The organism is Streptomyces sp. GESEQ-4 (assembly GCF_017948455.1).
In the GTDB taxonomy this organism is placed as follows: domain Bacteria; phylum Actinomycetota; class Actinomycetes; order Streptomycetales; family Streptomycetaceae; genus Streptomyces.
In genome coordinates this window covers 1-57,671 of sequence record NZ_JAFFSU010000016.1, presented here as the reverse complement: position 1 = coordinate 57,671, position 57,671 = coordinate 1, and the positions used below count along the sequence as shown (strand labels likewise).

At 69.4% G+C, this 57,671-nt stretch carries 50 protein-coding genes and 2 tRNA genes (1 of these 52 running past the window's edge); 39 read left to right on the top strand and 13 right to left on the bottom strand.

Features of this window, described 5'->3' with window-relative positions; translation table 11 throughout:
- On the bottom strand, positions 1-1,217 hold the start of the coding sequence (gene pepN, locus KCH48_RS27660) for an aminopeptidase N (protein WP_210577607.1). It extends 1,384 nt beyond the left edge of the window; 1,217 of the gene's 2,601 nt are visible here — the first part of the coding sequence; the start codon lies at positions 1,215-1,217; its stop codon lies beyond the left edge, outside the window.
- Between the two features lie 148 nt (positions 1,218-1,365).
- On the opposite strand from pepN, the gene KCH48_RS27655 reads away from it, so the two are divergent.
- Complete coding sequence (locus tag KCH48_RS27655) at positions 1,366-2,010, top strand: DsbA family protein (RefSeq protein WP_210577606.1); 645 nt, start codon at positions 1,366-1,368, stop codon at positions 2,008-2,010.
- Between the two features lie 38 nt (positions 2,011-2,048).
- Here the strand turns inward: KCH48_RS27655 and KCH48_RS27650 are convergent, their stop codons facing one another.
- The 4 genes from KCH48_RS27650 to KCH48_RS27635 form a co-directional block, all read right to left on the bottom strand.
- Positions 2,049-2,246, bottom strand: a complete 198-nt coding sequence (locus KCH48_RS27650; protein ID WP_210577605.1) for a hypothetical protein — start codon at positions 2,244-2,246, stop codon at positions 2,049-2,051.
- Entirely contained in the window at positions 2,246-3,691 is a 1,446-nt protein-coding gene (locus KCH48_RS27645) for an FGGY-family carbohydrate kinase (protein ID WP_210577713.1), read from the bottom strand. The genes KCH48_RS27650 and KCH48_RS27645 overlap by 1 nt, the downstream gene beginning before the upstream one ends.
- A 275-nt stretch (positions 3,692-3,966) precedes the next feature.
- On the bottom strand, positions 3,967-5,013 hold the full coding sequence (locus tag KCH48_RS27640; protein WP_210577604.1) for a 2-hydroxyacid dehydrogenase: 1,047 nt from the start codon (positions 5,011-5,013) through the stop codon (positions 3,967-3,969).
- A gap of 24 nt (positions 5,014-5,037) precedes the next feature.
- The gene (locus tag KCH48_RS27635; protein WP_210577603.1) at positions 5,038-5,832 is read right to left on the bottom strand and encodes a DeoR/GlpR family DNA-binding transcription regulator; all 795 of its coding nucleotides are present in this window, start codon (positions 5,830-5,832) and stop codon (positions 5,038-5,040) included.
- 162 nt (positions 5,833-5,994) lie between these two features.
- Between KCH48_RS27635 and KCH48_RS27630 the strand changes: the two genes are divergently transcribed.
- From KCH48_RS27630 to KCH48_RS27620, 3 genes are read left to right on the top strand one after another with little or no spacing between them, the layout of a single operon-like run.
- Positions 5,995-7,428 (top strand): FGGY-family carbohydrate kinase, encoded by a 1,434-nt coding sequence (locus tag KCH48_RS27630; RefSeq protein ID WP_246885973.1) that lies wholly within the window; start codon positions 5,995-5,997, stop codon positions 7,426-7,428.
- Between the two features lie 25 nt (positions 7,429-7,453).
- Positions 7,454-8,083: a histidine phosphatase family protein gene (locus tag KCH48_RS27625; protein WP_210577601.1), complete on the top strand. Its 630-nt coding sequence runs from the start codon at positions 7,454-7,456 to the stop codon at positions 8,081-8,083.
- A 12-nt stretch (positions 8,084-8,095) separates the two neighbouring features.
- A complete protein-coding gene (locus tag KCH48_RS27620) occupies positions 8,096-8,869 on the top strand; it encodes an SAM-dependent methyltransferase (protein WP_210577600.1) in 774 nt (257 codons plus the stop codon).
- 115 nt (positions 8,870-8,984) lie between these two features.
- Here KCH48_RS27620 and KCH48_RS27615 read toward each other — a convergent pair whose 3' ends face one another.
- Complete coding sequence (locus KCH48_RS27615; protein WP_210577599.1) at positions 8,985-9,626, bottom strand: superoxide dismutase; 642 nt, start codon at positions 9,624-9,626, stop codon at positions 8,985-8,987.
- 315 nt (positions 9,627-9,941) lie between these two features.
- Between KCH48_RS27615 and KCH48_RS27610 the strand changes: the two genes are divergently transcribed.
- The gene (locus tag KCH48_RS27610; RefSeq protein WP_210577598.1) at positions 9,942-10,526 is read left to right on the top strand and encodes a biotin transporter BioY; all 585 of its coding nucleotides are present in this window, start codon (positions 9,942-9,944) and stop codon (positions 10,524-10,526) included.
- Positions 10,527-10,606: 80 nt separating this feature from the next.
- On the opposite strand, the gene KCH48_RS27605 is transcribed toward KCH48_RS27610, so the two are convergent.
- A complete protein-coding gene (locus KCH48_RS27605) occupies positions 10,607-11,317 on the bottom strand; it encodes an LPXTG cell wall anchor domain-containing protein (protein WP_246885972.1) in 711 nt (236 codons plus the stop codon).
- A gap of 245 nt (positions 11,318-11,562) precedes the next feature.
- On the opposite strand from KCH48_RS27605, the gene KCH48_RS27600 reads away from it, so the two are divergent.
- The gene (locus tag KCH48_RS27600; protein ID WP_246885971.1) at positions 11,563-13,245 is read left to right on the top strand and encodes a protein kinase; all 1,683 of its coding nucleotides are present in this window, start codon (positions 11,563-11,565) and stop codon (positions 13,243-13,245) included.
- Here the strand turns inward: KCH48_RS27600 and KCH48_RS27595 are convergent.
- Positions 13,232-14,674 (bottom strand): amino acid permease, encoded by a 1,443-nt coding sequence (locus KCH48_RS27595; protein ID WP_210577595.1) that lies wholly within the window; start codon positions 14,672-14,674, stop codon positions 13,232-13,234. The genes KCH48_RS27600 and KCH48_RS27595 overlap by 14 nt on opposite strands.
- Positions 14,675-14,890: 216 nt before the next feature.
- Between KCH48_RS27595 and KCH48_RS27590 the strand changes: the two genes are divergently transcribed.
- Positions 14,891-15,376 carry a ribose-5-phosphate isomerase gene (locus KCH48_RS27590; protein WP_210577594.1) on the top strand — a complete coding sequence of 162 codons (486 nt, stop codon included), beginning with the start codon at positions 14,891-14,893 and terminating at the stop codon, positions 15,374-15,376.
- A 67-nt stretch (positions 15,377-15,443) separates the two neighbouring features.
- The gene (locus tag KCH48_RS27585) at positions 15,444-16,262 is read left to right on the top strand and encodes an Fpg/Nei family DNA glycosylase (RefSeq protein WP_210577593.1); all 819 of its coding nucleotides are present in this window, start codon (positions 15,444-15,446) and stop codon (positions 16,260-16,262) included.
- A 7-nt stretch (positions 16,263-16,269) separates the two neighbouring features.
- Here the strand turns inward: KCH48_RS27585 and KCH48_RS27580 are convergent, their stop codons facing one another.
- Entirely contained in the window at positions 16,270-17,523 is a 1,254-nt protein-coding gene (locus KCH48_RS27580) for a GNAT family N-acetyltransferase (protein WP_210577592.1), read from the bottom strand.
- 162 nt (positions 17,524-17,685) lie between these two features.
- Here KCH48_RS27580 and KCH48_RS27575 point away from each other — a divergent pair, with 162 nt between their 5' ends.
- On the top strand, positions 17,686-18,867 hold the full coding sequence (locus KCH48_RS27575) for a PP2C family protein-serine/threonine phosphatase (protein WP_210577591.1): 1,182 nt from the start codon (positions 17,686-17,688) through the stop codon (positions 18,865-18,867).
- 21 nt (positions 18,868-18,888) lie between these two features.
- Entirely contained in the window at positions 18,889-19,356 is a 468-nt protein-coding gene (locus KCH48_RS27570; RefSeq protein ID WP_210577590.1) for an HD domain-containing protein, read from the top strand.
- A 13-nt stretch (positions 19,357-19,369) separates the two neighbouring features.
- Here the strand turns inward: KCH48_RS27570 and KCH48_RS27565 are convergent, their stop codons facing one another.
- Entirely contained in the window at positions 19,370-20,536 is a 1,167-nt protein-coding gene (locus KCH48_RS27565) for an acyltransferase family protein (RefSeq protein ID WP_210577589.1), read from the bottom strand.
- Between the two features lie 444 nt (positions 20,537-20,980).
- Between KCH48_RS27565 and KCH48_RS27560 the strand changes: the two genes are divergently transcribed.
- A complete protein-coding gene (locus KCH48_RS27560) occupies positions 20,981-21,175 on the top strand; it encodes a hypothetical protein (RefSeq protein WP_210577588.1) in 195 nt (64 codons plus the stop codon).
- A 54-nt stretch (positions 21,176-21,229) separates the two neighbouring features.
- Here the strand turns inward: KCH48_RS27560 and KCH48_RS27555 are convergent.
- Positions 21,230-21,303: transfer RNA gene (locus KCH48_RS27555), tRNA-Gly, on the bottom strand.
- Positions 21,304-21,434: 131 nt separating this feature from the next.
- On the opposite strand from KCH48_RS27555, the gene KCH48_RS27550 reads away from it, so the two are divergent.
- The 5 genes from KCH48_RS27550 (at position 21,435) to clpX (ending at position 26,256) form a co-directional block, all read left to right on the top strand.
- Positions 21,435-21,511 (top strand) — tRNA-Pro (locus tag KCH48_RS27550).
- A gap of 178 nt (positions 21,512-21,689) precedes the next feature.
- Positions 21,690-23,087, top strand: coding sequence for a trigger factor (gene tig, locus KCH48_RS27545; RefSeq protein ID WP_210577587.1), 1,398 nt, complete (start codon positions 21,690-21,692; stop codon positions 23,085-23,087).
- Positions 23,088-23,438: 351 nt separating this feature from the next.
- Positions 23,439-24,053 (top strand): ATP-dependent Clp protease proteolytic subunit, encoded by a 615-nt coding sequence (locus KCH48_RS27540; RefSeq protein WP_307840963.1) that lies wholly within the window; start codon positions 23,439-23,441, stop codon positions 24,051-24,053.
- A 51-nt stretch (positions 24,054-24,104) separates the two neighbouring features.
- A complete protein-coding gene (locus tag KCH48_RS27535; RefSeq protein ID WP_307840962.1) occupies positions 24,105-24,785 on the top strand; it encodes an ATP-dependent Clp protease proteolytic subunit in 681 nt (226 codons plus the stop codon).
- 184 nt (positions 24,786-24,969) lie between these two features.
- Positions 24,970-26,256 (top strand): ATP-dependent Clp protease ATP-binding subunit ClpX, encoded by a 1,287-nt coding sequence (clpX, locus tag KCH48_RS27530; protein ID WP_210577586.1) that lies wholly within the window; start codon positions 24,970-24,972, stop codon positions 26,254-26,256.
- 68 nt (positions 26,257-26,324) lie between these two features.
- Here clpX and KCH48_RS27525 read toward each other — a convergent pair whose 3' ends face one another.
- On the bottom strand, positions 26,325-27,314 hold the full coding sequence (locus KCH48_RS27525) for a hypothetical protein (protein WP_210577585.1): 990 nt from the start codon (positions 27,312-27,314) through the stop codon (positions 26,325-26,327).
- Positions 27,315-27,450: 136 nt separating this feature from the next.
- Here KCH48_RS27525 and KCH48_RS27520 point away from each other — a divergent pair, with 136 nt between their 5' ends.
- The 11 genes from KCH48_RS27520 (at position 27,451) to KCH48_RS27470 (ending at position 43,086) form a co-directional block, all read left to right on the top strand.
- Positions 27,451-30,075, top strand: coding sequence for a valine--tRNA ligase (locus KCH48_RS27520; RefSeq protein WP_210577584.1), 2,625 nt, complete (start codon positions 27,451-27,453; stop codon positions 30,073-30,075).
- 196 nt (positions 30,076-30,271) lie between these two features.
- Positions 30,272-31,756 (top strand): folylpolyglutamate synthase/dihydrofolate synthase family protein, encoded by a 1,485-nt coding sequence (locus KCH48_RS27515; protein ID WP_210577583.1) that lies wholly within the window; start codon positions 30,272-30,274, stop codon positions 31,754-31,756.
- 8 nt (positions 31,757-31,764) lie between these two features.
- Positions 31,765-32,118 carry a DUF4233 domain-containing protein gene (locus KCH48_RS27510; RefSeq protein ID WP_210577582.1) on the top strand — a complete coding sequence of 118 codons (354 nt, stop codon included), beginning with the start codon at positions 31,765-31,767 and terminating at the stop codon, positions 32,116-32,118.
- Between the two features lie 233 nt (positions 32,119-32,351).
- On the top strand, positions 32,352-32,765 hold the full coding sequence (ndk, locus tag KCH48_RS27505; RefSeq protein ID WP_210577581.1) for a nucleoside-diphosphate kinase: 414 nt from the start codon (positions 32,352-32,354) through the stop codon (positions 32,763-32,765).
- A 318-nt stretch (positions 32,766-33,083) separates the two neighbouring features.
- Entirely contained in the window at positions 33,084-34,103 is a 1,020-nt protein-coding gene (locus KCH48_RS27500; protein WP_210577580.1) for a rod shape-determining protein, read from the top strand.
- A 135-nt stretch (positions 34,104-34,238) separates the two neighbouring features.
- Positions 34,239-35,186, top strand: coding sequence for a rod shape-determining protein MreC (mreC, locus tag KCH48_RS27495; protein WP_210577579.1), 948 nt, complete (start codon positions 34,239-34,241; stop codon positions 35,184-35,186).
- 10 nt (positions 35,187-35,196) lie between these two features.
- Positions 35,197-35,865, top strand: coding sequence for a rod shape-determining protein MreD (mreD, locus tag KCH48_RS27490; RefSeq protein ID WP_210577578.1), 669 nt, complete (start codon positions 35,197-35,199; stop codon positions 35,863-35,865).
- A gap of 127 nt (positions 35,866-35,992) precedes the next feature.
- Entirely contained in the window at positions 35,993-38,233 is a 2,241-nt protein-coding gene (gene mrdA / locus KCH48_RS27485; RefSeq protein WP_210577577.1) for a penicillin-binding protein 2, read from the top strand.
- Positions 38,230-39,426 carry a rod shape-determining protein RodA gene (rodA, locus tag KCH48_RS27480; protein WP_210577576.1) on the top strand — a complete coding sequence of 399 codons (1,197 nt, stop codon included), beginning with the start codon at positions 38,230-38,232 and terminating at the stop codon, positions 39,424-39,426. Before mrdA ends, rodA begins: the two co-directional genes overlap by 4 nt.
- Positions 39,427-39,517: 91 nt before the next feature.
- The gene (locus tag KCH48_RS27475; RefSeq protein WP_210577575.1) at positions 39,518-41,062 is read left to right on the top strand and encodes a CYTH and CHAD domain-containing protein; all 1,545 of its coding nucleotides are present in this window, start codon (positions 39,518-39,520) and stop codon (positions 41,060-41,062) included.
- Between the two features lie 50 nt (positions 41,063-41,112).
- Complete coding sequence (locus tag KCH48_RS27470; RefSeq protein WP_210577574.1) at positions 41,113-43,086, top strand: TIGR03960 family B12-binding radical SAM protein; 1,974 nt, start codon at positions 41,113-41,115, stop codon at positions 43,084-43,086.
- Positions 43,087-43,114: 28 nt separating this feature from the next.
- On the opposite strand, the gene KCH48_RS27465 is transcribed toward KCH48_RS27470, so the two are convergent.
- A complete protein-coding gene (locus tag KCH48_RS27465; protein WP_210577573.1) occupies positions 43,115-43,762 on the bottom strand; it encodes a dihydrofolate reductase family protein in 648 nt (215 codons plus the stop codon).
- A 120-nt stretch (positions 43,763-43,882) separates the two neighbouring features.
- Here KCH48_RS27465 and KCH48_RS27460 point away from each other — a divergent pair, with 120 nt between their 5' ends.
- The 12 genes from KCH48_RS27460 to KCH48_RS42970 all read left to right on the top strand — a co-directional run.
- Complete coding sequence (locus KCH48_RS27460) at positions 43,883-44,767, top strand: LysR family transcriptional regulator (protein WP_210577572.1); 885 nt, start codon at positions 43,883-43,885, stop codon at positions 44,765-44,767.
- Positions 44,768-44,810: 43 nt separating this feature from the next.
- Positions 44,811-45,905, top strand: coding sequence for a hypothetical protein (locus KCH48_RS27455; protein ID WP_210577571.1), 1,095 nt, complete (start codon positions 44,811-44,813; stop codon positions 45,903-45,905).
- 48 nt (positions 45,906-45,953) lie between these two features.
- Positions 45,954-46,721 (top strand): TIGR03936 family radical SAM-associated protein, encoded by a 768-nt coding sequence (locus KCH48_RS27450; RefSeq protein ID WP_210577570.1) that lies wholly within the window; start codon positions 45,954-45,956, stop codon positions 46,719-46,721.
- Between the two features lie 262 nt (positions 46,722-46,983).
- Positions 46,984-50,931 carry an Rne/Rng family ribonuclease gene (locus KCH48_RS27445; RefSeq protein ID WP_210577569.1) on the top strand — a complete coding sequence of 1,316 codons (3,948 nt, stop codon included), beginning with the start codon at positions 46,984-46,986 and terminating at the stop codon, positions 50,929-50,931.
- A 202-nt stretch (positions 50,932-51,133) separates the two neighbouring features.
- Positions 51,134-52,201, top strand: coding sequence for a glucose-1-phosphate thymidylyltransferase (locus tag KCH48_RS27440; protein ID WP_210577568.1), 1,068 nt, complete (start codon positions 51,134-51,136; stop codon positions 52,199-52,201).
- A complete protein-coding gene (gene rfbB, locus KCH48_RS27435) occupies positions 52,198-53,184 on the top strand; it encodes a dTDP-glucose 4,6-dehydratase (protein ID WP_210577567.1) in 987 nt (328 codons plus the stop codon). Before KCH48_RS27440 ends, rfbB begins: the two co-directional genes overlap by 4 nt.
- Positions 53,181-54,083 carry a dTDP-4-dehydrorhamnose reductase gene (rfbD, locus tag KCH48_RS27430; RefSeq protein ID WP_210577566.1) on the top strand — a complete coding sequence of 301 codons (903 nt, stop codon included), beginning with the start codon at positions 53,181-53,183 and terminating at the stop codon, positions 54,081-54,083. Before rfbB ends, rfbD begins: the two co-directional genes overlap by 4 nt.
- Positions 54,080-56,068: a glycosyltransferase gene (locus tag KCH48_RS27425; RefSeq protein WP_210577565.1), complete on the top strand. Its 1,989-nt coding sequence runs from the start codon at positions 54,080-54,082 to the stop codon at positions 56,066-56,068. Before rfbD ends, KCH48_RS27425 begins: the two co-directional genes overlap by 4 nt.
- A gap of 10 nt (positions 56,069-56,078) precedes the next feature.
- Complete coding sequence (gene rfbC / locus KCH48_RS27420; protein ID WP_210577564.1) at positions 56,079-56,684, top strand: dTDP-4-dehydrorhamnose 3,5-epimerase; 606 nt, start codon at positions 56,079-56,081, stop codon at positions 56,682-56,684.
- A 170-nt stretch (positions 56,685-56,854) separates the two neighbouring features.
- Positions 56,855-57,175 (top strand): 50S ribosomal protein L21, encoded by a 321-nt coding sequence (rplU, locus tag KCH48_RS27415; protein WP_030601628.1) that lies wholly within the window; start codon positions 56,855-56,857, stop codon positions 57,173-57,175.
- A 14-nt stretch (positions 57,176-57,189) separates the two neighbouring features.
- A complete protein-coding gene (rpmA, locus tag KCH48_RS27410; RefSeq protein ID WP_210577563.1) occupies positions 57,190-57,444 on the top strand; it encodes a 50S ribosomal protein L27 in 255 nt (84 codons plus the stop codon).
- 104 nt (positions 57,445-57,548) lie between these two features.
- On the top strand, positions 57,549-57,671 hold a 123-nt coding region (locus KCH48_RS42970), incomplete at its 3' end, for a hypothetical protein (protein ID WP_210577710.1).

Below are 57,671 nucleotides of genomic sequence, written 5' to 3'. Positions count from 1 at the left end.
ACGAGTTGCTTCAGGACCGAAGCCCCCTTGGCGTACGTGATGCCGTCGAAGTTCAGCTTCGCGTCCTGCAGATCACGGATGTCCGCCGTGACGGGGTGCGTGGAGGGGAGCTGGTCCGCGCGGTACGCCCATGCCTTGCGGCGGTTGGCGAAGGTGATCCAGCCGTCCTGGAAGCGGGTCGCGCCCACCAGGGCGAAGGCGCCCATGAAGTCGGCGAAGGACTCCTTCAGCCACAGGTCGTCCCACCACTCCATGGTGACCAGGTCGCCGAACCACATGTGCGCCATCTCGTGCAGTACGACGTTCGCCCGGCCCTCGTACGACGCCCGCGTCACCTTGCCCCGGAAGATGAACTCCTCGCGGAAGGTGACGAGTCCCGGGTTCTCCATCGCGCCGAGGTTGTACTCGGGCACGAACGCCTGGTCGTACTTCCCGAACGGGTACGGGTAGTCGAAGTGGTCGTGGAAGAAGTCCAGGCCCTGCTTCGTCACCAGGAACACGTCGTCGGCGTCGAAGTAGGGGGCGAGGCCCTTGCGGCACAGGGCGCCGAGGGGGATGTCCAGCGTCGTGCCGTCGGCGAAGGTACGGGAGTAGGAGTCCGTGACGTAGTGGTACGGGCCCGCCACCACACAGGTGATGTACGTCGAGATCGGCTTCGTCTCCGCGAACCGCCAGACCCCGTCCGCGAGTTCACCGACGCCGTTGCTCCACACCGTCCACTCCTCGGGCGCCCGCACCTCGAAGCGGAACGGGGCCTTGAGGTCCGGCTGCTCGAAATTGGCGAAAACGCGGCGGGAGTCGGCCGGCTCGTACTGCGTGTAGAGGTAGACCTCACCGTCCTCGGGGTCGACGAAGCGGTGCAGGCCCTCGCCGGTGCGCGAGTAGGCGCACTGGGCGTCGACGACGAGTTCGTTGTCGGCGGCGAGGTCCTCCAGGGTGATCCGCGTCCCGTCGAAGACCTCGCTCGGGTCGAGGTCCTTGCCGTTGAGGGAGAGGGCCGTCACGCTCGGCGCGATCAGGTCCGCGAAGCTGGTGGCGCCGGGCTCGGCGCAGCGGAAGCGGATCGTGGTGACCGAACGGAAGGTGCGCGGCGCCTTGTCCTCGCCGTCCCCGCCACCGACGGCGGAGCGCACGTCGAGGGACACGTCGTACCCGTCGACGGACAGCAGGGCGGCCCGCTCCCGGGCCTCGTCGCGGGACAGATTCTCACCGGGCACGGGCGGCACTCCCTCGGGGTGTGTTCAGCATGCGGACAGCCCTGATCCTGCCATGTGGCCCTGACCGGCGGCATCAGGGAATGGCCGGGTGAGCAGAAACGTTCCCCCAGAGGTTCCGCGGAGACCTGCCTGCCTCATGAGGAGAGACATGTCGGAGAAGACCCCCGTCGATTTCTGGTTCGACCCGCTGTGCCCCTGGGCTTGGATGACCTCTCGCTGGGTGCTGGAGGTGGAGAAGGTCCGGGACATCGAGGTCCGCTGGCACATCATGAGCCTGGGCGTGCTGAACGAGCCGAAGCTCGACGAGCTGACCGAGGAGTACCGCGAGCTGCTGGAGACCAAGGCCTGGCAGCCGATCCGGGTGGTGACCGCGGCCTGGCAGAAGCACGGCTCCGAGATCCTCGGCCCCCTCTACACCGCGCTCGGCACGCGCATCCACAACGAGGGCCAGGGCCCGACCCGCGAGGCCGTCGCCGACGCCCTCGCCGACACCGGCCTGCCCGCCGACCTGATCGACTACTTCGACCAGGAGGACTTCGAGTTCGACGCCGAGCTGCGCGCCTCCCACAAGGAGGGCATCGACAAGGTCGGCCAGGACGTCGGCACCCCCGTCATCGCCGTGCCCGGCGCCGACGGCAACCAGATCGCCTTCTTCGGCCCGGTCGTCACCCCCGCCCCCAAGGGCGAGGACGCCGCCCGCCTCTGGGACGGCACCCTCGCCGTGGCCTCGGTCCCCGGCTTCTACGAGATCAAGCGCACGCGGACCAAGGGGCCGGACTTCAGCAATCTGTGAGCACCAGGGCGGTAGGGGTTGGCGGTAGGGGTTAGGGGTCACTCCGGGAAGTTCCCCCCGTCGTCCCACCTGAGTTTCCGCTGGAAGCGTCTGCAGCCGTCGCGGGCGCACCGGATGTAGGCCTCCGGCGGAAACTCCTTCTTCTGCCGGCGGACGAACTCCTTCTCCGCGTCACTATTGAGCTCGCGGAACTCCTGGAGCCTGCTGCCGCCGCAGTTCGGGCACCGTTTGAACATCAGGCGGTCCGCCCCGCGGTGCCGGCCGCGGCCCGCGCCTGTGCCAGCCGGACCAGGTGGTCCCGATACCCCCGCGCGTAGTACGCGGCCCGCCCCGCGTCCGGCTCGACGACCTCCGTCGGCTCCGTCCACACGCCCTCGTCCAGCGTGACCCCGTACCGCTCGGCCGCCGCCAGCACCGCTCCCCGCGCCCCCACCTCACCCTCGACCACCCGCAGCGGCCGGCCCAGCACATCGGCGAGCAGCCGCATCCAGGCATGGCTGCGGGTCCCGCCCCCGCACACCGCGAGCGACCCCGTCAGGCCCGCCGCCTCCAGACAGTGCCGGGCGGCATAACCGATGCCCTCACAGGTCGCCCGGACCAGGTCGCCACGGGTCGACTCCAGGCTGACGCCCGTGAGTTCGGCGCGCAGCCCGGGCTCGACGAAGGGCGCGCGCTCGCCCGAGGGAGCGAAGTACGGCAGGACGCGGACACCGTGCGCACCGGGCGGCGTGTCGGTCAGCAGGGCGTCCACCTCCTCATGGGTGACCCCCGTCGTCGACAGCACCCAGTCCAGCGCCGCCGTCCCGACCATCGCCGGCATCGCACGCAGCCAGTGGCCGGGCCGGTCGGTGGAGATGTACAGCCCGGCCGGATCACCGGTCAGATCCAGGTCGGTCGTCGCGACGAGAGCGGCAAGGCATGTGCCCACGATCAGCAGACCGTCGCCCGGGGAGGTGACGCCGGCGCCGAGCGCGCTGGCGGGCAGGTCGTACGGGCCGTTCGCGAGCGGAGTCCCGGCCGGCAGCCCCTCGCCGCGTGCCTCGGCCGTGGCCACGGGGTCGCTGATGGGGGCGAGCAGGCCCCGGCGGTGGGTGAGACCGAGCAGTTCCACGACCCGGTTGTCGTACGACCGCGACCTCGGGTCCAGGAACGGCATCGACGCGTCCGACACGTCTGTCGTGGCGCGTGCTGCTCCCGTCAGCCGCTGGAACACCATGTCCTTGCAGTACACGGCCGCCTTCGCGGCGTCGAGCGACTTCGGCTCATGCGCGTCCAGCCAGGCGAGCAGCGGGCCCGGACAACCCGGGAACATCGCGTTGCCGGTGCGCCGGAACACCGTCTCGAAGGTGCCGTCCGCCTGCCACCGGTCGAGCAGTTCGTGCGCGCGGCCGTCCATCCAGGAGACGGCGGGGCGGATGGGGCGTCCTGAGTCGTCGATGAGCCATACTCCGTCGCCCTGGCCGGTGAGGCCGGCCAGTTCGATGGGTTCGTGCGGCAAGCGGGTGGTCAGTGCGTTCAGGACAGTGATCACCGCTGTGTATACCTCGTCCATGTCCTGCTCGACGTGACCGCTGTGCAGGGAGAGGCGTACGGGGCGTGCTTCTACGGCGAGTTGACGGCCGGTGGAGTCGAAAGCTGCGGCCTTCACCATGGACGTGCCTACATCCATCCCGATGTACACGGCGTCACCATCCTCCATTTTCTCTGCTGTGCTGAATGTCTGGGTCGGTCGCCTCCGGGGGCGCTCACTGCCGGTGTCGAGACGGCGATCGTGCTCGACGCTTCGCGCCGCTGTGCTGAATTGCTCGGTGGCCTTCGGGGGCGCTCACTGCCGGTGTCGAGACGGCGATCGTGCTCGACGCTTCGCGCCTCCGCGCGTTCGCCGTCTCGACACCGGCGCGCCCCCTGCGGCTCCCTCCCGGCCGGCGCGTGGGGACGGTGCGCGTTGGTGGGCCCTTACCGCAAGCTGTGGGCCAGGGGTTCTCCGCGTGCCCAGCGTGCTACCTCGGCGGCTGCGATGGACGCCGCTTTCTCTGCTGTCGCCCGGCTCGCTCCGCCCAAGTGCGGGGTCAGTACGACGCGTTCGGTGAGGCCGGTACTGAGGAGTCGAGCGTCGGCGGGGAGTGGCTCACGCTCGTACGTGTCCAGTGCTGCCGCCGACAGGCGTCCGCTCTCCAGCGCATCGCAGAGGGCGTCCTCGTTCAGGAGGGGGCCGCGGGCCGCGTTCACTACGACCGCGCCGGGCGGGAGGAGCGCCAGTTCGCGGGCGCCGATGAGGCCGCGGGTCTCGGGGGTGAGGCGGGCGTGGAGGGTGATCACCTGGGAGCGGGTGAGCAGCTCGTCCAGGGACGACAGCCGCAGTCCGTGGATCTCGCCGTGGACGTAGGGGTCGTAGACCATGACCCTGGCGCCGAAGGCGCACAGGACGCGGGCCACCCGGCTGCCGACCGCCCCGTAGCCGACGAGCCCGACGGGCAGGTCCTCCAGTTCCAGGCCGCTGTGTTCGTACGTGTAGTAGGTCGCCCCCTGCCAACTGCCTTGCCGGGCAAGGAGATCATGGGCTTGCGGGATGCGGCGCAGGGCCGCCAGCATCAGGGCGACGGTGAACTCGGCGGTGGCGGCGGCGTTGCGGCCGGGGGAGAAACACACCCGTACGTCACGGGACTTGGCCGCTTCCAGGTTGACGTTGACCGGGCCGCCGCGGCAGACGACGACCAGGCGGAGGGAGGGGGAGGCGTCGAGGACGCGTTCGGTGACCGGGGCCATCTGTGTCACCAGTACCTCGCGGTCGTCCGACAGGGCCTCGATCAGTTCGTCTTCCGCGTCGCTCGCCTCCGTCACCTCGGCTACCGGGCCGAAGGGTTCCAGGGGCCAGCCGAGGGTCAACTCCCTTACGTCCACGTCGCACTGGTGGTCGCGTAGTTCCTGGCCCACCGCCGACGTGATCAGCGACGGCAGTACGAAGTGATCCCCGGCGGCGAGGACTCGTAGCGTTCCGTTCATCGCAGTGCGTCTCCCGTCTCGGCGTCATGACGTCGACGTCGCGCAGACCTCGTAACGGACCTTGTGCTCGTCCAGGTCCCGCAGCGCCTCGGCCGACGCCCCGTCGTCGACGAGGAGCAGATCGAAGCGGGAGAGCGGGGCGACCCGGTGCAGGGCGACCCGGGCGAGCTTGGTGTGGTCGATCAGCAGGACGTTCCGTGCGGCCGAGTCGAGCATGGCCCGCTTCACGGACACGATGTGCTGCTCCTGGTGGTAGGCGTAACCCCCGTGCACGGCCGACGTGGACGCGAAGCAGACGTCGACGCGGAGCGACTGCACCGCCTCCACGCAGGACACGCCGAGGAAGGAGGAGTGCAGCGGATCGTAGTCGCCGCCGAGGGCCATCAGGTGGATGCCGCGCTGGTCGGAGAGGAGGTTGATCGCCTCCAGGAAGTTGGTGACGACCGTGAGGGGAGTGACCTCGCCGAGGCGGAGTCTGCGGGCTATCTCCAGGGCGGAGGTGGAGTCGTCGAGCATGATCGCCATGCCGGGCTCTATCGACTTCATCGCATGCGCGGCGATCGCGGCCTTCTCCGCCCGCATGGTCTTCAGCCGGTACTGCACGTTCGACTCGAACACCCCGGAGGGCTGCGCGGTCACGCCACCTCTGAACTTCCGTACGATCCCCTGCCGTTCGAGTTCGTCGAGGTCCCGGTGGATGGTCATCAGGCTGACCCCGAAGCGCTCGGCCAGCTCGGCGGCGGTCGCCGAGCCGTCGGCCAGGACCTGCTCGGCCATGGCGGCCTGGCGGGCCGCGGGTCCCTGCTGTGTGTTGCTCATCGCCCGATCCTTCGTCCTGGACGCTCCGGCCGGGTGCTGGGCCAACGGGTCGAGTCGACTCGTTAACAGAGGGTGGAACGGCGAAAGGGGGGCGTCAATCCCTCGCGCAGGTGGAAACCTCGGTGCAGAGTGAGAAGTTCACGGCCAGGTATGGGAGGTCCGATGGAGTCATGGCTCGGGATCGACCTGGGGACGCAGGGCGTCCGGGCGCTGCTGGTCGCCGCGGACGGCACGGTCCTGGGCAGGGGTACGGCCCCGCTGACCGGTCGGCGTGACGGCGCACGGCACGAGCAGGATCCGGGGGAGTGGTGGGACGCGGTGTGCGCGGCGTCCCAGGCCGCGCTGCCCCGGCACGCGGCGGTGCGCGGGGTCGCGGTGTGCGGGACGTCCGGGACGGTACTGCTGACCGACATCTCGGGGGAGCCGATCAGCCCGGCCCTGATGTACGACGACGGGCGGGCGGGGGAGCAGGGCGCCGAGGCCAGGGCGGCGGGGCTGTCGGTGCAGGACACCTGGGCACTGCCGAAGGCGCGGTGGCTGGCGGAGACGTACGGGCCCGGACGGCTCACCCACCAGCCCGATGTGATCACCGCACGGCTCGTGGGCCGGCGGGTGCCGGCCGACTCCAGTCATGCGCTGAAGACGGCGTACGACGTGGAGCGCGACGCGTGGCCGGACATCCTCGGCCTGCCGGACGGGGCGCTGCCGGACGTCGTACCGCCCGGCACCCGGCTCGGCGAGGTCTGCGTGGCCGCCGCCGAGGCCACCGGCATCCCCGCCGGCACCCCGGTGATCGCCGGGATGACCGACGGCTGCGCGGCCCAGATCGCCTCCGGCGCGCTGCGCGAGGGCTCCTGGAACTCGGTGCTCGGCACGACGCTGGTCCTGAAGGGCGCCACCTCGCACCCCGTGCGGGACCCGGCCGGCATCGTCTACAACCACCGTGCGCCGGACGGGGGCTGGCTGCCCGGCGGGGCGTCCAGCGTCGGCGCGGGCGTGCTCACCGCCGCGTTCTCGGGTGCCGACCCGGCCGCCATGGACGCACAGGCGGCGGCCTTCGAACCGTCCGGTGCGGTGACCTACCCGCTGGCGTCGCCCGGCGAACGCTTCCCGTTCCTGGCGCCGAACGCCACCGCCGTCCTCCTCGGCGAACCCAGCTGCGACGCCGACCTGTGGGCCGCGCTCCTCCAGGGCGTCGCCTTCACCGAGCGCCTCTGCCTGGACTACCTGCACCACCTGGGCGCCCCGCTCGACGGCACGCTCACCTTCACCGGGGGCGCCGCCCGCAGTCCGTACTGGAACCAGCTCCGCGCCGACGTCCTGGGCCGCACGGCCCGCGTACCGGAACAGACGGAACCGGCCCTGGGCATGGCCGCGTTGGCGGCATACGGCACCGGAGGCGGCCCCTCGCTCGCCGACACAGCCGAACGCATGGTCCACATCCGCACCGTCGTCGACCCCCGCCCCGACCGCACGGTCCTCTTCGCCGAGCCGTACGCCCGCCTCATCGACGAGTTGGAGGCGCGCGGCTGGCTGCCGACACAGGTCGCGGCCCACGCTCGCGCCCGCCTCACCATGGATACGGCCGAACCATGACGCTCACCATGGATACTGCCGGACCATGAGCACCGCCACTACCCTCCTCCTGGTCCGCCACGGCCAGACCGTCTGGCACGCCGAGAACCGTTACGCCGGAGTCAGCGACATCGCCCTGACCGACACGGGCCGCGCGCAGGCCGAGGCGCTGGGCCGCTGGGCGGCGGTCCATCCGGTCGACGCGATCTGGACCTCGCCCCTCTCCCGTGCCGTCGCCACCGCCGACCCGGCCTGCCGGGCCCTCGGCCTCACCCCGCACCGCGAACCCGGCCTGCGCGAATGCGACTTCGGCGTGCTGGAGGGCCGTACGCTCGCGGAGTTCGCGGCCGAGGACCGGGCCGCGGCGGAGGCGTTCCGCACCGACCCGGTGGCGAACCCGTTCCCCCGCGCGGAGGACCCGTCGGCCGCGGCCGAGCGCGGTGCCGCGGCCCTGCGCCGGATCGTCGCCGCCCACCCGGGCGAGCGCGTCCTCGTGGTTGCGCACAACACGCTCCTGCGTCTGGTGCTGTGCACGCTGCTGTCGATCCCGGCCGGGGAGTACCGCAGAGTGTTCCCCCGGTTGCGCAACGCGGCGATCAGCGAACTCCTGGTAAAAGCCGACGGATCCGCCGCACTTCTCTCCCTCAATGTGCCGTGCGAGCCCGAACTGGCGTAGCACTATGGCCACATGATGGAGATCGACACCTCGGTACCGCACTCGGCCAGGATCTGGAACTACTGGCTGGGCGGCAAGGACAACTACCCCGTGGACGAGGCGGCGGGCGACGCGTACACCGCCGTCTTCCCCGGCATCGTCACGATCGCGCGCAGCAGCCGCGCCTTCCTGGGCCGCAGCATCCGGTATCTGGTGACGGAGGCGGGCGTACGCCAGTTCCTCGACGTCGGCACCGGCTTGCCCACCGTCGAAAACACCCATGAGGTCGCCCAGCGCCTCGCACCGGAGTCGAAGATCGTCTACGTCGACAACGACCCGCTGGTCCTGGCCCACGCCCGGGCCCTGCTCACCTCCACCCCCGAGGGCGTGACGGCGTATGAGGACATGAGCCTGTACGAGCCGGAGAAGATCCTCGATGCGGCCTCGCGCACCCTCGACCTCTCCCGTCCCACGGTCCTGATCCTCAGCGGCATCCTCGGTCACGTCGCCGACTACGACCAGGCCCGCGAGCTGGTCCGCCGCTTGCTGGCCGGCCTGCCCTCCGGCAGCTACCTCTGCCTCAACGAGGGCTCCCGGGGCACCGACCCGGACTACGAGAACGCGCAGGACGCCTACAACGAGACCGGCGCCGTCCCGTACTTCCTGCGCCCGGTCGACAAGATCGAGGCGTTCTTCGAGGGCCTGGAAGTGGTGGAGCCGGGAGTCGTCTCGGTGCCTCTCTGGCGCCCGGAGACCGAGAACCCGACGCCGATCGGTCAGCACGGCGGTGTGGGCCGCAAGCCCTGACGCCCTCCCTCCCATGGGAAGCCCCCGCGAGTCACGTCCTCGCGGGGGCTTCCTTCTTTCCGCCTGCCGTTCGTGAAGGTGAGAAGACGATCACGAGGCAGGGCGCTCGGGGGCCTCAGGGCGCAAGCAGCAGCACATCCGTTCGGGACTTCGCGGCCTCGTAACGCCGGGCCACGTCCTGCCAGTTGACGACCTGCCACATCGCCTCGATGAAGTCGACCTTCTGGTTCCGGTACTGCAGATAGAAGGCGTGCTCCCAGGCGTCGAAGACCAGGATCGGCGTGGCGCCCTGCCCGACGTTGCCCTGGTGGTCGTAGACCTGCTCCACGATCAGCCGCCCGCCCAGCGGCTCGTACGCCAGCACACCCCAGCCCGAACCCTGCGTCGTCGCGGCGGCCTTGGACAGCTGCGCCTTGAAGCCGGCGAAGGATCCGAAGGACTCGGCGATCGCGTCCGCGAGCGCTCCCACACCGTCGGCGGCAAGCGGCTCGCCACCTCCGTCGCCGGTCATGTTCTGCCAGTAGATGCTGTGCAGGATGTGCCCGGAGAGATGAAAGGCCAGGTTCTTCTCCAGCCCGTTGACCGAGCCCCACGACTCTTTGTCCCGCGCCTCCGCCAGCTGCTCCAGCGTGTCGTTGGCGCCCTTCACATAGGCCGCGTGGTGCTTGTCGTGGTGCAGCTCGATGATCTCGGGGCTGATCACGGGGGCGAGCGCGGAGTAGTCGTACGGCAGTTCCGGGAGTGTGTAGACGGGCATGAAGGGTCCCCTCCTCGGGCTTGTTGCAAGTAGCTTGCAACAACAAGCTAACAGCAAAAAGCCCCGGGTGGATCACCAGGGGGAGCGGCGGGTCCCGGATTGGCGGGACCCTACAGTGCCAGGCTCCGCCCGCCTCGGTGACCTACGCGGCCCTACCTCAGTGACCCGTATCACGCCCGGTCACGTGTAACCGGCACTCTTTGTCAGGAGCCCACCACAGCCGCGCTCCGGCCTTTGTCGAGCGGTGACGGTGCTGCGCTCAGGTGCCCTGGGTTAGCGTCACGGTGTCCCGAACCGCCCTGACTCGGAGTCCCCATGAGCACCGCTGCCGTCGCCGCCCCCGCCCGCACCGGGCAGGTCCTCGCCGACCTCCTCCCCGCCTCCCGCGTCCGGGACGCCGCGCTCGTGCTCGGCGGCGCCGCGCTCACCGGCCTCGCCGCCCAGCTCGCCGTGCCGGTGCCCGGTTCCCCGGTGCCGGTGACCGGACAGACCTTCGCCGCGCTGCTGGTCGGCACGAGCCTCGGCGCCGGGCGCGGCCTGCTCGCGCTCGTCGTGTACGCGCTGGCCGGCCTTGCCGGTGTGCCGTGGTTCGCGAACGGGGAGTCCGGGGTCATCGTCTCCTTCGGCTACATCATCGGGATGATGCTGGCGGCCACCGTCGTCGGCGCCCTGGCCCGCCGCGGCGCCGACCGCTCCGTCCTGCGCATGGCGGGCGCGATGCTGCTCGGCGAGGCGATCATCTACGCGATCGGCGTGCCGTATCTCGCCTTCGCCGCCGACATGTCCGCGTCCGCGGCGATCGCGGCCGGCCTGACGCCGTTCCTGATCGGCGACGCGCTCAAGGCGGCTCTGGCGATGGGGCTGCTGCCGACGGCCTGGAAGTTCGTCAACAAGCGCTGAGCTACTGGCTGTTGTGAGCCGACAGCATGAAACCGGGGTGTGGCAGTGAGCCGCACCCCGGTCCTGTGTGCGCTGTCGGCTCAGGTCTCGCGCCTCCGCTGCGACCACCACAGCCCGGCCGCGCCGGCCGTGATCAGCGCCGCGCCCGCCGCGCCGAGCGGCAGGACGTCACGTCCGGGACCGGTCTTCGGCAGCTCGTCGCTCCCCGGCGCCACCGGCGTGTTGTCGGCGCCGAGCAGCAGCGGGGTGGCCGGGGCGTCCGGTGACGGGTTCGTCGTGCCGAACGGCACCGGGCCCTGTTGCCAGAAAGTCTTGCTTCCGTCACTGTTCTGCACGGGCAGACAGATCTTTCCGGTTTTCTCTCCGGTCCGGCTCACGTCGTACGTCGCATCGACGTCGTACGACTTGGAATCACCGGCCGCGAGATTGTCGATCGGGCACGTGTAACCGCTGTTCGAGCCCTCGGGAAGATCGCCTTCCGCGATCGGCGAACACCCCTGGACGTTCTTTACGGTCATGCCGTCGAAGCCCACGACCCAGAGCCTGATTTTGCCGCTGTCCTTGGTCCCCTCGTTCTTCACCGTGGCGGTCATCGCCGTTTCCTGTGAACTGTTGTCGACCGAGATCTCCTCGGGCAGCAGTGTGGTCAGCTCGACATCCGCCGGCGCCTCGTCAACGGCCTTGCCCCCCTTGCTGCTTCCGGGCCCCTGGTCATCCGCGGTGGCGGTGACGGAAAGGATCATCACCGTCGAGAGGGATGCCGCAACCAGCGATCCCGCGATGGTCGTCATACGACGAGAAATCATGTTCGTCCCCCTTGGCTGCGCCTGAATTCGCAGTACTTGAAGAGCTACCACAAGATTTCTCCGCACTATGCTGGTGCAGCCTGAAGTGTGACCATTGTGTTTCAGACGACGAGTAGTTGAGGGGGTGCAGCGGATTGCCGGGGAATACGGAAAACACGAGGAGCGGCGGGGTTCCTGGGTTACTGGTGACGGGGCGCTACCGATTGGTCGAAAGTATTGGCCAGGGGGGTATGGGGCGGGTGTGGCGAGCCGCCGATGAAATACTCGATCGTCAGGTCGCCGTGAAGGAAATGCGCATCGACGGCCTCGACGCCGAGGACGCGCGCACCCGCCGGGAACGCACCCTGCGCGAGGCCAGGGCCACCGCCCGGATCGACCACCCCAACGTCGTGCGGGTGTACGACGTGGTCGACGAGGGCGAACGCCTGTGGATCGTCATGGAGTTGATCGCCGGCCGCTCCCTGGAACGGATCATGGCCGAGGACGGGCCGCTCGGACAGCGCGAGGCGGCACGGATCGGACTCGGCCTGGTCGAGGCGCTGCGCCAAGTGCACGCACGCGGCGTACTGCACCGCGACATCAAACCCGGGAACGTCCTGGTCGAGAGCGGCGGACAGCGCGTCGTCCTCACCGACTTCGGTATCGCCGCCATCCAGGACGCCAAGGCGCTCACCATGGTCGGCATGCTGGTCGGTTCCCCTGACTACATGGCCCCCGAGCGTGTCTCCAGCCGCCCCCAGGGCCCGCCCTCCGACATCTGGTCCCTCGGCGCGACACTCTGCGCAGCGATGGGCGGCCGCTCCCCCTTCTCCCGCGACACCACCCTGGCCACACTGCACGCGGTGTTGTACGAGGAGCCCGAAATCCCCTCCTCCGCAGGCACGTTGGCCACGATCCTGGCTTCCCTCCTGAACAAGGAGCCGTCGGTCCGGCCGGGCCTGGACGACCTGGAGTCCACGCTGCGTTCCGTCGCCGCGGAAGCCGTAGAAGTAGAAGGGGAAGAGCAGGAGGACGCGGCGCCCACGCGCGCGGAACCGGAGCCACAGGACGCCCCGCCGCCGGAGTCACCCACTCCGGCCCTCATCGAGCCCCACCGCATCCCCGCCCCTACTCCCGCATCCGCCTCCACCGAAGCCGCCTCCGAGTTGGTCTCGGAGACGCGCTCCGAGACGCCGTCCGCCAACTCGGCGGCACGTGGCAGCACCGGTGTCTCCTTCGTACGCACCGAGGCGGCGACGCAGGCGCACAGTCCGCCGTACGCCGCCCAGCCGGTCGCGATGCCGCCCGGCGAACTCCCGGGCCCCGCCGTGCCCGGACGCCGACACCGTCGTACGGGCCTGCTGGCGGCCGTGGCAGCGGTCACCGTCGGTGCCGTGATCGCGGTCGTCCTGATGCTGAACTCCGGGGCGCCGGACGACAAGAAGGCGGGAGGATTCACGCCCTCGAGCGATACCCCCTCGGCCACCGTAGAGGGAACCTCCAGGCCGCAGGCCCTGCCGCCGGGCGCCCGGAAAGAGGCGGGCGGATACGCCTGGGTGCCGCCCGAGGGCTGGCGGCGCGATGTGAAGACGGGCTCCGAGGTGCACTACACCTCCCCGGACGCCAAGCAGGAACTCGCCACGAAGTCCGCGGTGGCCCGCGGTGACCTGCTGGAGACCTGGCGGCGCTCCGAGCAGAACGCCCAAGAGGGGCAGTACGACACGATCCGCCTGGAGGAGACGACCTTCCGCGGCTACCCGGCGGTCGTCTGGGAGTACGCCTTCACCATCAAGGGCGTCGCCTGGCACGCCGAGCTCCTGGGTTTCACCGTGGAGGGAACGTCGTACCAGGTCAACACGTGGTATCAGCCGGACATCGAGGCGCAGGCGCTGGAGACGTACAAGAAGGTCAAGGACACCTTCACCGTGCTGTAGGCGCCTTCGTCCTGCGGGCCACCTTCTCCTTCGCGAAGGCGATGGCCAGGACGACCGCGGCGACCAGCAGCGACAGCAGCACCGTCTTGCGTCCGTCGTGCTCGGTGTCGGTGAGCATGTAGCCGAGGACGAACACGATCAGCGCGGCCGTGGCCCAGGTCAGATACGGGTACAGCCACATCCGGACGACCAGCTTCTCCGGCGCCTCGGCCTGGATGATCTTCCGCATGCGCAGCTGCGAGAAGCAGATGACGAGCCAGACGAACAGCGCCACGGCACCGGACGAGTTGACCAGGAAGAGGAAGACGGAGTCCGGGAACTTGTAGTTGAAGAAGACCGCGACGAAGCCGAAGACGACGGACGCGATGATCGCAACGAGCGGCACACCACGGCTGGTGGTCTTCGCGAAGGCCTTGGGCGCGTCACCGCGCTGACCGAGCGAGAAGGCCATGCGGGAGGCCGTGTAGAGGCCGGAGTTGAGGCAGGACAGCACCGAGGTCAGCACGATGAAGTTCATGATCTGACCGGCGTGCGCGATGCCGAGGGAGTCCAGGGCGGCGACGTAGGAGCCGTCGTCGGCGATCGACTTGCTGTCCCACGGGAGCAGGGAGACCACGACGAAGATCGAGCCGAGGTAGAAGACGGCGACCCGCCAGATGATGCTGTTGGTGGCCTTGGTGACGGCCTGCTGCGGGTTCTCGGACTCACCGGCGGCGAGCGTGGCGATCTCGCTTCCCATGAAGGAGAAGACGACGAGCAGCACACCGGTGAGGATCGCACCCGGCCCGTTCGGCAGGAATCCGCCGTGGTCGGTGAGGTTGCTCAGCCCGGCCTGCTCGCTGTCGACGCCCGGCAGCAGTCCGAAGACGGCCAGCCCGCCGATGACGATGAACGCGGCGATCGCCACGACCTTGATCCCGGCGAACCAGAACTCGAACTCGCCGTACGACCCGACGGAGACGAGGTTGGTGGCGGTCAGCACCACCATCACGATCAGGGCCCAGGCCCACTGCGGGACGGCGGGCATCCAGCCCTCCAGGATCACCGCACCGGCGGTCGCCTCGACGGCCAGCACGACGACCCAGAAGAACCAGTACAGCCAGCCGATGGAGAACCCGGCCCAGCGCCCGAGCGCCCGGTCGGCGTGCGCCGAGAACGAGCCGGACGTCGGGTTGGCGGCGGACATCTCACCGAGCATCCGCATCACCAGCACCACGAGCGTGCCGACGAGGGCGTACGACAGGAGGATGCCGGGGCCGGCGGTGGCGATACCGGAGCTGGAGCCGACGAAGAGTCCGGCTCCGATGACACCGCCGATGGCGATCATCGAGAGGTGACGGTTCTTGAGACCTGCCTGGAGGCCGTTACCGGGATCGCCGGTGGCCCCAGGTTCCGTGCTGGCCTTGGAAAGGGTCGGCTGCGAGGTCATGGAGGGGATTTCCTTTGCGCCGGACGAGCAGATTCCCGTGCGAGCGGTGCACGGGGGCGTACGAATCGGTCCAGTGAATCGGAGGTGAATGGATTAATGAACCTTTGATTCCGGATCGTTACTTGAGGTTTTCCTGAGGTTCTGTAGTGTTGCTCACACTTTTCCTGGGCGGGCCCCGAGGCTGCCGCCCGGAAACAGCCGTGTCACACTCTCCCCATGCGCGTGTATCTCGGCTCCGACCATGCGGGCTTCGAACTCAAGAACCACCTCGTCGACTGGCTCAAGGCGGCCGGCCACGACCCCGTGGACTGCGGCCCCCACATCTACGACGCCCAGGACGACTACCCGCCCTTCTGCCTCCGCGCCGCCGAGCGCACCGCGGCCGACCCCGACGCCCTCGGCATCGTGATCGGCGGCTCCGGCAACGGCGAGCAGATCGCCGCGAACAAGGTCAAGGGCGTCCGTGCGGCCCTCGCCTGGAGCGAGGAGACGGCGTCGCTCGGCCGGCAGCACAACAACGCCAACGTCGTCGCGGTGGGCGCGCGCATGCACACGCAGGACGAGGCGACGAAGTTCGTCGAGACCTTCCTGGGCACACCGTTCTCGGGCGACGAGCGCCATGCGCGGCGCATCGAGATGCTGGCGGGGTACGAGACGACGGGCGACCTGCCGCCGATCCCGGCGCACCACCCGCAGCAGTAGAGGTTTTTTCGAGGCCCGCCTGTCAGGAGACCGAGACAGGCGGGTGGGTGGGAAAGGATCGCGGGACTTGCCCGAGGGTCACACAATTCACCGGCTGGCGTTGGACTACGCGGACCGCTTCTCCGGCCGACCGGCAAACGTCACCAGCCCTCAGGGCAAGTTCTCAGACGCCGCCGCCCTCCTCACCGGCGGAGCCCTCCGCCGTGCCGACGCTCACGGCAAGCACCTCTTCCTCGGCTTCCGGGACGCCGACTGGATCCACATCCACCTCGGCCTCTTCGGCAAGGTGAACTTCGGAGGCGCCCCCGCACCCCCGCCGACGGACACGGTCCGCCTGCGCCTCGCGAACAGCACGTCGTACGTCGATCTCCGCGGCCCCACGACCTGCGCCCTGATCACGGACGCCGAGAAGGACGCGATACACGCCCGCCTCGGCCCGGACCCCCTGCGCACGGACGCCGACCGGGGCGCGGCCTACCTGCGCATCTCCCGCAGCCGCACCACCATCGCCGCGCTCCTCATGGACCAGAAGGTCATAGCCGGCGTCGGCAACGTCTACCGCGCCGAGGTCCTCTTCCGGCAGGGCATCGACCCGTACCGCGAAGGCAGGGACATCACCCCGGCCGAGTGGGACGCGATCTGGACCGACCTCGTCGAGCTGATGCGTGAGGGCGTCCGCAACAACCGCATCGACACCGTCCGCCCGGAGCACACCCCGGAGGCGATGGGCCGCCCGCCCCGCGTCGACGACCACGGCGGCGAGGTCTACGTGTACCGCAGGGCCACCCTGCCCTGCCACATCTGTGGCGGCGAGATCCGCACCGCCGATCTCGCCGCCCGCAACCTCTTCTGGTGCCCCGACTGCCAGAAATGTCAGGGGAGCTGATCAGGCGTCAGAAGCCGTGCGGCAGCCAGGGCGCCACGGTCGACGCGAACGCCACCGACGCCTCCGTCAGCGCCCCGTCCCGCAGCTCCCGCACCCGCCCGGCCGCCCCCAGCGCGCCCAGGGTCACGCCGCCGAGATACGCCGCCCCCAACTCCCGTACGGACAGGGCGAGATCGGCCGCGTCCTCCGTACGCGCGCAGGACGCCCCCTTCGCGTCTCCGGTGAGCCGCCAACGCCCCGCGTTCCAGGGGCAGAACGCGTCCTCGACCTCGAACACCACGTCCACCGGGGCCTGATAGGTCCGCGCCTCGAGCGCCGCCCCCACATCCACCAGCCGCACATGCAGCGAGTCCCGCACCTGCAGCGAACACCGCCGGATGTCGGACACCATGTACTGCCACGCCTCGTCCAGCGGCCGCCCGCGCGCACTCAGCGTCGAGGTGAGGTCGATGTCGCACAGGAAACGCCACAGCGCCGCGTGCGCCGCCGGGTCCACCCCGAAGGCGTCCTGCAGCTGCACCGTGCCCTTGGGTCCGGTGATGTGCCACCCGGGCTTCACATGGAAGCGCGCATACCCGACGACCTCGCCGTCCCGCTCCGCCACCACGCACTGCAGCGGTGACGCACCCTCCCGCTCGCTCTCCGGGTCGAGCAGCCCGAGCCGCTCCCAGCCCGGCCGCCTGGCCAGTATGCCCGGCCGCAGCGACACCTCCCGCGCGTACACCGCCTCGCACACGTCGAGCACGTCGGCCGGCGCCGCGTACCGCAGCCGTACGTCATCGGTGCCGGGTGGCACGGACAGCCGTACACGATCCGTGTCGATCTCGACATTGGCGTGAAAAGTCGCGACGCCGTACCCGAACCGCCCGTAGATCTCCGGCTCGGAGGCGGTCAGCACGGCGAGCGGCTCGCCCCAGGAGCGGACGTCGTCCAGCTGCCGCCGCATCATCGACGTCAGCAGCCCGCGCCGCCGGTGGGTGGCGGCCACGCTGACCATGGTGACGCCCGCCGCGGGCACCGAGGCGCCGCCGGGCACGGTCAGCCGGAAGGTGAAGGCTCCGGCCGTGCCGACGCACTGGTCACCGTCCCAGGCGGCGATCGAACGTTCCAGTTCCGTGAGCGAGTTCCACAGCTCCCGCTCCTCGGCCGACTCCGGGACCCCGCCGAAGGCGCGGATCAGGGAGTCGTAGAAGGTGTTCCACTCGTCCTGCCGCAGCACCCGCAGGTCGGTCATGGCGCCCGTCGCGCTGTCTGTGCCCATGGCCCATGCCTATCAGGGTGTTGCGGGACGGGCGAGGGAATTTTGCCGGGGCGGGGGCGCGACGGGTTTCTGTGAAGTTCACTGTGAAGTCCAGCCTCGGACGGGGGACAAGTGGGACCTCCCGTGCCAAGCGGCTGGTCGGATGGATAGGGTCCCGAACTAATGGCAGCAGGACGAGAGCGGCGCACGGCCGCCGAGACGTTCACGGCCCGGTGGAAGATGCACGTGCACCGGGTCCGCACAGGCCTGCGCAGAAGTGCCGTCGACTACTTCCGCGGCGACGGCTCGGACTGGATCGCGCTGGTCGGACTGCTGCTCACCATCCCGTTGATCGCGATCACCACGCTCGCCAACTCGGTGTGGTGCTCACCGGCCGCGCTGGTCCTGCCCATCGTCGCGGGCGGGCTGCTGCTGCGCCCCGCCAGCCTGCTCGGCCTCTACGCGGCGGCGGCGACCGCGCTGATCGTGGAGTCGGTGCAGCTCGGGCCGTACACGGAAGGGCCGTCCCGGGTCACGCCGGGTGTGGTGCTGGTGGTCGCCGCCTGCGGGTTCTTCGGGCTGCTGATCGCACAGTTCCGCAGCCGGGTCGGCGTGCCCTGGCGGCGCGGCGGCACGATGCTGTTCGACCTGCGGGAACGTATCCGGGTGCAGAGCAAGTTGCCGAAGCTGCCGGTGACGTGGCACCGCGAGATGGCGCTGCGGCCGGCCGGCGGGCAGTCCTTCTCGGGCGACTTCGTGGTGGCCGCCCGCACGAACGGCGGGCGCACGCTCGAAGTCGTCCTCACCGACGTCTCCGGCAAGGGCATGGACGCGGCATCACGGGCGCTGCTGCTGTCGGGCGCGTTCGGCGGCCTGCTCGGCAGCCTGCCGCCGCACGCCTTCCTCCCCGCCGCCAACGGCTATCTCCTGCGCCAGGACTGGGACGAGGGCTTCGCCACCTCCATCCACCTCGTCCTCGACCTCGACTCCGGCGACTACGAGCTGTACTCCGCCGGGCATCCACCGGGGCTCCAGCTCAGCGCGGGCAGCGGACGCTGGGAGGAGAAGGCGGCCGAGGGGCCGTTGCTGGGCGTGTACGACGGTGCTCAGTTCGACCCGGTCAAGGGGTCTTTGCGCCCCGGTGACGTGTTGATGCTGTTCACCGACGGTCTGGTGGAAACGTCCGACCGTGACATCGTCGAGGGCATCGACCGCCTCACCGGCGAGGCCGACCGCTATGTCGCCGGCGGATTCCACGGCGCGGCCTGGCATCTCATCGAGGCGGTGGCGAAGGACGTCAACGACGACCGGGCGCTGCTGCTGATCTGCCGCGAGGGTCCGACGGCACAGGCCGCGGCCCGCTGAGCGGTGACTCACACTGGAGGGGTGACTCCAACGCCCCTGACCCTCCCCGAAGTAGAAGCCCTCGCCCGCGCCGCCCATGAGGGGCAGACCGACAAGGCCGGGCAGCCCTACGCCGAACACCTGAGGGCCGTCGCCGAGGGCGTACGCGCACGCGGCGGGGACGACGAGCAGATCGCGGCGGCCTGGCTGCACGACGCCGTCGAGGACGACAAGCTCTCCGAGCAGTGGCTGGACGAGGCCGCGCTGAGCCCTCGTACGAAGGACGTCGTGCGCGCGGTCACCAAGCGGGCCGGGGAATCCCCCGAGGCGTACGCCGCGCGCATCCTCGCCACACCGGGCGCCCTGCTGGTCAAGGAGGCCGACCTGGCCCACAACGCGGACCCGGCACGGCTCGCCGTACTCGACGCGCCCACCCGCACACGACTGACCGAGAAGTACGCACGCATGCGCGCACTTCTCGGTCTGAAGGGTGAATCGAGCGGTGAATAGCGCCTAGGCCCAGCTAGGCGCGTGCCTTCTCGGGTTCCCTGGCCTTCTCACGCTCCCGGGCCAGCTCGGCCGCGTCCCGTTTGAACGCCCACTCCATCTTCGGCTCCATCGCGAACCGGAACACCCGCCGCACCGGCGCCGTGCAGAGCAGGGTCACGACGGCCGCCGCGAGGACGGTCACGATGATCTCGCCGAGCGGCCGGTGCAGCCAGGTGTGGTCGAACCAGCCCTGGTAGTCACCGGCCTTGACCAGGAATCCGTGCAGCAGATAGCCGTACAGCGTGCCCGCGCCGAGCGCCGTGAACCACATGTGGCGGCGCGGCACCCAGGCGAAGAAGCAGGCGGTCAGCAGTGTCGAGCAGCCGAACGTCGCGAGCACCATCACCGGCCCGGCCCACCAGGGCGCGCCCAGGTTCTGCGCGGCGTCACGGTGGTAGAACCACGCGGTGTTCATCCGCGGCACGGCCCACCAGCCGACCGCCAGCGCCGCCGCGAACACCGGCACGGACGCGATCCGCACCGAACGCCGGCGCACCAGCTGGAAGTGCTCGGGCTTCATGCACAGCCCCAGCACGAAGTACGGCAGGAACTGCAACACCCGCTGCAGATCGAGGTCGTTGCCGATCTCCGGGGTCACCGACGCCAGCATGGCGATACCGAGCGCGAGCGGCAGCGGCCACCGCACAAGCTTCCAGATCGGCGTCGTCATCCGCCAGATGAACAGCGCGCACAGGAACCAGGTGAGGTACCAGGGGTCGAGAAGACTGACCTCCTGACCGGGATCGTCGGCGACGACACGCTTGAAGAGCGGGTAGGCCGTCTCGAAGAGGATGTACGGCACCGCCACACCGGTGATCAATCGCTTCAGCCGGTCCGGGCGCATGTCGAAACTGCGCGAGAAAAAGCCGGAGATGACGATGAAGGCCGGCATGTGGAACGAGTACACGACCGAGTACACGGCCTCCAAGATCCGGCTGTCGGCCTTGAGCGGTTCCCAGGAGTGGCCGATCGCCACCAGCACGATCGCCAGATACTTGGCGTTGTCGAAGAAAGCGTCGCGCTGCTGTTTCTGCTGGCTCTGCGGTGCTCCCGTACTCGGCGCTCCCGCTGTCGGCGACTGAGCCGGGGGGAGCGGCGTTCGGGTGTGACCGCTGGTGGAGGGCGTGGCGGCGTGGAACATCTGAGGCACCCTAGCGTTGCCTGTGGGCTCTCGTAAAACCCCGACGTCATTCCTGCTTTTCCGGTCCGACCACCTGTGTTTGCCGGAAGTTGGCATCGCGGATGACGTGACGGTGAACACAGTGGGTCACTCGCGCAGAGCGACGGAATGTCCGCTTCCGTTGTCTTTGTGCGCAACAAATCGAATTACCTGCGAACGCGTTGTGTGGACACCGAAACGAACCGGCCGAATTCCTTGCGGAGTTGACCGGCGAATTGTGTCGCAAGCTGTGACAGAGATATGAGTTCGTACGGACAGATCCTGATTTGTCGGATGCAGGCGTGGCAGACGATACGTCACGGGCCGCATACCGAGGCCCCGTTGGTGGCACGATGGTTCTGGCGGGGGTGCGCGGGGCGGCATCCCGGGCCGGGAGAGCGGATCCGACCGAGGGTGTGATCAGTTGTGGCCATTTCACTGTCAGTGGTGCTGCTATTGGCGATCATCCTGGTGGTGATGATCCGGGCAGGGAACATCAAGGCCGGCCCCGCGGTCGTCGCGGTCCTCTTCGGCTTCTTCCTCGCCTCGACGGGTATGGCCGACGACATCCAGCGCTTCCTCGACTCGATAGCCCAGACGATCAACGAGATCCAGTTCTGACCGGCCGGCCTCGTGACATGCAGAAGGGCCCGGTTCCGAAGAACCGGGCCCTCATGGAGCGGGCGACGGGAATCGAACCCGCGTAGCTAGTTTGGAAGACTAGGGCTCTACCATTGAGCTACGCCCGCACAGCACGCGCCGCAGGTCAGCCGACCGCGGCACTGCAGGCATCGTAGCGGGTCGTGCCCCCTCATCGCACACCCCATAATTGCGGCAGCCGCACAGCCTGCGGGCATGTACCCTACGTGTCGCACCAGCACGGGGTGTGGCGCAGCTTGGTAGCGCGTCCGCTTTGGGAGCGGAAGGCCGTGGGTTCAAATCCCGCCACCCCGACCACGTACGGATCACCTCGCATGATCGCCTTTGGGGGCGTCCGGCGGCTACGGCTACTATGCAAGCTGCGCGTCCGTGTGTCTCGGCAGTGAAGATCACTGAAGTCCTCCGGGCGGCGAAATCCGCCGGGCCAGTCTGGCTCCGGCAGAAACCAAGAAGTCAGCCACAAGGAGACCGAACCGTGAAGAGCGCCGTGGAGACCCTGAACCCGACCCGGGTTCGGCTCACTGTCGAGGTGCCCTTCGAGGAGCTCAAGGACAGCCTCGACGCGGCGTACAAGAAGATCAACCAGCAGGTCACGGTGAAGGGCTTCCGCAAGGGCAAGATCCCCGCCCGCATCATCGACCAGCGGTTCGGCCGCGGTGCGGTTCTGGAGGAGGCCGTCAACGACGCGCTGCCCAAGTTCTACACCGAGGCGGTCAACGAGGCCGAGATCGACGTCCTGGGCCAGCCCGAGGTCGACATCACCGAGCTGAAGGACGGCGAGACGCTGAACTTCACCGCCGAGGTCGACATCCGCCCGACCCTGGAGATCCCGGACTTCTCCGGCATCGAGGTCGAGGTCGACGCCGTCGAGGTGACGGAGGACGACATCGCGGAGTCCGTCGAGCAGCTCCGCGAGCGCTTCGCCTCCACCTCCCCGGTCGAGCGTGCCGCCGAGGACGGCGACGTCGTCACCCTCGACCTGGAGGCCAAGGTCGAGGGCGAGATCCTCGAGGACGGCGTGGCGAGCGGTGTCTCCTACACCATCGGCTCCGGCGAGCTCCTCGACGGCATCGACGACGCCGTGAAGGGCCTGGAGGCCGGTGGCGAGGCCACCTTCACCTCCGAGCTCAAGGGCGGCTCCGCGGCCGGCAAGGAGGCCGAGGTCACCGTCAAGGTCTCCCAGGTCGCCGCGCGCGAGCTCCCCGAGCTGGACGACGACTTCGCGCAGCTCGCCTCCGAGTTCGACACCCTCGACGAGCTCAAGGCCGACAGCCGCAAGCGCCTCGAGAACATGAAGCAGTACGACCAGGCCACGCAGGCCCAGGAGCGCGTCCTGGAGAAGCTGCTCGAGCTGGTCGAGGTGCCCGTCCCCGAGAAGCTGCTCGAGGACGAGATCAACACCCGTAAGCACAACCTCGAGCACCACCAGCTCGGTCAGATGGGCCTCGACCTCGAGAAGTACCTGGAGATCCAGGGCAAGACGGTCGAGGAGTTCGAGACCGAGACCCGCGAGGCCGCGGTCAAGGGCATCAAGACCCAGTTCGTGCTCGACGAGCTCGTCAAGCAGGAGAAGCTCAACGTCAACCAGGAGGAGCTCACCGAGCACCTCATGCGCCGCGCCGCTTCCTCCGGCATGTCCCCCGACCAGTTCGCCCAGGCCGTCGTCGAGGGCGGCCAGGTCCCCCTCCTGGTCGGCGAGGTCGCCCGCGGCAAGGCCCTGGCCGTCGTCGTCGAGAAGGCCACGGTCAAGGACACCAACGGCGAGATCATCGACCTCGACGACGAGGACGAGGTCGAGCAGGCCACGGAGACGGTCGAACTCGCGGAGGCCGGCGACGCCGAAACCCCCGCCGAGGAGAAGACCGAGGGCTGAGCCCACGGCGCCAGATAGGTCGTACGGGAGGGCTCTTGGGTGGTGCGAAACCCAGGGGCCCTTCTGTCATGCGGCGAGCAAGCCCACCCAGGGGCGCGGGGAACTGCGCGACCAGCCACACCCCACCCGCACCCGCCCCCGTACCCGCACAATCACGGCGAGTAGCAACCGCCCCGCCAGCCGCAGGCTCTACGCCCCCGGCGAACACTCACCTCTCCGGGATTCCCCGAAGGGACCAGCGCGTTAGGGTCCATGAATAGGGGGCCAGAACCTCGGCCGAACCGCCGGAGGCCCCCGCAGGGATACGTGAAGACGGCCCGGCGCCGTCGTTTTAGACGAGCAGGTGGATACGTGACGAATCTGATGCCTACAGCCGCCGGCGAGCCTTCCTTCGGTGGCCTCGGCGACCAGGTCTACAACCGGCTGCTCAACGAGCGGATCATCTTCCTCGGCCAGCCGGTCGACGACGACATCGCGAACAAGATCACCGCGCAGCTGCTGCTCCTTGCCGCTGACCCGGACAAGGACATCAACCTCTACATCAACAGCCCCGGCGGCTCGATCACGGCCGGTATGGCGATCTACGACACCATGCAGTTCATCAAGAACGACGTGGTGACGATCGCGATGGGCCTCGCCGCCTCGATGGGCCAGTTCCTCCTCAGCGCGGGTACCCCGGGCAAGCGCTTCGCGCTCCCGAACGCCGAGATCCTGATCCACCAGCCCTCCGCAGGCCTCGCCGGTTCGGCCTCGGACATCAAGATCCACGCCGAGCGGCTGCTGCACACCAAGAAGAAGATGGCGGAGCTGACGTCCTTCCACACCGGCCAGAGCATCGAGCAGATCACCCGTGACTCCGACCGCGACCGGTGGTTCGACGCCGACGAGGCCAAGGAGTACGGCCTGATCGACGATGTCATCACGCACGCCGCGAGCTTGCCGGGCGGCGGCGGCACCGGGGCCTGAGGTCCCCGTGCAGCCCCCAGCCGACCGCCTCAGCCTTCTAGGAGACAGACAGTGAACGACTTCCCCGGCCGCGGCATGTACGACCGCGCACGCGCCGAGAGCACGGTGCCCGTCGCCGAGTCCCGGTACGTCATCCCCCGCTTCGTCGAGCGCACCTCGCAGGGCGTCCGCGAGTACGACCCGTACGCGAAGCTCTTCGAGGAGCGGGTGATCTTCCTCGGCGTGCAGATCGACGACGCCTCCGCCAACGACGTCATGGCGCAGCTGCTGTGCCTGGAGTCGATGGACCCCGACCGGGACATCTCGGTCTACATCAACAGCCCCGGTGGTTCCTTCACGGCGCTGACTGCGATCTACGACACGATGCAGTTCGTGAAGCCGGACATCCAGACGGTCTGCATGGGCCAGGCGGCCTCCGCCGCGGCCGTCCTGCTCGCGGCCGGCTCGCCCGGCAAGCGCATGGCGCTGCCGAACGCCCGCATCCTGATCCACCAGCCGTACAGCGAGACGGGCCGCGGTCAGGTCTCCGACCTGGAGATCGCCGCCAACGAGATCCTCCGGATGCGTGCACAGCTGGAGGAGATGCTGGCCAAGCACTCCACCACGCCGATCGAGAAGATCCGCGAGGACATCGAGCGCGACAAGATCCTCACGGCCGAGGACGCGCTGTCGTACGGCCTGATCGATCAGATCATCTCGACCCGGAAGATTAACAACGAATCGGTCCGCTGACGCGGAAGGCTGTATCGTCTGCCGCTCCTTGGCACGGTTCGGGACTGTGCACGACAAAGCGCGCGTGGAAGTGAACCGTGCCAAGGGGGGCCCGAACGAGGGCCCCGGCAAGGTACCGTCGGACATAAGGCAGCACCAGGAGCCGCTGGACCTAGGCGTCTCCCAGGCGAAGGGGAAGCACACCGTGGCACGCATCGGTGACGGCGGCGATCTGCTCAAGTGCTCGTTCTGCGGCAAGAGCCAGAAGCAGGTCAAGAAGCTCATCGCAGGCCCCGGTGTGTACATCTGCGACGAGTGCATCGATCTCTGCAACGAGATCATCGAGGAAGAACTCGCGGAGACCAGCGAGGTGCGCTGGGAGGAACTCCCCAAACCGCGCGAGATCTACGAGTTCCTCGAGGGCTATGTGGTCGGCCAGGAGGCCGCCAAGAAGGCGCTCTCCGTCGCGGTGTACAACCACTACAAGCGGGTCCAGGCCGGTGAGAACGGCGGCGCCCAAAGCCGCGAGGACGCCATCGAGTTGGCGAAGTCCAACATCCTGCTGCTCGGCCCCACGGGCTCCGGCAAGACCCTGCTGGCCCAGACCCTCGCGCGCATGCTCAACGTCCCGTTCGCCATCGCCGACGCGACGGCGCTGACGGAGGCCGGGTACGTCGGCGAGGACGTCGAGAACATCCTGCTGAAGCTCATCCAGGCGGCCGACTACGACGTCAAGAAGGCCGAGACCGGGATCATCTACATCGACGAGATCGACAAGGTGGCCCGCAAGAGCGAGAACCCGTCGATCACCAGGGATGTGAGCGGCGAGGGCGTCCAGCAGGCGCTGCTGAAGATCCTCGAAGGCACGACGGCCTCCGTACCGCCGCAGGGCGGGCGCAAGCACCCCCACCAGGAGTTCATCCAGATCGACACGACGAACGTCCTGTTCATCGTGGGCGGCGCCTTCGCCGGACTGGAGAAGATCATCGAGTCCCGGGCCGGCGCGAAGGGCATCGGCTTCGGCGCGACGATCCGCTCGAAGCGGGAGCTGCAGTCCAAGGACCAGTTCGAGGACGTCATGCCGGAGGACTTGGTCAAGTTCGGCATGATCCCCGAGTTCATCGGCCGCCTCCCCGTCATCACGAGCGTCCACAACCTGGACCGCGAGGCCCTGCTCCAGATCCTGATCGAGCCGCGCAACGCGCTCGTGAAGCAGTACGAGCGCCTCTTCGAACTCGACGGCGTGGAACTCGACTTCGAACGCGAGGCCCTCGAAGCCATCGCCGACCAGGCCATCCTCCGCCAGACCGGCGCCCGTGGCCTGCGCGCCATCATGGAGGAAGTCCTCCAGGGCGTGATGTACGAGATCCCGTCCCGCAAGGACGTCGCCCGCGTCGTCATCACCGCCGAGGTCGTCCACTCGAACGTCAACCCGACCCTGATCCCGCGCGACGCACGCGGGCGGGGCTCGGGCGAGCAGAAGTCGGCGTAGCCGCCGTACGCACACGGCAAGGGGCCCCGGTCAGCCGACCGGGGCCCCTTCGCTGTTGACGGAGACCGTCAGGCCTTGACGCGGATCTCGTCGCGGAGCTTCCTGGTGAGGTCGGCGGCGACGTCCTTCGTCATGCCCTTGCTGGCGTCACCGGGGGAGACCATGGTCATCGTGCTGTAGTCGGCCCAGGCACAGAACCAGTCGGTCTTCGCCTTCTGCGTCGCCAGGTCGGTGCCCTTGGCCGCCTGGCACTTCATCACCGCACCGTCGATCTCGACCGCTTCGGGCTCGCCGACCATCTCGGTCTTCGGGGCGGCCGTGCTGCTGCCCGAGGCCGAGGAGTTGTCCTGGGACTCCTTCTTGATCAGCGCGAAGAACTCGTCCAGGGACTTCTCGGGATCGGCGATCTCACCGTAGGCGCCGATGTAGGTGATGCCCTTGGCCGTCGCGATCTCGCTGGGGTCGGGCGCGGTGGAGGGGTCCTTGGGGTCGAAGTCGCTCAGGTCGGCCGTCGAGTAGATGCCGGAGACCGCGGTGCCGTTCTTGACGCCGCTCTTCGCCAGGTCCTCGGCCGTGTCCGTGCCGGAGCCCTCGGAGTCCTTGGTGAACAGCTTGTACTCGCTGAGCACCGTCTCCGGCGTCGTCAGCTTGTGCGCGCCGTCGTCCTCGATGCCGCCCCCGCCGCCGCCCCTGCCCCCGCCGACGGCGAAGAACGCGCCCACGCCGATCGCCGCCACGACGGCCACCGCGCCGATGATGAGGCCCGCCTTCTTCTTGCCGCCACCCGGAGCCGGCGGCTGCGGGGCGCCGTACGGGGCCTGTCCGTACGGCTGCTGCTGGCCGTAGGGCTGCTGCTGACCGTAGGGAGGGGTCTGGGGCGGGACGCCCTGCGGGGGCTGCTGGGGGTAGCCGTAACCGGGCTGGGCGGGCGGAGCCTGCTGGGGGTAGCCATAGCCGGGCTGGGGGGCCTGCGGCTGCTGGCCGTACGGACCCGGCTGGCCGTACGGTCCGGGCTGCTGGGGCTGCCCGCCGTACGGGCCCGGCTGGTTGTAGCTCATTTCTGGGTTCCCCTCCAGATGCTTATGTGTTCCCGACATCCTGGCGCAGGCACAGGGGCCGCACGGCATCGGGGGGCGCAGTGTTACAGAACAAACGCGTTTCGGGACACGCCCGCGACACCTCTAAACTGAGCGGGTGACCGAGAACGCTCAGCAGCAGCCACCAGCGCCCGACACCGAACTGCCGACCCAGTACGCGCCGGCCGATGTGGAGGGGCCGCTGTACGAGCGCTGGGTAGAACGGGGTTACTTCGAGGCGGACGAGAAGAGCGACAAGCCTCCGTACACCATCGTCATCCCGCCGCCCAACGTCACCGGCTCGCTCCACCTCGGGCACGCCTTCGAGCACACCCTCATCGACGCGCTGACCCGTCGTAAGCGCATGCAGGGGTACGAGACCCTGTGGCAGCCCGGCATGGACCACGCGGGCATCGCGACGCAGAACGTCGTCGAGCGCGAGCTGGGCAAGGAGGGCAAGTCCCGGCACGACCTGGGCCGTGAGGCCTTCGTCGAGCGGGTCTGGCAGTGGAAGGGCGAGTCCGGCGGGCAGATCTCCGGACAGATGCGGCGGCTCGGTGACGGTGTCGCCTGGTCGCGTGAGCGCTTCACGATGGACGAGGGCCTGTCCCAGGCCGTTCAGACCATCTTCAAGCGGCTCTACGACGACGAGCTGATCTACCGCGCCGAGCGCATCATCAACTGGTGCCCCCGGTGTCTGACCGCCATCTCCGACATCGAGGTCGAATACCAGGACGACGACGGTGAGTTGGTCTCCATGAAGTACGGGGACGGGGACGACACGATCGTCGTCGCCACCACCCGTGCCGAGACCATGCTCGGTGACACGGCCGTCGCCGTTCACCCCGAGGACGAGCGGTACAGGCACCTGGTCGGCAAGCTCATCAAGCTGCCGCTGACCGACCGTTCCATCCCGGTCGTCGCCGACGAGCACGTCGACCCCGAGTTCGGCACGGGCGCCGTCAAGGTCACCCCGGCCCACGACCCGAACGACTTCGAGATCGGCCAGCGGCACGACCTGCCCGCCATCACGATCATGGACGAGCGCGCGGTCATCACCGCTCACGGCCCTTTCCAGGGGCAAGACCGCCTGGAGGCCCGCTCCGCGATCGTCGCCGCGCTGCGCGCCGAGGGCCGCATCGTCGCCGAGAAGCGGCCGTACGTCCACTCCGTCGGCCACTGCTCGCGCTGCAAGACCACCATCGAGCCGCGCCTGTCCATGCAGTGGTGGGTCAAGGTCGGCCCGCTCGCCAAGGCCGCCGGCGACGCGGTCCGCGACGGCCGCGTCAAGATCCATCCGCAGGAGATGGAGAAGCGGTACTTCGACTGGGTCGACAACCTCCACGACTGGTGTATCTCGCGGCAGTTGTGGTGGGGTCACCGGATTCCCGTCTGGTACGGGCCCGATGGTGAAGTCGTCTGCGTCGGGCCGGACGACGAGACGCCCACCGGCGAGGGCTGGCACCAGGACACCGACGTCCTCGACACCTGGTTCTCCTCCGGCCTGTGGCCCTTCTCGACCCTCGGCTGGCCCGAACAGACCGAGTCGCTCGCGAAGTTCTACCCGAACTCCGTCCTGGTCACCGGCTACGACATCCTCTTCTTCTGGGTCGCCCGGATGATGATGTTCGGCCTGTACGCGATGGACGGCACCCCGCCGTTCCACACCATCGCCCTGCACGGCATGGTCCGCGACCAGTTCGGCAAGAAGATGTCGAAGTCCTTCGGCAACGCGGTCAACCCGCTGGACTGGATGGACAAGTACGGCTCCGACGCGCTCCGGTTCACGCTCGCGCGCGGCGCCAACCCCGGGACCGACGTCCCGATCGGCGAGGACTGGGTCCAGGGCTCCCGCAACTTCGCCAACAAGATCTGGAACGCGACGCGCTTCGCGCTGATGAACGGCGCGACGGTGGAAGGCCCGCTGCCTTCGCCGGAGCGGATGTCGGCGTCGGACCGCTGGATTCTGTCCCGCCTCAACTCCGTCGTCGCCGAAGTCGACGCGCTGTACGAGGACTTCCAGTTCGCGAAGCTCTCCGACGCGCTGTTCCACTTCGCGTGGGACGAGGTCTTCGACTGGTACGTCGAGCTGTCCAAGACCACGTTCAACACGGGCGGCGAGCCGGCGGAGGTCAGCAAGCGCGTCCTGGGCGAAGTCCTGGACGTCACCTTGAAGTTGCTGCACCCGGTCGTTCCCTTCGTCACGGAGACGCTGTGGACGACGCTGACGGGCGGCGAGTCCCTCGTGATCGCCGACTGGCCGAAGGACAGCGGCTTCCGTGACGCGGCCGCGGAGCGGGAGATCGGGGCGCTGCAGCAGCTCGTCACGGAGGTCCGCCGCTTCCGCAACGACCAGGGCCTCCAGCCGGGCCAGCGCGTCCCGGCCCGCCTGACCCTGGACGGCACGGGGCTCGCCCCGCACGAGCCGGCCATCCGCCAGCTGGGGCGCCTGCAGCCGGAGGGCGAGGGCTTCTCGGCGACGGCGACGCTGCCGGTCGCCGGGGCGACGGTCGCACTGGACCTCTCGGGCGCGATCGACGTGGCCGCGGAGCGCAAGCGTCTTGCCAAGGACCTGGCCGCCGCGGAGAAGGACAAGGCCCAGTCCAGCGCCAAGCTCGGCAACGAGGGGTTCCTCGCGAAGGCGCCGGATCATGTCGTCGAGAAGATCCGGGCGCGGCTCGTCAAGGCGGACGAGGACATCGCGCGGATCAAGGCGCAGCTGGATCGTCTGCCGGCCGCGTAAGGGTTTGTACGTTGCTGAAGGCCCCCGGAGCTGTTGAGCACCGGGGGCTTTTGGTTGCCGTAGGGGCGAGTCGCTCCCCAGCGCTGCAGGGTGCCTCCCCCACTCTCGGCTTCGCTCGAGCGGGGGGACCCCCAGCGCCCACCCGTGCCGCCCCAGCGGCACGACTGCCCGCAGGCTGGGTACGTAGACTGACCCCGTGAGTGAAAGCGACCCGTTCGACGAGATCGTCGCCGCCGAAACCGACCGCGACCCCGACCTCGCGGTCATCGAGGCCGGCAGCCGCACCCTGCGTACCCAGGGCGGCCCGCCGGAGGCAGCCGTGCCCGTGCGCCCCGAGGACCCCGAGGTCGACAAGGCCCTTCGTGAGGTCGAGGGGGAGCTGGCGACGCGTTGGGGCGAGACCAAGCTGGAGCCGTCGGTCGCCAGGATCTCCGCACTCATGGACGTCCTGGGCGAGCCGCAGCGCGCGTACCCCTCGATCCACATCACCGGCACCAACGGCAAGACCTCCACCGCCCGCATGATCGAGGCCCTGCTCGGCGCCTTCGAGCTGCGCACCGGCAGGTACACGAGCCCGCATGTGCAGTCGATCACCGAGCGGATCAGCCTGGACGGTGCGCCGATCTCCGCCGAGCGGTTCATCGAGACGTACCAGGACATCAAGCCGTACATCGAGATGGTGGACGGCCAGCAGGAGTTCCGGCTGTCGTTCTTCGAGGTGCTGACGGGCATGGCGTACTCCGCCTTCGCGGACGCGCCCGTCGATGTGGCGGTCGTCGAGGTCGGCATGGGCGGCTCCTGGGACGCCACAAATGTGATCGACGGTGACGTCGCCGTCGTCACCCCCATCGATCTCGATCACACCGACCGGCTCGGCGAGACGGCCGCCGCGATCGCAGGGGAGAAGTCCGGGATCGTCAAGCAGGACGCGACGGTGATCCTGGCGCAGCAGCCCGTCGAGGCGGCGCAGGTGATGCTGAAGAAGGCGGTCGAGGTCGACGCCACGGTGGCCCGCGAAGGGCTGGAGTTCGGGGTGGTCGCGCGGCAGGTCGCCGTCGGCGGGCAGCTGGTCACCCTGCGCGGGCTCGGCGGTGAGTACCCCGAGGTGTATCTGCCGCTGCACGGCCCCTACCAGGCGCACAACGCGGCCGTGGCGCTCGCCGCGGTAGAGGCGTTCTTCGGTGTCGGCGCGCAGCGTTCCGACCCGCTCGACATCGACCACGTCCGCAAGGCGTTCGCCTCCGTCGCCGCGCCGGGGCGGATGGAGGTCGTACGCCGTTCCCCGACCGTCGTCCTGGACGCGGCCCACAATCCTGCGGGCGCCCGCGCCACCGCCGAGGCGGTCGGGGAGGCTTTCGACTTCAGCCGGCTGATCGGGGTGGTCGGGGCGAGCGAGGACAAGAACGTGCGGGGGCTGCTGGAGGCCTTCGAGCCGATCTTCGCGGAGGTCGTCGTGACGCGGAACTCCAGCCATCGCGCGATGGACGCCGACGAGCTGGCCGCGATCGCCGTCGAGGTGTTCGGGGACGACCGGGTGCAGGTCGAGCCGCGGCTGCCGGACGCCCTGGAGGCCGCGATCACGCTGGCCGAGGAGGAGGGCGAGTTCGCCGGTGGCGGTGTGCTCGTCACCGGTTCCGTCATCACTGTCGGCGAGGCCCGGCTGCTGCTGGGGAAGGGCTGAATCCACGCATGCGTACGCTCTGTTCCTCGACCCTGATCGCCGAGCTGTTCGTCATCGGCTTCGCCGGTCTGGTCGCGATGAAGGACGACGATCTGTCCATGACCACGGTGTGGACGGTCAGCGGTATCGCGATGTTCCTGTGCCTGGTGCTGTGCGGCCTGGTGACCCGCCCCGGCGGCGTCGCCCTCGGCTGGGCCCTCCAGATCGCCCTCATCGCCTCCGGCTTCATCGTGCCGAGCATGTTCTTCCTGGGGGCGGTCTTCGCGGCGCTGTGGTGGGCCTCGGTGCACTACGGCCGGAAGATCGACGAGGCGAAGGCCAGATTCGCGGCAGCCCAGGCGGATCAGCCTGACGCTGCGTAACAAGCACCAGGTTGCGCCCCGTATGCTCAGAGCCTGGGTCCCACCCCCGGCCGGGCGCGCGACGCCTGGCACGCACGCTCGCCGCGTTGCCGAACCGCCCACGTGGCTCCGCCACGAGGGCGATCCGGCGCCTTGCGATCGCACGCACCAGACGCCGCGCGCTGATCCGGCCGGAGATGGGACCCAGGCTCCAACACCACCCCGCACAACCTTTGATTCAAAGGAGCTCGCTCGTGACCCAGCGCACCCTCGTCCTCCTCAAGCCTGACGCCGTACGTCGTGGCTTGACCGGCGAGATCATCGGCCGTATCGAGCGCAAGGCGGGCTGGCGGATCACCGCGCTGGAGCTGCGCACGCTGGACCAGGAGACTCTGGAGCAGCACTACGGCGAGCACAAGGGCAAGCCGTTCTACGAGCCGCTGGTGGAGTTCATGGCCTCGGGCCCGGTGGTGGCCATGATCGTCGAGGGTGAGCGGGTCATCGAGGGACTGCGTGCCCTGGCCGGCCCGACCGACCCGATCGCCGCCGCTCCCGGCTCCATCCGAGGTGACTACGGCGTGATCGTCCGGGAGAACCTGATCCACGCCTCCGACTCCGAGGAGTCCGCCGAGCGCGAGGTGAAGATCTTCTTCCCGGGCCGCTCCTGACCGTAGGCCCGTGCGTCACCGAGCCGTCACCTGAGGGCCCGTCAGTTCCGCCATGTCACCCTGCTTGACCTGGGACGGCTGGCTATTTCCCGTCGTCCCCCGGCATATGCGTGCCGATCGGGGGAACGAGAGCCCCCGATGGACCGTCTGAGGCAGCGAGGCGGCTCATCATCTGCTGACAATGGCGAAGACCCTCGCGCAGTGTTCGGGAAGGCGCGTCTACGATGGAAGCCTTCACGTCACAGCACCCACTTCGCCGTCCTGAAAAGCCCTCAAAAGCTCTGTGGGAAGGCCAGACGAATCCTGATGGGGAACTCAATGTCGTTCATCGGCCGTGACATGGCTGTCGACCTCGGGACCGCCAACACGCTGGTGTACGTCAGGGGTCGCGGGATCGTACTCAACGAGCCGTCCGTGGTCGCGATCAACACCAATACCGGTGGCATTCTCGCGGTCGGCGCCGAAGCGAAGAAGATGATCGGGCGCACGCCCGGCAACATCGTTGCCGTACGTCCGCTGAAGGACGGCGTGATCGCCGACTTCGAGATCACCGAGCGGATGCTCCGCTACTTCATTCTGAAGATCCACAAGCGGCGTTATCTGGCTCGTCCGCGGGTCGTCGTCTGTGTGCCCTCCGGCATCACGGGCGTCGAGCGCCGTGCCGTCATCGAGGCGTCGTCCCAGGCCGGCGCCCGCCAGGTGCACATCATCGAGGAGCCCATGGCGGCGGCCATCGGCTCCGGGCTGCCGGTCCACGAGGCCACGGGCAACATGGTGGTGGACATCGGCGGCGGCACCACGGAGGTCGCGGTCATCTCCCTCGGCGGCATCGTCACCGCCCAGTCCATCCGCGTGGCCGGCGACGAGCTGGACAACGCGATCATCCAGCACATCAAGAAGGAGTACTCGCTCCTGCTGGGTGAGCGGACGGCCGAACAGATCAAGATCACGATCGGTTCCGCGTACGAACTCGACGCCGACGAACACACCGAAATCCGCGGCCGGGACCTGGTCTCCGGGCTGCCCAAGACCGTCGTCATCTCGGCCGGCGAGGTGCGCAAGGCGATCGAGGAGCCGGTCAACGCCATCGTCGACGCCGTGAAGACGACCCTCGACAAATGCCCGCCCGAGCTGTCCGGCGACATCATGGACCGCGGAATCGTGCTCACCGGCGGCGGCGCTCTGCTACGCGGCCTCGACGAGCGGCTGCGCCGGGAGACCGGGATGCCGATCCATATCGCCGAGGATCCGCTGGACAGCGTGGCGCTCGGTTCCGGTAAGTGTGTCGAGGAGTTCGAGGCGTTGCAGCAGGTGCTCGACGCCCAGCCCCGCAGATGACGTAACTCTTCGATTCCGCCGTACGAGACGATCTCTTCTTGTACGGCGGATCGTTGATATAGAGACATAAGCTCACTCATAAACGCTGCTCTTCAACACCTGCACATTCCTAGAGGGAAGGCACGGCCGCCGCACGTGAGGGACACGAAAGAGAGCCGGCTGCTTCTGGTGCTGCTGATCGCCATCGCGTTCGCACTGATCACGGTGGACATCCGCGGCGGGGAGGACTCACCGGTCGACGGTGCGCGCCAGGGAGCGGCGGCCGTGTTCGGCCCGATCGAGGACGGCGTGTCGAGTGCGGTCGATCCGGTCGGCAACGCCGTCTCCGCGATCCGTGACTCCGGCGAGCGGCACGACCGGCTCGCCGCACTGGAGCAGGAGAACGCGGCCCTCAAGGCGAAGCTCGGCAGCGACGACCGCAACCGCAGCCGGCTGGCCCAGCTCGACAAGATGCTGAAGATCGCGGGCAAGGGCCAGTACGGCATCAAGGGCGCCGAGGTCATCGCCATAGGGGCGGCCCAGGGCTTCTCCTGGACCATCACCATCAACGCGGGCGCCAACGACGGCATCAAGCGCGACATGACCGTCCTCAACGGCGACGGCCTGGTCGGGCGGGTGACGACCCTCGGCCCCAACACCGCCACCGTGCTGCTCGCCAGCGACCCCGACTTCACCGTCGGCACCCGGATGGAAGCCAGCGACGAGCTCGGCTTCGCCTCCGGACAGGGTGACCGTCCGCTGCGCGTCGAACTCCTCAACGGCAAGGCCGAGGTGAAGAAGGGCGACCGGCTGGTCACCTTCGGCTCGCAGGCCGACAAGCCGTTCGTGCCCGGCGTCCCGGTCGGCGTGGTCTCCCGCGTCGACCCCTCCGGCGGCGACCTGACCCGCACGCTGTACGTCACGCCGTATGTCAGCTTCACCAAGCTCGACGTCGTCGGCGTGGTCGTCGAGACCCCGAAGCAGGATCCGCGCGACACGGTGCTGCCGGACAAGCCGCAGCCCAAACCCACGCCTACCGTGACGGTGACGGTCACGCCGTCCGCCGAAGCGCCCCTCGGCGGCCAGTACGAGCAAGAGCAGTAGGAGCTGAGTCATGCGTGTCAACCGGATCCTGCTCTCCTCCTCGCTCGTCGTCGTCGCCCTGGTGCTCCAGGTGAGCGTCCTCGCCCGCCTCCACCTCCCGGGCGCCGTCCCCGACCTGCTGCTGCTCACCGTCCTGGGCCTGGCCCTGGTGTACGGCCATGTCGGCGGCGCTCTCGTCGGCTTCGGCGCCGGTCTCCTCGCCGACCTCGCCCCGCCCGCCGACCACGCCGCCGGCCGCTACGCCATGGTGCTGTGCGTCATCGGCTATCTCGCCGGGCTCGTCAGACCGGAGAACGGCCGGCTGAAGTCGGCCACCGGCCCCATGGTCGTGGTCGCCGCGGCCGCCATCGGCTCCACCCTGCTGTACGCCGGAGTCGGCGCCCTCGTCGGCGACACCGCCGCCCGCCATGTCGGCCTCGGCAGCCTGCTGTTCACGGCCGCGCTGTACGACCTGCTGCTCGCCCCCTTCGTCGTCCCCGGGATCATGGCGCTGGCCCGACGCGCGGAGAACGATCCGCTCGCCGACACCACCTCGGCCGCCAAGTCCGACATCTCCACCGGCTGGCTCTCCTCCGGCACCGGTCTGCGCATCGGCGGCCAGCGAGGCGGCCTCAAGGTGAAGGCGGCCCGCGCACGGGTGGCCCGCGCCGGACGCATCAAGGGGGTCAAGCGACTGTGATCCAAGGGGACTTGAGCGCCCCGAAGGGGCGCGGGGCTGTGACATATGCGGCTCCGCCGCGTGGGCGCGACAAGCCACGACGGCGCCGCAGCCGATCAACAGTCCATCGCGGAGCGGGGAGGCTGCAGTGACCAACATCCCGGAGACCGGCCGGACGCCACGCGTGCAGATCCGGCTCGTCGTCATCCAGATCCTCGTCCTCTCCCTGCTCGGCACCCTCGGCGGACGCCTGTGGTACCTGCAGATCCGCGAGGGCGACGAGTACGCCAAGGAGGCGTCCGGCAACCACGTCCAGCAGGTCGTCCAGCCCGCCGTACGCGGCTCGATCCTGGACGCGCGCGGAGTCGCCCTCGCGGACAACGAGACACGGCTCGTGGTGTCCGCCTCGCGCACCGAGCTGCTGAAGATGAAGGACGACGGCAAGGCCGTCCTCACCAAGCTCGCGGGCGTCCTGGGCATGAAGCCCAAGGAGGTCATGGACAAGGTCCGGCTGTGCGACGCGAAGACGCCGCAGCCCTGCTGGAACGGCTCGCCGTACCAGCCGATTCCCGTCACCGACGAGGCCACGCCCCGCCAGGCCCTGCAGATCCGTGAGCGCACCGAGGACTTCCCCGGCATCACCGCCGAGCCGCAGGCCGTACGCCGGTACACCAGCCCCGGCGCGGCCAACGCCGCGCAGGTGCTCGGCTACCTCTCCCCGGTCACCGACGAGGAGATCACCAAGGCACAGGACACCGACTCGCCCTATCTGCGCTCCGACCAGGTCGGCCGCTCGGGCCTGGAGCGGGCGTACGACAAGGAGCTGCGCGGCAAGGCCGGCGTCACCCGCTACGAGGTCGACAACCTCGGCCGTGTCATCGGCCAGGCCGAGGCCGACGAGGCCCAGCCCGGCGACAACCTCGTCACCAGCATCGACGCCCGGGTCCAGCGGGTCGCCGAGTACGAGCTGAACGAGGCGATGAAGAAGGCCCGCGACGTGTTCGACGACAACACCGGCGAGAACTACAAGGCGGACTCCGGTGCCGTCATCGTGATGGAGGCCAAGACCGGCCGCCTCGTCGCCATGGCGTCCAACCCGACGTACGACCCGAACGCCTGGGTCGGCGGTATCTCCGCCAAGGACTACACGCGGCTCACCGGCAAGTCCTCCAACTACCCGCTGCTGAACCGGGCCATACAGGGTCAGGCCGCGCCCGGCTCGATCTTCAAGGTGGTCTCCACGGCCGCCGCGGTCGAGGCCGGCTACCCGTTCGACGGCAACTACGAATGCTCCAGCTCCTACTCCGTCGGCGGCCAGGTCTTCAAGAACTTCGAGTCGCAGAGCTACGGCCCGATCGATCTGGGCCGTGCCCTGGAGGTCTCCTGCGACACCGTCTTCTACCGGCTCGCGCACAGCGAGTGGCAGAAGGACGGCGGCATCAACCCCAAGAAGGGTGAGCCCAAGGACCACTTCTACAAGGCCGCCCACCAGTTCGGCCTCGGCAAGGAGACCGGCATCGACCTGCCCAACGAGGTCACCGGCCGCGTCCCCGACCGCCAGTGGAAGCAGTCGTACTGGGAGGCCAACAAGGACGCCTGGTGCAAGACGGGGAAGAAGAACGGCAGTTACGTCGAGAAGATCTCGTACGAGAACTGCCTCGAGGGCAACAAGATGCGCGCCGGTGACGAGATCAACTACTCCATCGGCCAGGGCGACACCCTCGTGACCCCGATCCAGATGGCCACCGTCTACGGGGCCATCGCCAACGGCGGCACCCTGTACGACCCGACCGTCGGCAAGGCGATCATCAGCGCCGACGGCAAGACCGTCTCGCCGATCAAGCCCAGCGCGCACGGCAAGCTGCCCGTCAGCGGGAAGACCCTCGCCGAGATGAACGATGCCCTGGCCGGCGTCGCCACCCGCGGTACCGCCGCCTGGCGGTTCGGCGGCTGGCCGCAGGACAAGATCCCGATGCACGCCAAGACCGGTACCGCCGAGGTCTACGGCAAGCAGACGACGTCGTGGTTCGCGACGTACACCAAGGATTACTCGGTCGTCATGACGATCTCCCAGGGTGGTACGGGTTCCGGCGCCTCGGGTCCGGCCGTCCGCAACATCTACGACGCGCTGTACGGCGTCTCCGACGACGGTCAGATCAACCCGAAGAACGCGCTGCTGCCCACCCCGCAGAAGAGCCTGCCGAAGATCAAGACGGACGGTTCGATCACCGCGCCCAAGGTCAAGGGGGACCCGGCGAAGGAGCAGCAGGCCAGCCAGAAGGGGGCGGCCGAGCCGGACGGGGCCCAGCAGGCGGCGACCGTACAGACGCCGGCGACGGGCAACCGTGACACCCGCAGACGGCAGCGGCGTCTCAGGAGGCGCACATGACCGGCAACAGCTTCTCCGTCTCCGGGTACGGTCCCAAGCGCGCGGGCTGGACCCGGCTGTTCGCCCGTGACTCCCTCGCCCGCCGGCTCGACTGGCCGATACTGCTGTCGGCCGTCGCGCTGTCGCTGATCGGCGCGGCCCTCGTCTACTCGGCGACCCGCAACCGCACCGAGATCAACGAGGGCGACCCGTACTACTTCCTGGTCCGGCATCTGCTCAACACCGGCATCGGCTTCGCCCTGATGATCGGCACGGTCTGGCTCGGCCACCGCACCCTGCGCGGGGCCGTGCCGATCCTGTACGGCCTCTCGGTGTTCCTGGTGCTGCTGGTGCTCACCCCGCTCGGCGCGACCATCAACGGCGCCCACGCCTGGCTCGTCCTCGGCGCCGGATTCTCGCTCCAGCCCTCGGAGTTCGTGAAGGTCACGATCATCCTCGGCATGGCGATGCTGCTGGCGGCGCGGGTGGACGCGGGCGACAAGCAGTACCCGGACCATCGCACGGTCCTGCAGGCCCTCGGCCTGGCCACCGTGCCGATACTGATCGTGCTGCTCATGCCCGACCTCGGCTCGGTCATGGTCATGGTCATCATCGTGCTGGGCGTGCTGCTGGCCTCCGGCGCCTCCAACCGCTGGGTCTTCGGGCTGCTCGGCGTCGGCGTCGCGGGCGCGATCGCGGTCTGGCAGCTGGGCGTGCTGGACGAGTACCAGATCAACCGCTTCGCCGCCTTCGCCAACCCGGAGCTGGACCCGGCGGGCGTCGGCTACAACACCAACCAGGCCCGGATCGCGATCGGTTCGGGCGGACTGACGGGCTCGGGCCTGTTCAACGGCTCGCAGACCACCGGCCAGTTCGTGCCGGAGCAGCAGACCGACTTCGTGTTCACGGTCGCGGGGGAGGAGCTGGGCTTCGTCGGCGGTGTCCTGATCATCGCGCTGCTGGGCGTGGTGCTGTGGCGCGCGTGCCGGATCGCCCGTGAGACGACCGAGCTGTACGGCACGATCGTCGCCGCCGGGATCATCGCCTGGTTCGCCTTCCAGTCCTTCGAGAACATCGGGATGACGCTCGGGATCATGCCGGTGGCGGGGCTGCCGCTGCCCTTTGTGTCGTACGGCGGTTCGTCCATGTTCGCGGTGTGGGTGGCCGTGGGACTGCTGCAGTCGATTCGGGTGCAACGGCCCATGTCGGCGTAAGTCATTCAACCTTCCGGAACCCTGACGTTCATTCACGATTCACCTCCTGTAGGCACTGTCATCTGATTCCGACTGCCACTAGATTCGGTCCATGGCGGACACGAAGCGCGAAATCGAGCGCAAGTACGAATCCGACGAGAGTGGTCTGCCCGACCTCACCGGCGTCGCCGGAGTCGCGGCCGTCATGGACAAAGGTGTCGCCGAACTCGACGCCACCTACTACGACACGGTCGACACCCGCCTCGCGGCGGCCTCGATCACCCTGCGCCGCAGGACCGGCGGCTCGGACGCCGGCTGGCATCTGAAGTTCCCGGTCGGCCCCGGGGTCCGTGACGAGATCCAGGCCCCCCTCTCCGACACCCTGCCGCGCAACCTCGCCGGGCTCGTCCGCTCCCGCGTCCGGGACTCCGACCTGGTCCCCGTCGTCCGCCTCCGCTCCGCCCGCGACGTGCGCGACCTCCTGGACGCCGACGGCCGCCTGCTCGCCGAGGTCAGCGTCGACGCCGTACGCGCCGAGCGGCTCACCGAGGGCGGCGGCACCGCCCAGTGGACCGAGATCGAGGTGGAACTCGCCGACGGCGGCGACCCGGCCTTCCTCGACAAGGTGGAGAAACGACTCCGCAAAGCGGGCGTACGACCGTCCGCATCGCCCTCCAAACTGGCGCGCGCCATGGCCGACACGGCCCCCAAGAAGAAGCGGCGCAAGGAGAAGCAGGCCCCCGCGACCGCCGCGCCCCGGACCGCCGGGGACCATGTGCTGGCCTATCTGCGGGCCCAGCGGGACGCGATCGTCGAGCTCGACCCGGCCGTCCGGCGGGACGTGTACGACTCCGTGCACCGCCTGCGCGTCGCCACCCGCCGGATGCGCAGCGCCTTCAGGTCGTACGGCAAAGTCCTCGACCGCACCGTCACCGACCCGATCGGCGACGAGCTGAAATGGCTCGCCGGCGAGCTGGGCGTCGACCGCGACCAGGAGGTGCTGACCGAGCGCCTCACCGCCGCGCTGGACGAACTGCCCAGGACCCTGGCGTCCGGCCCCGTCCGCACCCGGCTGCGCACCTGGTCCCACGCCCGGCGCGGCGGCTCCCGGCGGCGGCTGATCGCCGTACTGGACGGGAAGCGCTACCTCGCGCTGCTGGAGACCCTCGACGCGCTGATCGCCGACCCGCCCCTGCTGGCAGCGGCGGCCGGCAGCCCGGAGAAGGTGATCGGGAAGGCCGTACGCAAGGACTTCTCGAGGGTGTCCGCGCTGGTCGAGGAAGGCCTCCGTCTGCCGTCGGGCCATGACCGCGACGTCCCGCTGCACGAGGCGCGGAAGGAGGCGAAGCGGACCCGCTACTCGGCCGAGTCCGCGGTCCCGGCACTCGGCGATCCGGCCACCGCCCTGCTGAACTCGATGAAGTCCCTGCAGAACCTGCTCGGCGACCACCAGGACAGCGTGATGGCCCGGGAGGCCCTGCGGGAGCTCGCGCAGCAGGCGCACGCCGCGGGGGAGAGCGCCTTCACCTACGGGCTGCTGTACGGACGCGAGGAGCAGCGCGCCGCCGCGGACGAGGCGGAGCTGCCCGAGCTCTGGGCCGAGATCAAGGCCCGGACGGACAGCTGGGTGGGCGGGGGAGGTCGTCGGCCGCGTTAGGCTGGATGGTCACCCCTGTCAGTACCGTCCAGCCCACGAAGGTTCGCGAGATGCCCTCCGAAGTCGCTGCGGCCGCAGAGTCCGTGTTCCCGCAGCTCGAAGCTCTGCTCCCCCATGTGCAGAAGCCGATCCAGTACGTCGGCGGAGAGCTCAACTCCACGGTCAAGCCGTGGGAGTCGTGCGACGTCCGCTGGGCCCTGATGTACCCGGACGCGTACGAGGTCGGGCTGCCCAACCAGGGCGTCATGATCCTCTACGAGGTCCTGAACGAACAGCAGGGCGTCCTCGCCGAGCGCACCTACAGCGTCTGGCCGGACCTGGAGGCGCTGATGCGGGAGCACGATGTCCCGCAGTTCACGGTGGACAGCCACCGGCCGGTGAAGGCCTTCGACGTCTTCGGCCTCTCCTTCTCCACGGAGCTCGGCTACACGAACATGCTGACGGCCCTGGACCTGGCGGGCATCCCGCTGGAGTCGAAGGACCGCGGCCTCGACGACCCGATCGTCCTGGCCGGCGGCCACGCCGCCTTCAACCCCGAGCCGATTGCCGACTTCATCGACGCGGCGATCATCGGCGACGGCGAGCAGGCCGTGCTCGACATGACGCGGATCATCCGCGAGTGGAAGGCGGAGGGGCGCCCCGGCGGCCGCGAGGAGGTCCTCTTCCGCCTCGCGAAGACGGGCGGTGTGTACATCCCGGCCTTCTACGACGTCGAGTACCTCCCCGACGGCCGCATCGCCCGCGTCGTCCCCAACAAGTCGGGTGTCCCGTGGCGTGTGTCCAAGCACACGGTGATGGACCTGGACGAGTGGCCGTACCCCAAGCAGCCCCTCGTCCCGCTCGCGGAGACCGTCCACGAGCGTATGTCGGTGGAGATCTTCCGCGGCTGCACCCGCGGCTGCCGCTTCTGCCAGGCGGGCATGATCACCCGCCCGGTCCGTGAGCGTTCCATCACGGGCATCGGCGAGATGGTCGACAAGGGCCTGAAGGCGACGGGCTTCGAGGAGGTGGGCCTTCTCTCGTTGTCGAGCGCCGACCACTCGGAGATCGGCGACATCGCGAAGGGCCTCGCGGACCGCTACGAGGAGGACAAGATCGGCTTGTCCCTCCCCTCGACCCGTGTCGACGCCTTCAACGTCGACCTGGCGAACGAGCTGACGCGCAACGGCCGCCGCTCCGGCCTCACCTTCGCCCCCGAGGGCGGCTCGGAACGCCTGCGCAAGGTCATCAACAAGATGGTCTCGGAAGAGGACCTGATCCGGACGGTGGCGACGGCGTACGGCAACGGCTGGCGCCAGGTGAAGCTGTACTTCATGTGCGGCCTGCCGACCGAGACGGACGACGACGTCCTCCAGATCGCCGACATGGCGATGAACGTGATCCAGAAGGGCCGCGAGGTCTCGGGCCAGAACGACATCCGCTGCACGGTCTCGATCGGGGGCTTCGTCCCCAAGCCCCACACCCCCTTCCAGTGGGCCCCCCAGCTCTCCGCCGAGGAGACGGACGCCCGCCTCGAGAAGCTCCGCGACAAGATCCGCGGTGACAAGAAGTACGGCCGCTCGATCGGCTTCCGCTACCACGACGGCAAGCCGGGCATCGTGGAGGGCTTGTTGTCCCGCGGCGACCGCCGCATCGGCGCGGTCATCCGCGCGGTCTACGAGGACGGCGGCCGCTTCGACGGCTGGCGCGAACACTTCTCCTACGACCGCTGGATGCAGTCCGCCGCCAAGGCGCTGGCTCCCTTCGGCGTCGACGTCGACTGGTACACCACCCGCGAACGCACCTACGAGGAAGTCCTCCCCTGGGACCACCTCGACTCGGGCCTGGACAAGGACTGGCTCTGGGAGGACTGGCAGGACTCCCTCGACGAGACGGAGGTCGAGGACTGCCGGTGGACGCCGTGCTTCGATTGCGGGGTGTGTCCGCAGCTGGACACGTCCATTCAAATCGGGCCTACGGGGAAGAAGTTGCTGCCGCTGACGGTCAAGAAGTCTGAGACTGCCGCCAGCGGACACACTCACTGAATCCGTCTACGCAGGCCGTCGACGTGGTTCAGAGGCCCACGCGCGTGAAGGTCAGGTGCGTGACCCCGGTGGGCGAGGAGGCGGACTCGATCTTGTAGTCCTCCTCGGTGGCCTCCAGTCCGTCCCAGAGGCGGACGCCTCGGCCGAGGAGGATCGGGGTCACCACGACGTGCATGTGGTCGATGAGGCCGGCGGCGAGGAAGTCGCGGATCACGGTGGGGCCGCCGCCGATGCGTACGTCCTGGCCGTCCGCGGCCTCGCGGGCCGTCTCCAGTGCCTTGGCGGGCGACGTGTCGAGGAAGTGGAAGGTCGTGCCGCCTTCCATCTCGATCGGCGGGCGCGTGTGGTGGGTGAGGATGAACGTCGGTGTGTGGAACGGCGGGTTGGGCCCCCACCACCCCTTCCAGTCCGGGTCCTCGTGCCATCCGGGGTAGCCGAACTTGCCGGCGCCCATGATCTCGGCACCGACCCCGGGCTCGAACTGCCGCGCGAAGGCGTCGTCGAGCCCGCGGGTCCCGCCGGGCCGGCCGGTCATGTTGTGCCAGAACCCGGTGGTGAACATCCACTCGTGCAGCCTTTCGCCGGCGTGGCCGAACGGTGCGTCATGGCTCAGACCGTCACCGGTACCGAAGCCGTCGAGGGAGATGGAGAAGTTGTGGACACGGGCGAGCGACATGGCTGGTGCTCCTTTGCGTCAGCTTTCGTTGTGTCAGCTCTTCATGAAGCGATGATGGCCGTCCCGGTGCCATGACGTCTAATGTCATTTCTTCCCAGGTCTCATAGATAGAATTGATCCATGCTGAGCCTGACGCATCTCAAGGTGCTGGAGGCGGTCGCCCGTCATGGATCGGTGACCGAGGCGGCGAAGGAACTGCACTACTCCCAGCCGTCGGTCAGCCACCACCTGGGGCGGCTGGAAGCAGCCACCGGAGCCAGGCTCATCCAAAGGGCTGGCCGCGGTATCCGGCTCACCCCCGAAGGCGAACTCCTCGCCCAACGGGCGACCGAGATACTCGGTCGCGTCGACGCCGCATCGGTCGAATTGGCCGCCCGCGTGGGTCTTCGCGCCGGACGGGTACGGCTCGCCGGTTTCCAGACCGTCCTCAGCACGCTCGTACCGAGGGCCGCCGCCGAACTGTCCCGTGCGTACCCGGGCATCGAACTGAACCTCGTCGACGCCCACCCGGTCGAGGGCCTGCAGATGCTGCGTTCCGGGCACGTCGACATCGCCTTGATCTTCCGGCACGCCGACACTCCGCTGGAGGAGGAGGGAATCCGGCTCATCCACCTGCTGGACGACCCCCTCTATCTCATCAGCGATCAGCCTCATCCGCGTCTCGAAGACCACCGTGACTCCGCCTGGGTCGGCGGCTGCGAGCGCTGCCGAGCCGCCACGGTCACGGCATGCGAACGCGCCGGCTTCTCCCCGCGCATCGCCTACTCCTGCGACGACACGGTCGTCGCCCAGGCGCTGGTGGCCGCCGGGATGGGTGTCGCCATCCTCAACGGACTCGCGCTGCGGGCTCACCGGGCGCCGGGCATCCACACCACACAGCTCACCGGCAACACCCGCCGGATCTACGCCGCCACGTACGGCGACCCGCCGGACCCGCCCGCCACCACCGCGCTGATCGAGATCCTCGCAGCCCCGGGTACGGCCGCCTCCAGTTTCGGACCGTGACGCTAACTGCATCCGGACGGCCTGTTGCAGCGTCTACGCAGGTATGGATCTCGAGAAGTCACCCCCGCCGCAGCAGCAGAACCCCGAGGGGTGCCTTGTCGTCGCGATTCGGATTCCCGTACGGATCGTGGTGCTTGTGCTGGTCGTGCCGGTACGAATGGTGTGGGACGGGCTGGTCGTCGCCGGGCGGTTCCTGAACGACACGGTGTTCCGGCCGCTCGGGCGGGCGCTGCTGTGGGTGGGGCGGGCGGTCTTCGTGTGGCCGTTCGTGGGGTTGTGGCGGTATGTCGTCGTGCCCCTCGGCAGGGGGCTGGCATGGCTCGGGAACGTGCTCGTCGTCGTGCCGTGTGTGTGGCTGTACCGATATGTGCTGACTCCGGTCGGGCATGCGATCGCCTGGGTGGCCCGGGGGATCGGAGCCGGTCTCGCGTGGATCTACGTACGGCTGCTGACGCCTCTCGGGCACGGGTTCATGTGGGTGCTCAGGGGCATCGGGACGGTGCTTGCCGCCATCGCGGTCGGTGCGTACGGCGTCGTGGCCTGGCTGGTCCGGTATCTGCTCGTCGTACCTGCTCTGTGGCTGTACGAGTGGGTCCTCACGCCCGTCGGACGGGCCATCGCGTGGTGCGTGAACGGGATCGTCCGGGGCATCGGTGCGGCCCTCTACTGGACCGCGCGGATTCTGATCGTGCTGCCCGCCGTCGGATTGTGGCGGTACATCCTCGCGCCCGTCGGCCGGGTGCTCGCCGTCATCGGGCGGGAGATCGGGGAGGCGCTCGGGCATGCGTGGCGGGTGGCGGGGCGGATCTCGCGGGCCGTGGGGCGGTTCCTGGGGACGCTGCTGCGGTGGATCTTCGTGGAGCCGGTGCGGTGGGTGTACCGGAGTGTGCTGACGCCGGTGGGGCATGTGGTGCGGGACGCCGTGCTGCGGCCCGCCGCCGGGGCCGCGCGCGCTGTGGGGCGGGTCGCCCGGCAGGCGCTGGAATCCGCGCGGGAGTCCGTGCGGCGGGCCAGGGCCGACGTCCGGCAGATGCTGTTCGGCAGGCCGCCGGAGCCGGAGGAGGTCGTACGGCGGGAACCTGCGGGCGCCGAGACACGTACTCTTGGTAGCAGTACGACCGCTCTCACGAAGGACTGAACGACACTGGGCAAGCGACAGCCCGAAGGCCCGCCGCCCGCACCCGCGGTGCAGCGCATCCGACTGCGCTACACCAAGCGCGGCCGCCTCCGGTTCACCAGCCACCGTGACTTCCAGCGCGCCTTCGAGCGTGCGCTGCGCCGAGCCGAGGTGCCGATGGCGTACTCGGCGGGGTTCACGCCGCATCCGAAGGTGTCGTACGCCAATGCCGCACCCACCGGCACTGGCAGTGAGGCGGAGTACCTGGAGATCGCGCTCACCGAGGCGCGCGACCCGGAGAAGCTGAGGGTTCTGCTCGACGAGTCGATGCCCGCCGGGCTCGACATCATCGAGGCGGTCGAGTCCCGCACCTCGGGGCTCGCCGACCGGCTCACGGCATCCGAATGGGAGCTGCGGCTCGACGGAGTGGACCCGGCCGACGCCGAGCGCGCGGTCCGGGCCTTCACCGCCGCCGAGTCCGTGGAGGTCCAGCGGAGAACCAAGAACGGCCTACGGACCTTCGACGCCCGCCCGGCGGTCGTCAGCCTTGAAACGCACAGTTCGGCAGCTGATAGGCCGACCGACCAGCCCTGTGCGATACTGCGGCTGGTTGTTCGGCACGTGACGCCTGCCGTACGACCCGACGACGTCCTGTCCGGTCTCCGCGCCGTGGCCGACCTGGCGCCGCCGGTCCCCGCAGGGGTGACCAGGCTGGCGCAGGGGCTGTTCGATGAAGAGACCGGCACGGTGACCGACCCGCTCGCGCCCGACCGCGAGGCAGACACGGCCCCCCCATCGGCCGAACCATCGTCTGCCGCCGCGAAGGCGCCGGCGTAAGGAAGGTTCCGCGTAGGACGGACGTCGTAGCGCCGCCCTGGTACTCGGGAGCCACCTGGGTCGGGCAGCGCACCGACCACAAGACTTTCGCCAGGCCGTACGCAAATCGGCGTACGGAACCGGCGAGACAGGACACAGAGAGCTCCCGAGCGGCGCCCGCGCCCCGGACGGCGGCACCGCGCATCGCGCGAGCCGCGGACGTCACCGGCATCCACGCCGGACCAGGTGCGGCGCCCGGGAGCCTGACGGGAGAAACCCCCGCATGCTCGAGCCGACCGAACCGAACGAGTCCGTCACGGACTCCGAACCGAACACCCCCAGCGACACCCTGCCGCCGCGTCGTCGGCGCCGTGCCGCTTCCCGCCCGGCGGGATCGCCCGCCGGCACCACAGAGGCCGCGGCGGAGACCGTCGCGCCGGCCATACCGGCCGTGGCCGAGTCCGCCGACCTTGCCGAAGAGGCGGTCGGGGCCGGTGCGCCCGAGGCGAGCGTCGTGAGTGACGTGACCGAGAACATCGAAGAGGCCGCGGCGGTTGCGGCGGCCGAAGAGACTGAAGAGGCCGGAGACGCCGTGATGGCTGAAGAGGCCGCTGAGGTCGCACAGGCTCAAGAGGCTGAGACGCCTGCTGAGGCCGCGGAGACGGCCGCGCCCGCCGGTCGTACGCGTCGCCGTGCTGTCCGCCGTGCGTCGGCGCCTGCCGGGGCTCCGGCGGCGGCCGAGGCCGCCGAGACCGTCGTACCGGCCACCGAGACCGTCGAGCCAGCTGCCGACGTGACCGCCGAGCCGGCTGCGGAGGCTGTCGAGGAGGCCGCTCCGCCCCGTGCGCGTCGGCGTGCCACTCGGCGGGTGTCCGCGCCCGCCGCCGCTCCTGCGGAGGTGGAGTCCACCGAGACGGCGGAGGCGCCCGCCGCTGAGGCGGAGACGGTCGCCGAAGTCGCCGAGGAGGCCGCCCCGCGTCGTGCGCGTCGCCGGGCCACCCGGCGCGTGACCGCCGCCGAGTCCGCCGTAGAGGCTGCTCCCGCTGAGGCGGAGAAGGTCGCCGAGGAGGTCGCGGAAGAGCCGCGTGCCGCGGAGAAGCCCGTCGCCGAGGCTGCCGAAGGGACTTCCCCCAAGCGTTCGCGTCGCCGTTCCGCGCGTGCGGCCGCCGTCGGGTTCGCTGAGCCCGCGCAGCCTGCCGCGGCGGAGGGCGCCGAGGGCGAGGAAGAGAAGACGCGTCGGCCGAGGCGGCCGGTCGCGCCGGTGTTCCAGGCGCCCGTTTTCACCGAGCCGAAGTTCCAGACGCCCCAGCGGGCTGCCGCCGAGGCGGCCGCGGAGGCCGAGGTCGTGGAGCCCGAGGAGTTCCCGGAGGAGGAGCCGGCCGGGACGCGTCGTCGGCGTCGGCGCCGTGGGGCTGCCTTCGCTGAGGAGGCCGAGCCGCAGGCCGCCGCCGAGACCGCCGTGGAGGACGCGGCGGACGAGGCCGAGGAGCAGGCCGAGGACACCGTCGACAGTGACGAGGCCGAGGAGACCGGCTCGCGTCGTCGCCGTCGTCGTGGCGGGCGTCGCCGTCGCCGTGGTGAGTCCGCGGAGTCGGGCGGCGAGGACGAGTCGGAGGAGACCGAGGAGGTCGCCGCCGAGCAGGCCGTGCAGGACGCCGAGGACACCGCCGAGCAGGTCGAGGAAGACGAGGAAGAGGCCGAGGGCCGCGAGGAGCAGGGCGGTGGGTCCGGCGGCTCCAGCAGCAGCCGTCGCCGGCGCCGTCGTCGCCGTCGCTCCGGTGACGGCGGGGATGCCGGTGAGCTGTCCGACGACGACCCCGAGCGCACCGTCGTCAAGGTCCGCGAGCCCCGCCCGAAGGCCGAGCCGTCCGACGAGGTGCAGTCCATCAAGGGCTCCACGCGTCTGGAGGCCAAGAAGCAGCGCCGCCGTGAAGGCCGTGAGCAGGGGCGCCGCCGCGTCCCGATCATCACCGAGGCCGAGTTCCTGGCCCGCCGCGAGGCCGTCGAGCGCGTCATGGTCGTCCGGCAGAGCGGTGAGCGTACGCAGATCGGCGTCCTGGAGGACGGCGTGCTCGTCGAGCACTACGTCAACAAGGAGCAGGCGACCTCGTACGTCGGCAATGTGTATCTCGGCAAGGTGCAGAACGTCCTGCCCTCGATGGAGGCCGCCTTCATCGACATCGGCAAGGGCCGCAACGCCGTGCTCTATGCCGGTGAGGTCAACTTCGAGGCGCTCGGCATGGCGAACGGGCCGCGGCGCATCGAGTCCGCGCTGAAGTCGGGCCAGTCCGTCCTCGTGCAGGTCACCAAGGACCCGATCGGACACAAGGGCGCCCGGCTCACCAGCCAGGTCTCCCTCCCGGGCCGCTACCTCGTGTACGTCCCCGAGGGCTCCATGACCGGCATCAGCCGCAAGCTGCCCGACACCGAGCGGGCGCGGCTGAAGACCATCCTCAAGAAGATCGTCCCCGAGGACGCGGGCGTCATCGTGCGCACCGCCGCCGAGGGCGCGAGCGAGGACGAGCTGCGCCGGGACGTCGAGCGGCTGCAGGCGCAGTGGGAGGACATCCAGAAGAAGGCCAAGAGCGGCAACGCGCCGACGCTGCTGTACGGCGAGCCGGACATGACCGTCCGCGTCGTCCGCGACATCTTCAACGAGGACTTCACCAAGGTCATCGTCAGCGGTGACGAGGCCTGGGACACCGTCCACGGGTACGTCGCCCATGTCGCGCCCGATCTCGCGGACCGGCTGCAGAGGTGGACCTCCGAGGTCGACGTCTTCGCCACGTACCGGATCGACGAGCAGCTGATGAAGGCCCTCGACCGCAAGGTCTGGCTGCCCAGCGGCGGTTCGCTGGTGATCGACAAGACCGAAGCGATGATCGTGATCGACGTCAACACCGGCAAGTTCACCGGTCAGGGCGGCAACCTCGAAGAGACCGTGACCAGGAACAACCTGGAGGCGGCCGAGGAGATCGTGCGCCAGCTGCGGCTGCGGGACCTCGGCGGCATCGTCGTCATCGACTTCATCGACATGGTGCTGGAGAGCAACCGGGACCTGGTGCTGCGGCGCTTGCTGGAGTGCCTGGGCCGGGACCGTACGAAGCACCAGGTGGCGGAAGTGACCTCGCTGGGTCTGGTACAGATGACCCGTAAGCGGGTCGGACAGGGGCTGCTGGAGTCCTTCTCGGAGACCTGCGTCCACTGCAACGGGCGCGGTGTCATCGTGCACATGGAGCAGCCGACCTCCACCGGAGGCGGCGGCAAGCGCCGTAAGCGCGGGCGTGGCGGTGACGGGCAGGTCCACGAGCACGAGGCCGCGGCCGTCGTCGAGGGCGCCGAGGTCTTCGAGACCGTCGAGCAGGAGGCGGAGAGCGAGGCCGAGGTGGCCGCCGAGGTCGCCGAGCCGGTCGCGCTGACCGCTCCCGAGTACGCGCCGGACGAGGAGCTGTACAGCAGCGTCGCCGAGGCGGAGGCCGCGGTCGGGCGAGGCCGTTCGCGGCGCCGGGCCGGCCGTCGGGCTTCGGCTCCGGCGGGTGCGCCCAAGCGTGAGGCGGACAGGGCCGACCGCGCCGAGCGGGCCGCCGAGGTCGAGCGGGAGGTCGAGCGTCCGGTGCAGCCGGAGTCGGCCGCCGAGGCGCAGGCCGAGCCGGTCGCGGTCGAGGACCCGGTCGTTCCGGTCGCCGAGGAGGCCGCGCCCAAGGGCCGTACGCGTCGCCGCGCGACCCGCAAGGTGTCCGCACCGGCCGGTTCGCCCGCGGGCGCCGAGGCTGCCGTGGTGACGGTCGCCGAGTCCGCGCCCACGGCGGTCGCCGAACAACCGCAGGCCGAGGCTCCGGTCGAGGCTCCGGCCGCCGAGGAGAGCGCGGCTCCGGCTCGTACGCGACGCCGCGCGGTACGGAAGGCCACCGCGCCGACCACGTCCGAGGACGCGGCTGTGGTGGTCGTGCCGTCGGCCGCGGAGGCTCCTTCCGAGGCCCCTGCTGAAGCAGAGGGCGCCGAGGAGGCCGCTCCGGCCAAGAAGACGGCCCGTAAGACGGCCAAGAAGGCCACGGCGAAGAAGACCGCCGCCAAGAAGACGGCGGCCCCCAAGACCGCCGCCAAGAAGGCGACGGCCAAGAAGGCGGCGAAGTCCACCGCCACCAAGAAGGCCACGAAGTCGACGTCGAAGAAGACCGCGGCGGCGGAGCAGGCGCAGCCGTCCGTCACGGCCTCCGCCGACGAGAGCTGACGCCCCTTCGGACGAAGTACCTGATCCGCCCCCGGTCCGACCGGGGGCGGATCATTTTTTTCCATTGCTTGGACAACCACTGCGGGGTTCGAGCCGTCATACAAGTGTCGAATGGGTGAACGAACGGAGGGTCGACGTTCACGCCGTTCGGTTACGATGTGATCCGAGAATTGCGACAAATCAACTTAGTTGGGCTCAATACGTGAAGGCACTCGTGCTCTCCGGGGGAGCGGGCACGCGCCTCCGCCCGATCACCCACACTTCGGCCAAGCAGCTCGTGCCGGTCGCCAACAAACCCGTGCTCTTCTACGGCCTGGAAGCGATCGCGGACGCCGGGATCAGCGAGGTCGGCATCGTCGTCGGTGACACCGCGGACGAGATCCGCGAGGCGGTGGGAGACGGCTCCCGGCTCGGGATCAAGGTCACCTACATCCCTCAGGAGGCACCGCTGGGGCTTGCCCACGCCGTGCTGATCGCCCGGGAGTTCCTCGGTGACGACGACTTCGTGATGTACCTCGGCGACAACTTCATCGTCGGTGGCATCACCGGTCTGGTGGAGGAGTTCCGGGCCGAGCGGCCCGACGCGCAGATCTTGCTGACCAGGGTTCCCAATCCCACCTCGTTCGGTGTCGCCGAACTCGACGGCGAGGGCCGGGTGGTGGGCCTGGAGGAGAAGCCGAAGCAGCCCAAGAGCGATCTGGCGCTCGTCGGTGTCTATCTGTTCACCCCGGCCATCCACGAGGCCGTCCGCTCCATCGAGCCGTCCTGGCGTGGCGAGTTGGAGATCACGCACGCCATCCAGTGGCTGATCGACGAGAAGCGTCACGTCCGCTCCACCACGATCTCCGGCTACTGGAAGGACACCGGCAACGTCACCGACATGCTGGAGGTCAACCGGTCCGTCCTGGAGACCTTGCCGCCGCTGAACGAGGGCGTGGTGGACGCGGACAGCGAGATCATCGGCCGGGTGCGCATCGAGGCCGGCGCCCGCGTCGAAGGCAGCCGGATCGTCGGCCCCGCGATCATCGGTGCCGGCTCGGTGGTCGAAGACGCCTACATCGGCCCCTTCACCTCGGTCTCCGAGAACTGCCGGATCAAGGACAGCGAAATCGAGTACTCCATCGTGCTCCGCGGCTCGTCCGTGATCGGCGTGCGCCGGGTGGAGGCCTCGCTCATCGGGCGCGACGTCGAGGTCACGCCCGCTCCCCGTAACCCCTCGGCCCACCGACTCGTGCTCGGTGATCACAGCAAGGTGCAGATCTCCTCATGACAACCCGCATTCTGGTGACCGGCGGTGCCGGGTTCATCGGTTCGCACTACGTCCGTACCGTGCTCGGCCCCGAGGGCCCCGGTGATGTCGCGATCACCGTCCTGGACAAGCTGACGTACGCGGGGAACCCGGCCAACCTCGACGAGGTGCGCACGCACCCGCACTTCGCCTTCGTGCAGGGCGACATCTGCGACCCCGAGCTGGTCGGCAAGCTGATGGCCGAGCACGACCAGGTGGTGCACTTCGCCGCCGAGTCGCACGTCGACCGTTCCATCGACGGCGGCGCCGAGTTCGTCCGGACGAACGTGGTCGGCACGCACACGCTCATCGACGCGGCGCACCGGGCCGGGATCAAGACCTTCGTGCACATCTCCACCGACGAGGTCTACGGCTCGATCGACGAGGGCTCCTGGCCCGAGACTCACCCGCTGGAGCCCAACTCGCCTTACTCCTCGGCGAAGGCGTCCAGCGACCTGATCGCGCTGTCGTACCACCGCACCCACGGCCTGGACGTCCGCGTCACCCGCTGCTCCAACAACTACGGGCACCACCACTTCCCCGAGAAGGTCATCCCGCTCTTCGTCACGAACCTCCTCGACGGCAAGAAGGTCCCGCTGTACGGCGACGGCGGCAACGTCCGCGACTGGCTGCACATCGACGACCACGTCCAGGGCATCGAGCTGGTCCGCACCAAGGGCCGCGCGGGCGAGGTCTACAACATCGGCGGCGGCACCGAGCTGTCCAACAAGGAGCTCACCGAGCTGCTGCTGAAGGCGTGCGGCGCCGACTGGGAGACCAGCGTCGAGTACGTCGAGGACCGCAAGGGCCACGACCGCCGCTACTCCGTCGACTGCACGAAGATCCGCGAGGAGCTGGGCTACCAGCCCCGCAAGAGCTTCGAGCAGGGGCTCGCGGAGACCGTCCAGTGGTACCGCGACAACCGCGCCTGGTGGGAGCCGCTGAAGGAGCGGGCCGCGCTGTGACCGACGATCGCCCCTGGCTGGTCACGGGCGCGGGCGGAATGCTGGCCCAGGACGTCCTGGGCCGGCTGGCCGAGGCGGGCGAGCAGGTGGTCGCCCTGGACCGCGCGGCGCTGGACCTCACCGACCGGGTCGCCGTACAGCAGGCGCTGGAGCTGCACCGCCCTGCCGTGGTCGTCAACTGCGCGGCCTGGACCGCCGTGGACGACGCCGAGACCCGCGAGGCCGAGGCGCTCGCGATCAATGGCGACGGCCCGGCCCACCTCGCCGCCGCCTGCGCGAGCACCGGCACCGTCCTGCTCCACGTCTCCACCGACTACGTCTTCGCGGGGGATGCCGAGGAGCCGTACGCCGAGGACGCGCCCACCGCCCCGCGCAGCGCCTACGGCCGCACCAAGCTCGCCGGTGAGCAGGCCGTCCTGAAGACCCTCCCGGAGCACGGCTATGTGGTCCGCACCGCCTGGCTGTACGGCACGGGCGGTCCCAACTTCGTCCGCACCATGATCCGCCTGGCGGGCGAGCGCGAAACCCTGGACGTGGTGAACGACCAGCGCGGCCAGCCCACCTGGAGCGCCGACCTGGCCGGCCTGCTGCTCGCCCTCGGGCGCGGCGCCCTGGCAGGCACCGCCCCGGCCGGCGTCTACCACGGCACCAGCTCCGGCGAGACCACCTGGTACGGCTTCACCCGGGAGATCTTCCGGCTGCTCGGCACCGACCCGGACCGGGTCCGTCCCACCACCAGCGAGGCATTCGTACGCCCGGCGCCCCGCCCGGCGTACAGCGTCCTCGGCCACGACCGTTTCCGCGCGGCCGGCATCGAGCCGCCGCGGGACTGGCGTACGGCGCTCGCCGAGGCATTCCCGGAGATCCACCGGGCCCAGACGAAGGAGAATCCGGCGTGACGGTCAAAGTCAGCGTCGTCATCGCGGTCTACAACCCGGGCAAGTACGTGGAGGACTGCATCACGGGCCTGCTGCGGCAGAGCCTCACCCCCGACGAGTTCGAGGTCTTCTTCGTCGACGACGGGTCCACCGACGAGACCCCGGCCCGCCTGGACCGGCTGGCGGCCGAGCACTCCCACTTCCACGTCATCCACCAGGACGCCTCCGGCTGGTCCGGCCGCCCCCGCAACACCGGCATCGACGCCGCCCGGGGCGAGTACGTGATGTTCGTCGACCACGACGACTGGCTCGGCGACGAAGCCCTGGAGCGGATGTACGAGTACGGCAAGGCGAACGACGCCGACGTGGTCATCGGCAAGATGGCGGGCATCGGCCGCCCGGTCCCGCAGGAGCTGTTCCGGATCAACCGGCCGCGCGCCACGGTGGCGAACGCGCCGCTGATGGACAGCCTCACCCCGCACAAGATGTTCCGTCGGGCGTTCCTCGCCGAACACGACATGCGCTTCAAGGAGGGCCGCCGCCGGCTCGAGGACCATGTCTTCGTCGTCGAGGCGTACCTGCGGGCGAAGAGCGTCGCCGTCCTCGGCGACTACCTGTGCTACTACCACATCACCCGCGACGACGGCTCCAACGCGGGCTTCCAGCGCTTCGACCCGGTCGGCTACTTCACCAACCTCCGCGAGGCCCTCGACGTGGTCGAGGAGCTCACCGAGCCAGGCCCGCTGCGCGACCAGATGTTCAGCCGCTGGCTGCGCAACGAGATGGTCGAGCGGCTGCGCGGCAACCGGCTCCTGAAGCTCCCCGAGGACTACGCCGAGGAGCTCTACCGCGAGATCCGCGGCGTGGTCGTCGAACGCTTCGGACCCGGCGTCTTCGCCCGTATCGCTCCGACGCAGCGGGTGGTGGCCGGGCTGATCGCCGCCGACCTCTACCGGGACATCCGGGAACTGGCCCGCTGGGAGGCCGGGATCAAGCCCACCGGCACCCTGGACTCCCTGGCCTGGGAGAACGGCACCCTGAACATCGGCTTCAGTGCCGAGTACGAGGTCGACGGCACGCCGATGACCTTCCGCCGGGACGGCGAGCGCGACCTGCTCGGCCTGCCGCTCTCCGACAAGGCGATCGAGGCCCTGGCCGGACAGGGCATCACCCTGGACGCCCCGGTGGACGCCAGTGACGTCGACCTGGTGGTCCGGCACCGCGAGGAGGCCACCCAGTTCTACCTCCCGCTGGACAGCGAGCGGCACCGCGCGGACGCCGGGGACGGCTCCTTCCGCCAGCGGATCACCGCGCGTGCCGTGCTCGACCCGGAGACCGCGGCCGGCGGCACGCCCCTGACCCGGGGCATCTGGGACCTGCATCTGCGCATCAAGACCTGCGGCTGGAGCAAGGAGACCCGGCTCGGCGCCGTACGCGGGGAGGACGTGGAGGCCGGGCGGCTCGCCGCGCTCACCGGTGAGCCGCGGCGGCTGGTCCTCCCGTACTGGACCGACGGACCCGGCAACCTCTCCCTCGACGTCGACCAGCACACCAACAAGCTGGAGCGCGAGGCCGTGGCGCTCATGGACCCGGCCGCGGCCATGGTCGACGGCTCCACCGTGCGGCTCCGGCTGCCGCTGCACCTCGCGGCGGACGCGCAAGACCCGGTGCGGCTCCGCTTCGAGCGCAAGAACGTGGGCAAGTACCCCGCCGACGCCGTGCTGGACGGCCGAACGGTGAGCGCCCCGCTGCCGCTGGAGAAGCTCACCGGGATGCGCTGGGCGGTGCGGATCGGTGTGCCGTCCGCCGCCCGGGGGCAGGCGAAATGGACCCGGCTTCCGGTCGACGTGGTGGTGGACGCCGATGGCAACGCCCAGGTGATCGACCGGCACACCCCGTCGGCCGAGCCCGCGCCGAAGAAGAAGCCCGCACCGCCGCGTCCGCTGTGGCGCCGGGCCGCGGGGCGGCTCAGGCGTGCCCTGTCGAACCAGCAGAAGAAGAGCTGAGGACCCCGTCATGCGACCTCTTTCGATCGACGGCGCGTGGGTGCACGAGCCGAAGGTCTTCCCCGACGGCCGGGGCAGCTTCCACGAGTGGTTCAAGGCACCCCTCTTCACCGAGGCGGCCGGCCACCCACTCACCCTGGCCCAGGCCAACATGTCCGTCTCCGCCCGGGGCACCCTGCGCGGCATCCACTTCGCCGATGTGCCGCCCGGCCAGGCCAAGTACGTCAAGTGCGTGCGCGGCACGGTCCTCGACGTGATCGTGGACATCCGGACCGGCTCGCCCACCTTCGGCCAGTGGGAGATCGTCCGTCTCGACGACCGGGACCACCACGCCGTCTACCTCTCCGAGGGCCTCGGCCACGGCTTCATGGCACTCACCGACGACGCCACCGTGGTCTACCTCTGCTCCGAGGGCTACGCCCCCGAGCGCGAGCACGGTATTCACCCGCTCGACCCGGCCCTCGGCATCGACTGGCCGGCCGACCTCGCGCCGCTGCTCTCCGCCAAGGACGAGCAGGCGCCCACCCTGGCCGAGGCCCGGGAACAGGGGCTGCTGCCCTCCTACGAGCAGTGCGTGGCCTACCGCGCGGGCCTCGGGCGCCGAGGCCCGGTTTGACCCGTTCGGCCTCGGCCCCGTAGCCTTGACCGTCGGCGTGTCCACAGGTGACAAGCCACATCCCCGTAAACCTCTTCCTCTCGGGCCAGTACCGGCCGGGAGAGGCTGCTCGCTCTGCCGGGCGGCTGGACTGCGGGGGTGCCGTTCCCGAGCGAGAGAGTGAGATCCGCGTGTACGCCATCGTGCGCAGCGGTGGTCGCCAGCACAAGGTTGCTGTCGGCGACATCGTTGAGGTTGACAAGATTTCCACTGCCAAGGTTGGCGACACGGTCGAGCTCTCGACCCTGCTCGTTGTCGACGGCGAGGCCGTCACCAGCGACCCGTGGGTGCTGGCCGGCATCAAGGTCCAGGCCGAGGTCGTGGACCACCACAAGGGCGTCAAGATCGACATCCTTCGCTACAAGAACAAGACCGGCTACCGCCGTCGTCAGGGCCACCGCCAGCAGTACACGGCGATCAAGGTCACTGAGATCCCCGCGGCTGCGAAGTAAGGGACTGAGGAGAGATGGCACACAAGAAGGGCGCATCGTCCACCCGTAACGGTCGTGACTCCAACGCTCAGCGCCTCGGCGTGAAGCGCTTCGGCGGTCAGGTCGTCAACGCGGGCGAGATCCTGGTCCGCCAGCGCGGTACCCACTTCCACCCCGGTTCGGGCGTCGGCCGTGGCGGCGACGACACGCTGTTCGCGCTGCAGGCCGGTGCTGTGGAGTTCGGCACCGCCCGTGGCCGCAAGGTCGTGAACATCGTTCCGGTCGCCTGATCGGAAGCTTTCGCGAGGCGGACCTCACTTCCCTCACGGGAAGCGGGTCCGCCTTTCGCGTGTTGATCAGAAGACATTCGCGTACGTAACTGGAGGCACCCCCCATGACCACCTTCGTGGACCGCGTCGAACTGCATGTCGCCGCGGGTAGCGGAGGCCACGGCTGTGCCTCCGTCCACCGTGAGAAGTTCAAGCCGCTCGGCGGGCCCGACGGAGGTAACGGCGGG

Coding starts and splice junctions, on each gene's coding strand:
- KCH48_RS27620 (WP_210577600.1), top strand. CDS start 8,096: ATGATGGAGATCGACACCTCGGTACCGCACTCGGCCAGGATCTGGAAC.
- KCH48_RS27650 (WP_210577605.1), bottom strand. CDS start 2,246: ATGTTCAAACGGTGCCCGAACTGCGGCGGCAGCAGGCTCCAGGAGTTC.
- rodA (WP_210577576.1), top strand. CDS start 38,230: ATGACCGGCAACAGCTTCTCCGTCTCCGGGTACGGTCCCAAGCGCGCG.
- rfbC (WP_210577564.1), top strand. CDS start 56,079: ATGCGACCTCTTTCGATCGACGGCGCGTGGGTGCACGAGCCGAAGGTC.
- KCH48_RS27625 (WP_210577601.1), top strand. CDS start 7,454: ATGAGCACCGCCACTACCCTCCTCCTGGTCCGCCACGGCCAGACCGTC.
- KCH48_RS27595 (WP_210577595.1), bottom strand. CDS start 14,674: ATGACCTCGCAGCCGACCCTTTCCAAGGCCAGCACGGAACCTGGGGCC.
- rpmA (WP_210577563.1), top strand. CDS start 57,190: ATGGCACACAAGAAGGGCGCATCGTCCACCCGTAACGGTCGTGACTCC.
- KCH48_RS27525 (WP_210577585.1), bottom strand. CDS start 27,314: ATGAGCTACAACCAGCCGGGCCCGTACGGCGGGCAGCCCCAGCAGCCC.
- KCH48_RS27455 (WP_210577571.1), top strand. CDS start 44,811: ATGGATCTCGAGAAGTCACCCCCGCCGCAGCAGCAGAACCCCGAGGGG.
- KCH48_RS27500 (WP_210577580.1), top strand. CDS start 33,084: ATGTCGTTCATCGGCCGTGACATGGCTGTCGACCTCGGGACCGCCAAC.
- KCH48_RS27655 (WP_210577606.1), top strand. CDS start 1,366: ATGTCGGAGAAGACCCCCGTCGATTTCTGGTTCGACCCGCTGTGCCCC.
- KCH48_RS27600 (WP_246885971.1), top strand. CDS start 11,563: ATGGGGCGGGTGTGGCGAGCCGCCGATGAAATACTCGATCGTCAGGTC.
- KCH48_RS27640 (WP_210577604.1), bottom strand. CDS start 5,013: ATGAACGGAACGCTACGAGTCCTCGCCGCCGGGGATCACTTCGTACTG.
- KCH48_RS27465 (WP_210577573.1), bottom strand. CDS start 43,762: ATGTCGCTCGCCCGTGTCCACAACTTCTCCATCTCCCTCGACGGCTTC.
- KCH48_RS27470 (WP_210577574.1), top strand. CDS start 41,113: ATGCCCTCCGAAGTCGCTGCGGCCGCAGAGTCCGTGTTCCCGCAGCTC.
- KCH48_RS27445 (WP_210577569.1), top strand. CDS start 46,984: ATGCTCGAGCCGACCGAACCGAACGAGTCCGTCACGGACTCCGAACCG.
- KCH48_RS27590 (WP_210577594.1), top strand. CDS start 14,891: ATGCGCGTGTATCTCGGCTCCGACCATGCGGGCTTCGAACTCAAGAAC.
- KCH48_RS27635 (WP_210577603.1), bottom strand. CDS start 5,832: ATGAGCAACACACAGCAGGGACCCGCGGCCCGCCAGGCCGCCATGGCC.
- KCH48_RS27630 (WP_246885973.1), top strand. CDS start 5,995: ATGGAGTCATGGCTCGGGATCGACCTGGGGACGCAGGGCGTCCGGGCG.
- KCH48_RS27460 (WP_210577572.1), top strand. CDS start 43,883: ATGCTGAGCCTGACGCATCTCAAGGTGCTGGAGGCGGTCGCCCGTCAT.
- KCH48_RS27575 (WP_210577591.1), top strand. CDS start 17,686: ATGGCAGCAGGACGAGAGCGGCGCACGGCCGCCGAGACGTTCACGGCC.
- KCH48_RS27605 (WP_246885972.1), bottom strand. CDS start 11,317: ATGACGACCATCGCGGGATCGCTGGTTGCGGCATCCCTCTCGACGGTG.
- KCH48_RS27580 (WP_210577592.1), bottom strand. CDS start 17,523: ATGGGCACAGACAGCGCGACGGGCGCCATGACCGACCTGCGGGTGCTG.
- rfbB (WP_210577567.1), top strand. CDS start 52,198: ATGACAACCCGCATTCTGGTGACCGGCGGTGCCGGGTTCATCGGTTCG.
- KCH48_RS27510 (WP_210577582.1), top strand. CDS start 31,765: ATGCGTACGCTCTGTTCCTCGACCCTGATCGCCGAGCTGTTCGTCATC.
- mreD (WP_210577578.1), top strand. CDS start 35,197: ATGCGTGTCAACCGGATCCTGCTCTCCTCCTCGCTCGTCGTCGTCGCC.
- KCH48_RS27615 (WP_210577599.1), bottom strand. CDS start 9,626: ATGCCCGTCTACACACTCCCGGAACTGCCGTACGACTACTCCGCGCTC.
- KCH48_RS27565 (WP_210577589.1), bottom strand. CDS start 20,536: ATGTTCCACGCCGCCACGCCCTCCACCAGCGGTCACACCCGAACGCCG.
- KCH48_RS27475 (WP_210577575.1), top strand. CDS start 39,518: ATGGCGGACACGAAGCGCGAAATCGAGCGCAAGTACGAATCCGACGAG.
- KCH48_RS27610 (WP_210577598.1), top strand. CDS start 9,942: ATGAGCACCGCTGCCGTCGCCGCCCCCGCCCGCACCGGGCAGGTCCTC.